Annotated in this window: 38 protein-coding genes and 2 pseudogenes (2 of these 40 cut by a window edge); 20 read left to right on the top strand and 20 right to left on the bottom strand. The window is 72.1% G+C overall.

Annotation, left to right across the window (positions count from 1 at the left end; translation table 11 throughout):
• Positions 1-532 carry the 5' portion of a Gfo/Idh/MocA family oxidoreductase gene (locus ACF08W_RS07410; protein WP_352277623.1) on the bottom strand. Its footprint begins 380 nt before the window's first position, so the window shows 532 of its 912 coding nt (coding positions 1-532); its start codon is at positions 530-532; the stop codon falls past the left edge of the window.
• A 259-nt stretch (positions 533-791) separates the two neighbouring features.
• On the opposite strand from ACF08W_RS07410, the gene ACF08W_RS07405 reads away from it, so the two are divergent.
• From ACF08W_RS07405 to ACF08W_RS07355, 11 genes are all read left to right on the top strand, one after another.
• The gene (locus ACF08W_RS07405; protein ID WP_392278729.1) at positions 792-2,255 is read left to right on the top strand and encodes a hypothetical protein; all 1,464 of its coding nucleotides are present in this window, start codon (positions 792-794) and stop codon (positions 2,253-2,255) included.
• Positions 2,252-3,370 carry a hypothetical protein gene (locus ACF08W_RS07400; protein WP_392278728.1) on the top strand — a complete coding sequence of 373 codons (1,119 nt, stop codon included), beginning with the start codon at positions 2,252-2,254 and terminating at the stop codon, positions 3,368-3,370. Before ACF08W_RS07405 ends, ACF08W_RS07400 begins: the two co-directional genes overlap by 4 nt.
• Positions 3,371-3,810: 440 nt before the next feature.
• Complete coding sequence (gene glnII / locus ACF08W_RS07395; protein ID WP_352277628.1) at positions 3,811-4,845, top strand: glutamine synthetase; 1,035 nt, start codon at positions 3,811-3,813, stop codon at positions 4,843-4,845.
• Between the two features lie 398 nt (positions 4,846-5,243).
• Positions 5,244-5,855: a winged helix-turn-helix domain-containing protein gene (locus ACF08W_RS07390; RefSeq protein WP_385205043.1), complete on the top strand. Its 612-nt coding sequence runs from the start codon at positions 5,244-5,246 to the stop codon at positions 5,853-5,855.
• 135 nt (positions 5,856-5,990) lie between these two features.
• A complete protein-coding gene (locus tag ACF08W_RS07385) occupies positions 5,991-7,259 on the top strand; it encodes a sensor histidine kinase (RefSeq protein WP_385205040.1) in 1,269 nt (422 codons plus the stop codon).
• On the top strand, positions 7,244-7,891 hold the full coding sequence (locus tag ACF08W_RS07380; RefSeq protein ID WP_352277632.1) for a response regulator transcription factor: 648 nt from the start codon (positions 7,244-7,246) through the stop codon (positions 7,889-7,891). The genes ACF08W_RS07385 and ACF08W_RS07380 overlap by 16 nt, the downstream gene beginning before the upstream one ends.
• Before the next feature lie 183 nt (positions 7,892-8,074).
• Positions 8,075-11,200, top strand: coding sequence for an alpha-N-acetylglucosaminidase TIM-barrel domain-containing protein (locus tag ACF08W_RS07375; RefSeq protein WP_392278727.1), 3,126 nt, complete (start codon positions 8,075-8,077; stop codon positions 11,198-11,200).
• A gap of 71 nt (positions 11,201-11,271) precedes the next feature.
• The gene (locus ACF08W_RS07370) at positions 11,272-13,149 is read left to right on the top strand and encodes a hypothetical protein (RefSeq protein WP_392278726.1); all 1,878 of its coding nucleotides are present in this window, start codon (positions 11,272-11,274) and stop codon (positions 13,147-13,149) included.
• 88 nt (positions 13,150-13,237) lie between these two features.
• The gene (locus ACF08W_RS07365) at positions 13,238-14,143 is read left to right on the top strand and encodes a metal-dependent hydrolase (RefSeq protein WP_385205031.1); all 906 of its coding nucleotides are present in this window, start codon (positions 13,238-13,240) and stop codon (positions 14,141-14,143) included.
• 2 nt (positions 14,144-14,145) lie between these two features.
• Positions 14,146-15,228: a PDR/VanB family oxidoreductase gene (locus ACF08W_RS07360; protein WP_392278725.1), complete on the top strand. Its 1,083-nt coding sequence runs from the start codon at positions 14,146-14,148 to the stop codon at positions 15,226-15,228.
• 49 nt (positions 15,229-15,277) lie between these two features.
• The gene (locus ACF08W_RS07355; protein WP_392278724.1) at positions 15,278-16,000 is read left to right on the top strand and encodes a TetR/AcrR family transcriptional regulator; all 723 of its coding nucleotides are present in this window, start codon (positions 15,278-15,280) and stop codon (positions 15,998-16,000) included.
• A 15-nt stretch (positions 16,001-16,015) separates the two neighbouring features.
• On the opposite strand, the gene ACF08W_RS07350 is transcribed toward ACF08W_RS07355, so the two are convergent.
• From ACF08W_RS07350 to ACF08W_RS07315, 8 genes are all read right to left on the bottom strand, one after another.
• Positions 16,016-18,052 (bottom strand): ATP-binding protein, encoded by a 2,037-nt coding sequence (locus ACF08W_RS07350; protein ID WP_385205022.1) that lies wholly within the window; start codon positions 18,050-18,052, stop codon positions 16,016-16,018.
• Positions 18,053-18,238: 186 nt separating this feature from the next.
• Positions 18,239-23,563 (bottom strand): pullulanase-type alpha-1,6-glucosidase, encoded by a 5,325-nt coding sequence (pulA, locus tag ACF08W_RS07345; protein ID WP_392278723.1) that lies wholly within the window; start codon positions 23,561-23,563, stop codon positions 18,239-18,241.
• 139 nt (positions 23,564-23,702) lie between these two features.
• Positions 23,703-25,412 (bottom strand): carbohydrate-binding module family 20 domain-containing protein, encoded by a 1,710-nt coding sequence (locus ACF08W_RS07340; RefSeq protein WP_385205016.1) that lies wholly within the window; start codon positions 25,410-25,412, stop codon positions 23,703-23,705.
• Between the two features lie 454 nt (positions 25,413-25,866).
• Positions 25,867-26,937 (bottom strand): LacI family DNA-binding transcriptional regulator, encoded by a 1,071-nt coding sequence (locus tag ACF08W_RS07335; protein ID WP_385205013.1) that lies wholly within the window; start codon positions 26,935-26,937, stop codon positions 25,867-25,869.
• Complete coding sequence (locus tag ACF08W_RS07330) at positions 26,922-28,598, bottom strand: glycoside hydrolase family 13 protein (RefSeq protein WP_352277646.1); 1,677 nt, start codon at positions 28,596-28,598, stop codon at positions 26,922-26,924. Before ACF08W_RS07330 ends, ACF08W_RS07335 begins: the two co-directional genes overlap by 16 nt.
• A 109-nt stretch (positions 28,599-28,707) precedes the next feature.
• The gene (locus tag ACF08W_RS07325; protein WP_352277647.1) at positions 28,708-29,592 is read right to left on the bottom strand and encodes a carbohydrate ABC transporter permease; all 885 of its coding nucleotides are present in this window, start codon (positions 29,590-29,592) and stop codon (positions 28,708-28,710) included.
• Positions 29,589-30,605 (bottom strand): sugar ABC transporter permease, encoded by a 1,017-nt coding sequence (locus ACF08W_RS07320; RefSeq protein ID WP_352277648.1) that lies wholly within the window; start codon positions 30,603-30,605, stop codon positions 29,589-29,591. The genes ACF08W_RS07325 and ACF08W_RS07320 overlap by 4 nt, the downstream gene beginning before the upstream one ends.
• Before the next feature lie 21 nt (positions 30,606-30,626).
• Complete coding sequence (locus ACF08W_RS07315; protein ID WP_352277650.1) at positions 30,627-31,898, bottom strand: extracellular solute-binding protein; 1,272 nt, start codon at positions 31,896-31,898, stop codon at positions 30,627-30,629.
• 361 nt (positions 31,899-32,259) lie between these two features.
• Between ACF08W_RS07315 and ACF08W_RS07310 the strand changes: the two genes are divergently transcribed.
• Together ACF08W_RS07310 and ACF08W_RS07305 are read left to right on the top strand one after the other, a co-directional pair.
• Positions 32,260-33,297 (top strand): LacI family DNA-binding transcriptional regulator, encoded by a 1,038-nt coding sequence (locus ACF08W_RS07310; protein WP_385205006.1) that lies wholly within the window; start codon positions 32,260-32,262, stop codon positions 33,295-33,297.
• Between the two features lie 195 nt (positions 33,298-33,492).
• Positions 33,493-34,389, top strand: a complete 897-nt coding sequence (locus tag ACF08W_RS07305; RefSeq protein WP_392278722.1) for a phosphatase PAP2 family protein — start codon at positions 33,493-33,495, stop codon at positions 34,387-34,389.
• A 33-nt stretch (positions 34,390-34,422) separates the two neighbouring features.
• Here the strand turns inward: ACF08W_RS07305 and ACF08W_RS07300 are convergent, their stop codons facing one another.
• The 5 genes from ACF08W_RS07300 to ACF08W_RS07280 form a co-directional block, all read right to left on the bottom strand.
• Entirely contained in the window at positions 34,423-37,413 is a 2,991-nt protein-coding gene (locus ACF08W_RS07300; RefSeq protein ID WP_385205000.1) for a bifunctional [glutamine synthetase] adenylyltransferase/[glutamine synthetase]-adenylyl-L-tyrosine phosphorylase, read from the bottom strand.
• Positions 37,414-37,462: 49 nt separating this feature from the next.
• Positions 37,463-38,260 (bottom strand): putative protein N(5)-glutamine methyltransferase, encoded by a 798-nt coding sequence (locus tag ACF08W_RS07295; protein WP_392278721.1) that lies wholly within the window; start codon positions 38,258-38,260, stop codon positions 37,463-37,465.
• Positions 38,261-38,453: 193 nt separating this feature from the next.
• Complete coding sequence (locus tag ACF08W_RS07290; protein ID WP_392278720.1) at positions 38,454-39,494, bottom strand: TolB family protein; 1,041 nt, start codon at positions 39,492-39,494, stop codon at positions 38,454-38,456.
• Complete coding sequence (locus ACF08W_RS07285; RefSeq protein WP_392278859.1) at positions 39,491-40,804, bottom strand: MFS transporter; 1,314 nt, start codon at positions 40,802-40,804, stop codon at positions 39,491-39,493. The genes ACF08W_RS07290 and ACF08W_RS07285 overlap by 4 nt, the downstream gene beginning before the upstream one ends.
• Before the next feature lie 2 nt (positions 40,805-40,806).
• Positions 40,807-42,129: a discoidin domain-containing protein gene (locus tag ACF08W_RS07280; protein WP_392278719.1), complete on the bottom strand. Its 1,323-nt coding sequence runs from the start codon at positions 42,127-42,129 to the stop codon at positions 40,807-40,809.
• A gap of 411 nt (positions 42,130-42,540) precedes the next feature.
• Between ACF08W_RS07280 and ACF08W_RS07275 the strand changes: the two genes are divergently transcribed.
• A complete protein-coding gene (locus ACF08W_RS07275) occupies positions 42,541-43,002 on the top strand; it encodes a hypothetical protein (protein ID WP_392278718.1) in 462 nt (153 codons plus the stop codon).
• Between the two features lie 116 nt (positions 43,003-43,118).
• On the opposite strand, the pseudogene ACF08W_RS07270 reads toward ACF08W_RS07275, so the two are convergent.
• A pseudogene (locus tag ACF08W_RS07270) lies at positions 43,119-43,211 on the bottom strand (IS5/IS1182 family transposase); the annotation flags it as partial.
• Positions 43,208-43,336, bottom strand: a pseudogene (locus ACF08W_RS07265) (IS5/IS1182 family transposase); the annotation flags it as partial. The pseudogenes ACF08W_RS07265 and ACF08W_RS07270, both read right to left, overlap by 4 nt.
• A gap of 72 nt (positions 43,337-43,408) precedes the next feature.
• Here ACF08W_RS07265 and ACF08W_RS07260 point away from each other — a divergent pair.
• A complete protein-coding gene (locus tag ACF08W_RS07260) occupies positions 43,409-43,789 on the top strand; it encodes a hypothetical protein (protein ID WP_392278717.1) in 381 nt (126 codons plus the stop codon).
• Between the two features lie 139 nt (positions 43,790-43,928).
• Here the strand turns inward: ACF08W_RS07260 and ACF08W_RS07255 are convergent, their stop codons facing one another.
• From ACF08W_RS07255 to glnA, 3 genes are all read right to left on the bottom strand, one after another.
• Positions 43,929-44,495 carry a hypothetical protein gene (locus ACF08W_RS07255; RefSeq protein ID WP_392278716.1) on the bottom strand — a complete coding sequence of 189 codons (567 nt, stop codon included), beginning with the start codon at positions 44,493-44,495 and terminating at the stop codon, positions 43,929-43,931.
• A gap of 248 nt (positions 44,496-44,743) precedes the next feature.
• Entirely contained in the window at positions 44,744-45,055 is a 312-nt protein-coding gene (locus ACF08W_RS07250) for a peptidase inhibitor family I36 protein (protein ID WP_392278858.1), read from the bottom strand.
• Between the two features lie 401 nt (positions 45,056-45,456).
• Positions 45,457-46,818, bottom strand: a complete 1,362-nt coding sequence (glnA, locus tag ACF08W_RS07245; RefSeq protein WP_352277664.1) for a type I glutamate--ammonia ligase — start codon at positions 46,816-46,818, stop codon at positions 45,457-45,459.
• A gap of 235 nt (positions 46,819-47,053) precedes the next feature.
• On the opposite strand from glnA, the gene ACF08W_RS07240 reads away from it, so the two are divergent.
• The 5 genes from ACF08W_RS07240 to ACF08W_RS07220 all read left to right on the top strand — a co-directional run bounded on the left by ACF08W_RS07240 (position 47,054) and on the right by ACF08W_RS07220 (position 52,964).
• Entirely contained in the window at positions 47,054-47,758 is a 705-nt protein-coding gene (locus ACF08W_RS07240; RefSeq protein WP_392278715.1) for a DUF3105 domain-containing protein, read from the top strand.
• A complete protein-coding gene (locus ACF08W_RS07235) occupies positions 47,755-48,492 on the top strand; it encodes a DUF305 domain-containing protein (RefSeq protein ID WP_392278714.1) in 738 nt (245 codons plus the stop codon). The genes ACF08W_RS07240 and ACF08W_RS07235 overlap by 4 nt, the downstream gene beginning before the upstream one ends.
• A 168-nt stretch (positions 48,493-48,660) precedes the next feature.
• Positions 48,661-49,086 (top strand): CBS domain-containing protein, encoded by a 426-nt coding sequence (locus ACF08W_RS07230; protein ID WP_352277808.1) that lies wholly within the window; start codon positions 48,661-48,663, stop codon positions 49,084-49,086.
• Positions 49,087-49,433: 347 nt separating this feature from the next.
• Complete coding sequence (locus tag ACF08W_RS07225; RefSeq protein ID WP_392278713.1) at positions 49,434-51,119, top strand: multicopper oxidase family protein; 1,686 nt, start codon at positions 49,434-49,436, stop codon at positions 51,117-51,119.
• Positions 51,120-51,209: 90 nt separating this feature from the next.
• A complete protein-coding gene (locus tag ACF08W_RS07220; RefSeq protein WP_352277668.1) occupies positions 51,210-52,964 on the top strand; it encodes an NAD+ synthase in 1,755 nt (584 codons plus the stop codon).
• A 1,781-nt stretch (positions 52,965-54,745) separates the two neighbouring features.
• Here ACF08W_RS07220 and ACF08W_RS07215 read toward each other — a convergent pair.
• Positions 54,746-57,671, bottom strand: partial view of an RHS repeat domain-containing protein gene (locus tag ACF08W_RS07215; RefSeq protein WP_392278712.1) — the 3' portion only. The gene runs 1,295 nt beyond the window's last position; 2,926 of the gene's 4,221 nt are visible here — the last part of the coding sequence; its start codon lies off the right edge, out of view; the stop codon is at positions 54,746-54,748.

Raw genomic sequence — 57,671 nt, 5'->3', positions numbered from 1 at the left:
CCTGGCGCCACGGCGAGGCGGCGTACTCGCTGGTCGAGCCGGGCGCGAAGAGGGAGCCGATCCATTCGGCGCGGGCGGTGAACCAGCCGTCCGCGGCGGCCTGTTCGTCGATCCAGGCGGCGGTGTCGACGGCGAACCTGAGGGTGCAGAAGACGATGGAGGCGACCCCGGTCCCCTCGACGGCCCGGACCACCTCCCGGGCGCCCGCGGCACCGGTCGCGACCGGCTTGTCCAGCAGCAGATGGCGGCCGGTGGCGGCGGCGCGGGCGGCGAGCGGGGCCTGGACGTCCGGCGGCAGGGCGAACGCCACGGCGTCACTGGCGGCGAACAGCTCGTCGATGCCCGCGTCACCGGTGTACGCCGGGGCGCCGTGCGCGTCGGCCAGCTCCCGCGCGGCCTCGGGACGGCGGCCCCAGACACCGCTCAGGACGGCGCCGGGGTGGGCGGCGAGGGCGGGTGCCTGGGTGTTGCGGGCCCAGGGTCCGGTGCCGACCAGGCCGATGCGCAGGGGGGTCGCGGGAAGTGTCGTCATGGGGCAAGTCTGCCGGTTGCGCCGGTCCGTTCCCGTATTTGCGGCCGGTCCGCGTCCCCGGGCGGGGCCGGGCGGCTTCCTTATCCGTTTGGCGCCGGGCGGTGGCGGTGGTTACGTTGGCGGGGCCGGCCGCGGGACTCCGGCGCGACTTCCGGGACATGCCTTTGAAGCAGTGATTTCGCTGTTCGCGCCCCCATTCCCCGGCCGGCACCCCGCTCCGGGACCGGGGCGCGCGACATCACACGGGGGACCACAGACGATGGACACCGGCACCGGGGCCGACCCGGGTCGCGTCGCGGCCGAGGACGTCCTCCTCTTCGTCAACGCCGCCATCACCGCGACCGGCCAGCGCGAGTTCCGCTCGACCGCGGACCAGCAGCGGCTCTCGCTGGACTTCCTCCACGAGTACGTCCGGGTCAACTACCGCCGGGTGTACGCCGCCGCGCTCGCCCTCGACATCAACGACCACAACGCCGCGCGCATCGTCCTCGGCCTGCTGGAGCACGCCGCCGACGCGAGCCCCGAGGAGCGGCGCGCCGAGGGCCGGCTGATCGCCGCCCGGCTGGCGAAACTGCCGCCGCAGCGGGTGTACCGGCTGTTCCGCGCGGTGCGCTCGGCCGGGGTGAACAACCGGCGGACCCGCGCGATCATGCGGGACTGGCTGGCCGCCCGGCCCGATCCGGCGCACGACGCGGTGAAGTACCGCGCCGGGGTGAAGGCCACCGCCCGCCATGCCCACCTCGGGCTCGGCGGGGACGGCGAGCTGGGCGACTTCCTGTTCCGGCCGGGGCGCCGGGCACGTTACGAGCACCGGCTGCTGGACGCCTGGCGGCGCGCCCACTACGAGCAGGGGGCCCTCGCGGAGCTGCCGTTCACCGTGGCCGAGGGCTTCGCCGCCCGGCGCGGCACGGAGCGCGCGGACCTCCTGGAGCTGGCGGCGCCCCGGATGACCCGGCTGGAGCGGCTGCGGACCCTGGAGCGGCGGACGGCCGGGCCCGGGGGCGCGGACGTGTCCGTGGACCTGGCCGCGATGCCGCTGACCCGGCTCGCCCTGTACGTCCTGTCGCTCGGCACCGAGGACCGGCTGGCGCGCCGTGCGGAGCTGACCGGTGCGCTGCGGGCGGCGGCCCGGCGGGCGGCGGGCCCGCACGCCGGGAGCTGGGGCCGGGTCGCGGCCGTGCTGGACGACAGCTACTCCGCGTCCGGTTCGGGCGAGAAGCGGCGGCGTCCGCTCGCCGTGGCGCTGGCCTGCTCCTTCCTGCTGGAGCAGCTGGCCGCGCCGGGGGCGTGCGCCGGGCTGTGGACCTCGGGGCACACCGATCCGCTGCTGGTCCGGCCATGGGGGCCGACGCCGCTCGGGATGCGGGTGCTGGACGCCCTGGAGCTGGGCCCGGACCGGCTGGTCGTCGTCTCGGACGGCTGGGACAACGCGCCGCCGGGGCTGGCGGGCGAGGTGCTGCGGGTCTGGCGCACCCGGCTCGATCCGGACCGGCGCACGGCGGTGGTGCATCTGAACCCGGTGTACGACGCGGACGGGTTCGACGTGCGGCGGCTGGCGCCGGAGGTGCCCACGGCGGGCATCCGGGACGCGGAGGACCTCCCGGCGCTGGTGGAGCTGGCCGGGTTCGCCGAGGGACGTACCGGGGCGGCGGCGCTCCACGCGTACCTGGACCGGCAGGTGGCCCGGTTCGTGCACGACGGGGAGACGGGGGCGATGGCGTGAACCGGCTCGAACTGACCGGGCTGACCGCCCGGCCCGCGCAGGTGTGGGGCGGCATCCGGCTGGTGCCGCTGGTGCGGGAGGCCCCGGTGGAGGGGCTGCGCCTGCACGAGGAGCTGTACGCGGAGCACGGCCCCGGCGTGGTGGACCTCGGGCCGCGTGCCCGCTACATCTCGGTGATCCCGCACGGTTTCGTGGCCGACTGGTCGGGCGGCGGCGAGCGGTCCGCCGCGTACGGGACGCAGCTCGGCGGGGCGGACGGGCGACCGCCCCGGACGGCCCGGCTCCAGCGTCACCACCATCGGATGGCCAGGCGGAAGCCGGGCGACCGGCTGCGTTTCCTGCCGCTCCACCTCGCCCTGGAGGGCTATCTCTCGCTGCACTTCGGCGGGCCCGCCACCGCCTGGGAGGAGTGGTCGCGCCAGGCGCTGCGGGACGGGCTGTCGCCGCGTGCCGAGGCCGCCTACCTGGGCCGGTCGGTGCGCGGGCTCGGGGACGCGCTGCGGGTCTTCGAGATCCACCCGGGCCAGTGCGGGCTGATGGTGTACGCGGCCGACGCGCTGGCCGCCGCCTTCGTCGTACCGCACCCGGAGGACTACCGGTTGCTGCACCCCTCGCTGGTGGAGGACCTGTACGGCGAGCTGATCCACCAGTACGCGCTGTACGGCGCCCCGGTGCCGGAGTTCACGGCACGGATCCCGGACGGTCCCGGGCCCGGCTCGCTCGCCGGGCTGCGGGCGGCGGCGCGGGAACAGGTGCGGGAGTGGGCCGAGGCGCACGACACGCTGTTCGCGGGCGAGCTGCTGGACTCCTCGTACGCCTTCGACCGGGTGTACCGGATGGGGTCGTTCACGCTCTGGCGGTTCCTGCCGCCGTTCCGGCCGGGCGGGCCGGGGCAGCACATCGGGGAGACGATCACCGACCACAGGGGCCGGGTGGCGTATCTGAAGACGTTCCGGCTGTCGGAGGCGCAGATCAGGCGCGGCCACCTGCTGCACCGGCTGGCGGCGGCGGACTGGCGGATCGCGGGGGCGGCCGAGGCGCTGGGCACCACCGAGGAGGAGGTGGTGCGCCGTATCCGGTCGGCCGGGTTCGAGTCGCTGCTAGGGGGTGTCTGACACATGAGTGCGGGAGAAGGAGCGGGGTCCGGTGCGTGCGATCGCAAGGCGCCGGAGCGTCTGCGGATGGGGTCTCCCCTGCTCGAACGGAGTTGAGAGCTCGGGGAAGGAGCCACGTGGGCGGTTCGGCAACGCCGCGAGCAGTGGGGTGTCCCCTGCTCGAGCGAAGCCGAGAGCTTGGGGATGTGCCAGACCCCGCGACGCCGCAGGCATGCGTCAGACACCCCCTGAGGGACCGGGGGCGGTCGTTCCCGAAGCGGGACAAGCCGTGAGACGAGGGTGAAGCCCTGGTGGCGCGGGGTGGAAACCCAGGCGAAACGGGGCGGAAACCTCGGTAACACGGGGTTCACATGCGGGCAACGGACGGGAAATCGCGGCTTGCGAAGCTGCGGAGCAGAGACCGGGCCCGCAGGACCGCAGCACCGCAAAGGATGGCTTCCGTGACGTTCAAGGCCGAGTACATCTGGATCGACGGCACCGAGCCGACCGCCAAGCTCCGCTCCAAGACGAAGATACTCACCGGGGACGCCGTGCCGGAGGCGGCCGGGCTGCCGCTGTGGGGCTTCGACGGCTCCAGCACCAACCAGGCCGAGGGGCACGCCTCCGACCTGGTGCTGAAGCCGGTGTTCAGCTGCCCGGACCCGATCCGGGGCGGCGACGACATCCTCGTCCTGTGCGAGGTGCTGAACATCGACATGACGCCGCACGCCTCCAACACCCGGGCCGCGCTGAGCGAGGTGGCCGAGCGGTTCGCCGGTCAGGAGCCGGTCTTCGGCATCGAGCAGGAGTACACCTTCTTCGCCGGCCACCGCCCGCTCGGCTTCCCCGAGGGCGGCTTCCCGGCCGCGCAGGGCGGCTACTACTGCGGGGTCGGCTCGGACGAGATCTTCGGCCGGGAGATCGTGGAGAAGCACCTCGACAACTGCCTGCGCGCGGGGCTCGGCATCTCCGGCATCAACGCCGAGGTCATGCCCGGCCAGTGGGAGTTCCAGGTCGGCCCGCTCGCCCCGCTGGACGTCTCGGACCAGCTCTGGGTGGCCCGCTGGCTGCTGTACCGCACCGCCGAGGAGTTCGACGTGTCGGCGACCCTGGACCCGAAGCCGGTGAAGGGCGACTGGAACGGGGCGGGCGCGCACACCAATTTCTCCACCCGCTCGATGCGCGAGGGGTACGACGCGATCATCACGGCGTGCGAGTCGCTGGGCGAGGGCTCGAAGCCGCTGGACCACGTCAAGAACTACGGTGCGGGCATCGACGACCGGCTGACCGGTCTGCACGAGACGGCCCCGTGGAACGAGTACAGCTACGGCGTCTCCGACCGCGGCGCCTCGGTCCGCATCCCCTGGCAGGTCGAGCGGGACCGCAAGGGGTACATCGAGGACCGCCGCCCGAACGCCAACGTCGACCCGTACGTCGTCACGCGGCTGATCACCGACACCTGCTGCACCGCGCTGGAGAAGGCCGGCCAGGTCTGACCCGGGTCCGCCGCCGCCCGTGGGGCGCCCATCCGTCCGGGTGGGCGCCCTTCCGCGTCCGGCGGCCAACCCCCTTGCCCGTCCAGGGCGTTGGCATGGAGACGGGGCGGGCGGGGTGAGGAAGGTAACTCCGGGGGACCGTCTTGACGGGTGGAAGGGGTCTGCTGCGCCGTCCAGTTGTCTGGTTCAATGGGGCCATGGCCAGCCTCCAGCACACCTCGACGGGTCGCAGCGACCTCGAACCGTTCTGGCCGTCCCGTCAGCACCACGACTTCGACCGGGTGTGTTGTCGCGCGTCGAACGCGCAGGCCCTCTAAAGCCGCCTCATCCCGGCCTTCGGCCCGCGCGCAAGCAAGTCCGTCCACCGACGACTCCTTCGCGCGAAAGAGCTGACCCTCATGGCGAACACCCGTACCTTCTCCGTCGCGGCCGCCGCCACCCCGGCGTCCCCGTCCCCCGTCGCGGCCGCCACCTCGGCCCGCCCCCTCCCGCCCAACCGTCACCGGCTGCGGGCCGTCACCTCCGAGGAGGCCGGCCGGCTCGCCGACGCGGCCGCCCTGCTGCCGCCGGGCGCCACCTGGCTGCCCGCGCCCCAGCACACCCTTCCGGCACTGCCGGGGCAGCCGCCGATGGTCGGCTACCTGGTCCTCGTACCGGCCGACCAGCAGCCCTCCGCCTCCGCCCCGGGCGCCCAGTTCGTGGTGGCGGCGCCGGAGCCCGCCGCCGAGGCGGGGCCGGTGCGGATCGACGCAGTCCAGCGCACCGCCTCGGTCGACGGGACCGCGCTGGACCTCACGTACCTGGAGTTCGAGCTCCTCGCCCATCTGGTCGCCCATCCGCACCGGGTGCACACCCGCGACCAGTTGGTGACCACGGTCTGGGGCTACGGGCACGTCGGCGACGGCCGCACGGTCGACGTCCACGTGGCACGGCTCCGCCGCAAGCTGGGCGCCGAGCACCGCCGTTCGATCCAGACGGTGCGGCGGGTCGGCTACAAGTACATCCCCTGACCCGCCCCCGCCCGGGGGTGGTGCTGGGTACACCCCTCCCGGGTGGCGGGACGGCTGCTTCCCCCCGTCGCGCCGGGTGAGACTATCCCCCGGAGCGGGCCCGGACCGGGGCCCGGCGAGGGGGGACGTACCGGCATGGCAGCGGCAAGGCGACGGATACGCGGCTCGGTACGGGCCGCCTGGCGGGGGTTCGTGCTGTCGCTGGCGGCGCTGGTCGGCTCGCTGACCCTGCTGGTGTGGGCGACGCTGTCGATCGCGGCCGTCCCGCTGGGCGTCGGGCTGTTCACCACCCCCGGTGTGCTGGAACTGGTCCGCAGGCACGCCAACCGGCGGCGGCTCCTCGCGGCGGACTGGGCCGGGGTGCGCATCCCGGTCCCGTACCGCCCCTTCCCCGAGGACCTGCGGAAAGGTCTCCTCGGCCAGGTGCGGCGGACCGGGCTGCTGCTGAAGGACCCGGCGACCTGGCGGGACCTGCGGTGGCTGCTGGTCGACTCGACGGCGGGCTATCTGGTGTCGACGCTGGCCGCCGGGCTGGTCCTCTACCCGCTGGAGGGCTTCGTGCTGGCGGCGGGGCTGTGGCGGGTCTTCACCGACGACCGCTACTGGTACGGCTTCGTCCCGGTCTCCGACCAGGCGACCGGGCTGGCCGCCGCCGGGCTCGGCCTGGCGCTGTTCGGGGTCGGGGTGCTGGTGAACGAGCGGCTGCTGCGGGCGCACTTCCTGCTCGCCCGCTCCGTCCTGGCCCCCACCCCGCAGGAGGAGCTGGCCCGGCGCATCGACCGGCTGACCGAGACCCGGCACGAGGCGGTGGACACCGCCGCCCTCGAACTGCGGCGCATCGAGCGCGATCTGCACGACGGCGCCCAGGCCCGGCTGGTCGCGATGGGCATGAGCCTGGGCGCGGTGGAGGCGCTGATCGAGAAGGACCCGCAGCAGGCGAAGAAGGTCCTGGCGATGGCCCGGGAGTCGTCCGCCGAGGCGCTGGCCGAGCTGCGCGACCTGGTCCGGGGCATCCATCCGCCGGTCCTCGCCGAGCGCGGACTGGGGGACGCGGTACGGGCGTTGGCGCTGCGGATGCCGTTCGACTCGGAGGTCGGGGCGGAGCTGGCCGGGCGGGCGGACGCGGCGGTCGAGTCGGCGGCGTACTTCGCGGTGAGCGAGGCGCTGACCAACGCCGCCAAGCACTCGGGGGCGGACCGGGTCCAGGTCGACATCCGCCACACCGACTCCGCGCTGCGGATCACCGTGATCGACAACGGGCGGGGCGGGGCGGTGGTCGGGGGTGGTTCGGGACTGAGCGGAATCGAACGCAGACTCGGTACATTCGACGGCGTCATGGCCGTCAGCAGTCCGGTCGGCGGCCCCACCATGGTGACCATGGAGATTCCTTGCGAGTTGTCCTAGCGGAAGACCTCTTCCTGCTCCGCGACGGGCTGGTCCGGCTCCTCGAGGCGTACGACTTCGAGATCGCCGCCGCCGTCGAGACCGGGCCCGAACTGACCCGGGCCTTCGCCGAGTCGGCGCCGGACGTCGCGATCGTCGACGTACGGCTGCCGCCGTCGCACACGGACGAGGGCCTCCAGTGCGCGCTGGCGGCCCGGCGGGCGAAGCCGGGGCTGCCGGTGCTGGTGCTCTCGCAGCACGTGGAGCAGTTGTACGCCCGCGAGCTGCTCGCGGACGGCGACGGGGGCATCGGCTATCTGCTCAAGGACCGGGTCTTCGACGCCGGCCAGTTCGTGGACGCGGTCCGCCGGGTCGCGGCGGGCGGCACCGCGATGGACCCGCAGGTGATCTCCCAGCTGCTGACCCGGCGCTCCAACGACGCGCCGATGAGCCGGCTCACCCCGCGCGAACTGGAGGTCATGGAGCTGATGGCGCAGGGCCGTTCCAACACGGCGATCGCCTCGCAGCTGGTGGTGACCGAGCGAGCGGTGGCCAAGCACACCTCCAACATCTTCGCCAAGCTCGACCTGCCGCCCTCCGACGACGACAACCGCCGCGTCCTCGCGGTCCTCGCGTATCTGGACCGGGGCTGAGCGGGGACACCTCCGGGGCGGCCGCCCGGGGCCGTCCGGTACGGCTCCGTGCGGCCGAACGGCTGGATCGGCACAACCCCGCCGGACGCGCCGTTGCCCGTCCCTCCACCCGTCGTTAACGTGCGCTGCGCACGCACCTGTTGTCGCATGCGCCACCATGAACGACGCCGAGGAGTGCGGATCATGACGGAACCCTCCCTGCCCTTCAGCACCTCCCCCGCCTCCGGGCGCGCCCGGCCGACGCGGCGTGCCCTGCTGGGCGCCGCGGGGGCCGCCGGCGCCGCCGCCGCGCTCGGGGCCGTGCCCTCCCCCGCGTACGCCGCACCGGCCGCCGCGGCCGGGGACCTGGCGGCGGCGGGGGCGGCGCTGCGCCGGCTGCTGCCGGACCACGCGGACCAGTTCCGGCTCCGTACCCTGCCCCGGGGCGGCGGCGTGCCGGACCGCTTCCGGGTCACCGGCGCCACCGGGCGGATCGAGATCGCGGCGACCACTCCGGCGGCGGCCCTGACCGGGGCGCACTGGTACCTCAAGTACACCTGTGACGCGGTCGTCTCCTGGGCCGGGAGCAACACCGCCGGGCTGCCCCGGCGGCTGCCCGCGCCCCGCACCCCCGTGGAGCGTTCGGCGACCGTCCCGCACCGGTTCGCGCTCAACGACACCCACGACGGGTACACCGCCCCGTACGCCGACTGGCCGCGCTGGGAGCGGATGATCGACGTGCTCGCCCTGCACGGCTGCAACGAGGTGCTGGTCACCGCCGGGCAGGAGGCCGTCTACCACCGGCTGCTCCAGGACTTCGGCTACAGCGACGCCGAGGCCCGCGCCTGGCTGCCCGCCCCCTCCCACCAGCCGTGGTGGCTGCTCCAGAACATGAGCGGCTACGGCGGGCCGCTCGGCCCGGAACTCGTCGGGCGCCGGGCGGAGCTGGGGCGGCGGGTCTGCGACCGGATGCGGGAGCTGGGCATGGCGCCGGTGCTCCCGGGCTACTTCGGCACGGTCCCGGACGGCTTCCCCGCGCGGAACCCGGGGGCCCGGGTGGTGCCCCAGGGCACCTGGAACGGGCTGCGCCGGCCGGACTGGCTCGACCCGCGCAGCCCCGTCTTCGCGGAGGTGGCCGCCGCCTTCTACCGGCACCAGGAGGAGCTGTTCGGGCCGGCGGCCCACTTCAAGATGGATCTGCTGCACGAGGGCGGCACCGCCGGGGACGTCCCGGTGCCGGACGCCGCCCGCGCCGTGGAGACGGCGCTGCGCACGGCGCACCCCGGGGCGACCTGGGTGATCCTCGGCTGGCAGGCCAACCCCCGGCCCGCGCTGCTGGAGGCGGTCGACACCGACCGGCTGCTGATCGTGGACGGCCTCTCCGACCTGGACACCGTCACCGACCGGGAGCGGGACTGGGGCGGAGCCCCGTACGCCTTCGGCACCATCCCGAACTTCGGCGGCCGGACGACGATCGGCGCCAACACCGACCGCTGGACGGAGAAGTTCACCGCCTGGCGCGACAAGCCGGGCAGCGCGCTCGCGGGCACCGCGTACATGCCGGAGGCCACCGAGCGCGACCCGGCGGCCTTCGAGCTCTTCGGCGAGCTGGCCTGGCGGACGGAGAAGGTGGACCGGGAGGCGTGGTTCCGGGCGTATCCGGCGTTCCGGTACGGCGGGCGGGACCGGGCGGCCGAGACGGCGTTCGCGGCGCTGGCCGCCACCGCGTACCGGCTGACGAGCACCGACGGCCGCCCCGTCGACTCGCTCTTCTCCCGGCGGCCGAACATCGCCGCCTCGGTGAACACCGCCTTCGACCCGGCCGGTTTCGACCGGGCGTTCGCGGCGCTCCTCGACGTCCGCCCGGCGCTGCGCGCATCGGACGGCTACCGGCACGACCTGACCGATCTGGCCCGGCAGGCGCTCGCCAACCGGTCCCGGACCCTGCTGCCCCGGTTGCGGGCGGCGCGGGACGACGGGGACGTGGACCGGTTCCGGGTGCTCGCCGCGCTCTGGCTGAGGCTGATGCGGCTGGCGGACGCGGTGGCGGGCTGTCACCGCTCGTTCCTGCTGGGGCCGTGGCTGGAGGACGCGCGGCGGCTGGCGACGAGTCCGGCGGAGGCGGTGCGGCTGGATTGGACGGCGCGCACGCTGATCACCACCTGGGCGGACCGGGCGGCCGCCGACGCGCTGAGCAACTACGCCAACCGGGACTGGCACGGGCTGCTGGCCGAGGTCCATCTCCCGCAGTGGCAGGCGTACTTGGACGAGCTGACGGACGCCCTGGCGGAGGGCCGGGCGGCGAAGGCGTTCGACTGGTACCCGGGCGAGGAGGAGTGGACCCGCCGGACGGACCGCCTCCCGGTGCGGCCGACCGGCGACGCGTACCGCACCGCCCGGCGGGTCTTCGAGACGCTGTCCACCGCCCCGTACCAGGGCGGTGTCACGGTCACGGCCGAGCCGGTGACGTTCACCCCGGGCAGCACCGGCGCGGTGCGTGCCGTCTTCCGCAACCTGAACGGGCTGCGGGCCACCGGCCGGGTCGACTTCACGCTGACCGGCCCGGCCGCCGTCCCGACGGGTGCCACCTCGCTCGACGGGGTCGCGGCGGGCGGCTCCGGTTCGGTGGGCTGGCGGGTCACCGCCCCGTCCGAGCCGCTGACCGCGCCGCTGCGGCCGATGCCGTACGAACTGGCCACCTCGTACGGGCCGCTCGGCGAGGAGCGGGTGACCGAGGTACGGCGCGGCGCGGTGTACCTGGCGGCGCCGCTGGGGCCGGGCTGGCGCACGTACACCTCGAACGCGGCGGTCTTCGGCGAGCTGGACGGGCGGTACGCGGTCGACGGGGCGGGCCAGGACCTGTGGAAGGGCACCAGCCAGTTCGGCACCGCGTACCGGGCCGGGGCCTGGGCGGACGGGGCGGAGGCGACGGTACGGGTCGACGCCCAGCAGAACACCGGGGGCTGGGCGCGGGCCGGGCTCGTGGTCCGCAACGCCCTGGCCACGCAGGGCTCCGGCGGCTTCCTGAACCTGGCGGTGACCCCGTCCAACGGGGTGGTGTTCTCGTACGACACCAACGGCGACGGCACCCTGGACGCCTACCGGCGGATCACCGGGATCAAGGCCCCGGTGCTGCTGCGGCTGACCCGGTCGGGGAGCGCGTGCACGGCCGCCTGCTCCACCGACGGCGGGACGGTCTGGCAGGAGGTGGGCACGGTGACGGTGCCGGGCACGGCGGCGGTCCAGGACGTCGGGTTCTTCATGACCGCGACGAACGGGGGCAGCGGACTGCGCGGCATGGCCGAGTTCAGCTCCTGGCGCCTGGGGTAGCCGCGCCCGGCGGGCCGGGGCCGGGGCGCGCGCTGGGGTGACCATCGCACGATTCGCTCGTTCTGCTGAACGTGTCCCCGTTGCCCGAAGTACCCTCCCCGGCACCCGTCGAGCACTACGCGCGGCTGGTCCGGCTCGGCTACCTCGTGCTGCCGCCCGGCCCGGACGCCCACCGCCGGGTCCTGACGGCGCACGCGCTGGCCCAGCGCTGTCTGCTGCCGCGCCGCCGGGCGGCACCGGAGACCGGGCCGCTCCGGGCGGATCCGGCGCCCGATCCCTCGTACGCGCGGGCCCGGCTGCGGCTGCTGCGGGCGGCCCTGGAGGCGGGGCGGCCGCGCCGTACCGGGCGCGTCCGGCTGCCGTCGTTCCTCCCGCTGGTGTGGGGGCTGCGGCTGCTGCCGCACGCGGGCGGGGCGGACGGGCTCGCCCTGGAGAACGCCCTGGCCGCCCTCTCCGGGCCGGGCCGCGCCGCCCACGCCCTGCGCGGCCTGGAGGGGCTGGCCGACGCGGAGGTGCGGCGGGTGCTCGCGGCGGCCGGGGTCGCCGATCCGCACGCGGCGCTCGCCGAGGCGGAGGCGGTCCCGGCGCCGTACGCGCTCCTGCGCTCCCCGGAGTTCGACCCCTGCTCGCTCCGGGCCCGGCCGCCGGACCTGGAGCGCCGCCGCCGGTACGGGAAGGCGGCGCTGGCCGCCGGGGCGGCGGTGCTGGTGTGCGGGGCGCTGCTGGGTCCGGCCGGCCGGGTACCGGAGCGGGGCCGGGCGCCCGATCCCCGGGCGGCCGCCGCGGCCGAGGCCCTGGACCCGGGGCGGCTGGACCGGGTGGAGGGGGCGTCCTGGCGGCGCTCGCCGCGTACCGACTTCACCGCCTGGCCCACCCGGGGCGACCGGGTGCGGGACGCCCGGCTGCTGCGCCGGGCGCTCGCCGCCTGGTCCCGGCCGGGCGGGCCGGTGCGGGTCTCGGCGGCCCCGGGCACCCCGGCCGGTCCGCCGATGGGCGCGCCGCAACTGCTGTACGCGGGCGGGGTGGACCGGGCGGCGGTGGTGCTCTTCCACGACGGGCTGCGCGTGGTGCGGTACACCGAGCCCCGCGGGCCGGGCCGGGCGCGGGGCGCCGCGCTGGACTTCGCCCGGGTCGACGGTGCGGACCGGGCGTCGGCCTCCGCCCTGGTCCTGGCACGGTCCGGCGGCCGGGTCCGCTACCTCACCGCGCCCTGGGTGACCGCGGTGCGGGTGCGGGACCTGCTGGCGCCGGACACGGCCCCGCGCCCGCTGGGGCATCGGGCCGACGGGGTGACCGGTGCCCTCGCCGCCCCCGACGGCACGCACGGCTGCCGGTCCTGGCCGGCCGTCGAGCTGCGCGACGGGCCAGCCGCCCGGCTGCTGACGGACCTCGGGGAGCCGACCCCGGCCCTGCTCACCTCGGGCCCGCCGTACGCCCCGCGCGACGTCGCCGGGCGGGCGGAGCGGGACGGCTGGGCGCGGACCGCCTGCCTGTTGCCCTCGCTGCGCCGGCTCGGGGTGCGGACGGTGAACTCCTGGCGCTTCGCCGAGCAGCGGCTGCCCGAGGGCAATGGGACGGCGCGCTGGTTCTGCACCCGGGCGGAGACCTGGCGGGGTGCCGGGAGCCGGGTCCTCGCCCAGTTCCAGGCCCCGGCCGCGCCCGCCTCGGCGACGGGCGGTCCGCCCGGGGTGGTCGCGGCCCACGCCGAGTCCACCCCGGCCTGCGGGGCGCGTGATCCGCGGGTGCTGGCGGGGGTGTTGTGGCGGTCGCGGGACGGCGGCTGGTACGTGCTGGCCGCGGGCAGCGAGCAGTTCGCCTCGCTGGCGGCCTCGGGCGGGGTGGTGGGGCGGTCGGGCGGTCGGCTGCTCGCGGTCCCGGCCCGGGCGGGCGACCGAGCGCGGCTGAACGGGACGCTGGCGGACGGGAGTCGGGTCGGCGGGCTGCGGTGAGCGGGCGGTGCGGGGCGGGGCCGGGCGGGTGCCGGGAATTCGCCGCACGCCCCTGGTCCTGGGGCCTACCTCTCAGTACATTGACACCATGTCTAACACGCAGCCGGCGCCGGTCACGTCGGAGCGGATTCCGCTCAAGGCCCGTCAGGTCTCCTTCTCCTGGGAGAAGACGCCCCTGCACTGGGTGCCGGGCGATCCGTTCACCACGCACACCATCAATGTGCTCCATCTCCTGCTGCCCGCCGGGGAACGCTGGTTCATCCACGTGTACCGGCAGGTGCTGCCGTACATCCACGACGAACGGCTGCGCCAGGACGTCATCGGCTTCATCGGCCAGGAGGCCGTGCACTCCCAGGCGCACGACGACGTCCTGCCCCGGCTGAAGGAGCTGGGGCTCGACCCGACGCCGTACACCGCGCAGGTCGACTGGTTCTTCGAGAAGCTGCTCGGCGACCGGACGCTGCCGCCGGGGCGGGCGCGCACCTGGTGGCTGATGGAGCGGGTGGCGCTGATAGCGGCGATCGAGCACTACACCGCCTTCCTCGGCGACTGGGTGCTGAACGCCGAGGAGCTGGACCGGCGGGGCGCCGACCCGATGATGCTGGACCTGCTGCGCTGGCACGGCGCGGAGGAGGTCGAGCACCGCTCGGTCGCCTTCGAGGTGTTCATGCACGTCGACGGCGGCTACCGGCGGCGGGCCCGCACCTGGGCCACGGCGTTCAGCGCGCTGGTCTTCCTCTGGCAGCGCGGCATCCGCTTCTTCATGGAGAACGACCCGACCCTGCTGAACGGCAAGGGCTCGTTCAAGGAGTTCTACGTGAGTGGCAAACGCGGCACCCTGCCCGCCACCGGCGACCTGCTGCGCTCGGTCCCCCGCTATCTGAGCCGCGGCTACCACCCCTCGCAGGAGGGCAGCACCGCCCAGGCCGTCGACTACCTCGCCCACTCGCCCGCGGCCACCGCCGCCGAGGCCCGTACGACGGGAACCCGCTGACCATGTCACCGTCCCGGCCCCGCCTGCGCACCGTCGTCCTGGTCGCGGGCGCCGCCCTGCTGGCCCGGCGCGCCCTGCGCCGCCGCATCCAGCACTCCCCGCTCTGGCCGCTGCCCGCCCTGGAGGAGCCGGTCTCGGGCCATGCCGAGCGGCGTACCACGACCACCTGGCGGGTGCTGGTCACCGAGCGGACCACCCCGGCCGAGGGGGTCGTCCAGCTCCGCCTCAAGGGCACGGGGCTGCCCGCCTGGCAGCCCGGCGCCCATCTCGATCTGCTGCTGCCCTCCGGTCTGGTCCGGCAGTACTCGCTCTGCGGCGATCCGGCCGAGCCCGACACGTACACCATCGCGACCCGGCTGGTGGAGGACGGCCGGGGCGGCTCCCGCGAGGTGCACGAGCGGCTCCGGGAGGGCGAGGAGGTGGAGGTCCGCGAGCCGCGCAACCGCTTCCCGCTGACCGGGGCGCCCGCCCATCTGTTCGTCGTGGGCGGCATCGGGATCACCCCGGTGCTGCCGATGCTGCGGGCGCTGGTCGCCGCCGGCGCCGACTGGCGGCTGCTGTACGGGGGCCGGTCCCGTGCCTCGATGCCGTTCCTGGACGAGATCGAGCGGCTGGACGCGGGTGGCGGCCGGGTGACGGTGGTCCCCGAGGACGAGGCGGGCCGCCCGGACACCGCCGCGGCCCTGGCGGACACGGCACCGGGGACGGCCGTGTACTGCTGCGGTCCGGAGCCCCTGATGGACGCGGTCGCCGCCGCCCTGCCGGACGGACGCACCCTGCACCTGGAGCGGTTCGCGGCCGCGGCCGGCCCGTCGGCGGACGCGACGGCCTTCGAGGTGGAGCTGCGCCGCTCGGGCCGTACGGTCCAGGTCCCGGCGGACCGTTCGGTGCTGGCCGCGGTGCGCGAGGAGGTGCCGTACGTCCCGTACTCCTGCGAGCAGGGCTTCTGCGGCACCTGCCGGCAGCGGGTGGTGGAGGGCGAGGTCGACCACCGCGACGAGCTCCTGACGGATTCCGAGCGCGCGGAGGCGATGCTGATCTGCGTGTCGCGCTGCCGGGGGCCGCGGCTGGTGCTGGATCTGTGAGCGGTCCCGACGCCGCTGACCTGGTCTCCCACTCGGTACGCTGTGCTCCATGACGACCGGGGTGCGCCGCAGAATGGGCGTCGAGGAGCGCAGACAGCAATTGATCGGCGTCGCGCTGGAGTTGTTCAGTCACCGCGCCCCGGACGAGGTGTCGATCGATGAGATCGCGGCGGCCGCGGGGATCTCCCGGCCGCTGGTCTACCACTACTTCCCCGGGAAGCAGAGCCTGTACGAGGCCGCGCTGCGACGGGCCGCCGACGAGTTGGCGGCCCGGTTCGTGGAGCCCCGGGAGGGTCCGCTCGGGGCGCGGCTGCTGCGGGTGATGGAGCGGTTCTTCGACTTCGTCGACGAGCACGGCCCCGGTTTCTCGGCGCTGATGCGCGGCGGTCCGGCGGCGGGGTCCTCGGCGGCGAACGCCATGATCGACGGGGTGCGGCAGGCGGCCTGTACGCAGATCCTGGACCACCTGGGCGTCACGCACCCGCCGGCCCGGCTGGAGCTGGTGGTGCGCTCCTGGGTGTCGCTGGCCGAGTCGACGGCGCTGATCTGGCTGGACGGGCGGAAGATCCCCCGCGCCGAGCTGGAGCGCCAACTGGTGCACGACTTCGCGGCGCTGGCCGCGGTGAGCGCCGCGTACGACCCGGAGACGGCCGGGGTCGTCCTGCGGGTGCTCGGGCAGGAGCCCCCGGACGGGCCGTTCGGGGAGCTGCTGGAGCGACTGTCCGTGCTGGCGCCCGCCGCGCCGGCGGTGGTGGCGCAGCGGGTGCCGTAGGGCCGGGAGCCGTCGCTAAAGGAGCAGTTCGCCCTGGAGGGCGGCGGCCAGGCCCACCTCCGCGTTGTCCCGTCGCCCCCGCTCGAAGGCCCGCTGGTACGCGGCGTCGCCGACGGCGGCGCGGGCCTGGCGCTCGCACGCCTCGCGGAGCGGGCCCAGCTCCGGCGTGCCGCGCTGCGGCTGGCCGACCATGCGCCAGTACACCTGGCCGGTGCCGTAGACCCGGGCGGCGCGGGCCCCGGCGCCCTGGGCGGCGATGGCCGCGGCCAGGACGTCCAGGCCCAGCGCGATGCCGAAGCGGTCGCGCATGCGGTGCTTGCCGGCCAGCATGGCGCGGGCGTGGGCGGCGGACTCCTCGGCGTCGCCGCGCATCAGGGCGATCAGGGCGAGTTGGTAGTCGACGTAGCTGCGGGTCCAGCACTCGTCCAGGGCCTCGCAGGCGGCCCGGAGCACCGCCGCCGCCTCGGCCGCCTCGTCGAGCCGGCCGAGGCCGGTCAGCGCGAAGACGGTGATGAGGCGGCACCGCAGCCGGTAGGCGCGCTCCAGCGGGGTGTCGGTCCCGGCCGTGTGCAGCACCCGGGCGACCTCGCGCAGACCGGCCTCGGGGCGGCCGGTCATCAGGTCGGTGAAGCCGCGGAGGTAGGCGGCGGCGAGGATGCCCTCGGCGGTGCCGTCCCGCTCGGCCTCCCTGGTGCACTGGCGGCCCAGTCGGCGGGCGGCCGCGTAGTCGCCCTGGAGCATCAGGGTCATGCCGAGGACCCAGAGGACACGGGTGCGGTGCGGGCCCACGATGGGTCCGGCGTCCAGGGCGCGCCGGGCGTAGTCGCGGGTCTGCGGGAGGTGGCCGCAGCAGCACCAGAAGAAGCCGATCCGCCCGGCCATCTCCTGGGCGGCCGCGGTGTCGTGGGCCAGCAGGTGGTCGAGGGCGGCGCAGAGGTCGGCGTGGGCCTCGGCGATCCGGTGGTACCAGCTGATCTGGTCGTCGCCGGTCCAGCCGGCGTGGGCGTCGCGGGCCAGGCCGAGGAAGCAGGCGGCGTGCCGGTCGGCGGCGGCGCGTTCCTCGCGGAGTTCGGCGAGCCACATCCGGCCGTACTCGCGGATGGTGTCGAGCATCCGGTGGCGGGCGCCGTCCCGTTGGACGACGGACTTGGCGACCAGGCCGTCCAGGGCCCGGGTCACACCGTCCGGGGTGAGCGGTCCCCCGGCGCAGACCTTGCGGGCGGTGGCCTCGTCGAAGGGGCCGCGCAGGACGGTGAGCCGGGCCCAGAGCAGCCGTTCGAGCGGGGCGCACAGTTCGTGGCTCCAGCCGATGGCGGTGCGCAGGGCGCGGTGGCGCGGCGGCCAGAGCGAGTCGTCGGCCGGTACGTCGAAGCGGGACCTGATCCGGGCGGCGACCTGTTCGACGGTCTCCCGGCCCAGCGCCCCGGCGGCCAGTTCGATGGCGAGCGGCATGCCTTCGAGGCGGCGGCAGATCTCGGTGGCGGCCTCCGCGTCGCCCGGCTCGTCCAGCGAGAGCCGGGGGGCGGAGGCGGTGGCCCGGTCCCGGAAGAGGGCCAGCGCGTCGGCCGTGCCCTCCACGGGGAGCGGGCCGACCTCCACGGTCTGCTCGCCCTTGATGCCGAGGGGTTCCCTGCTGGTGGTGAGCACGGTGAGGCCGGGCGAGGTGGTGAGGATCTCGCCGAGCAGATGGGCGCAGGCGGGGCGCAGGTGCTCGCAGGAGTCGAGGACGAGCAGCAGTTCCTTGTCGACGAGCCATTCGCACAGGGCGTCGATGGGCATGCGCAGCGTGTGGTCGGAGAGCCCGACCGCGTCGGAGACGGTGGCGATGAGCAGTCCGTCGTCGTGGAGCGGTGACAGGTCGGCCCACCAGGCGCCGTCGCGGTGGGACGCCGCCGCCTGCCGAGCGGCGCGGACGGCGAGCCGGGTCTTGCCGACGCCGCCGGGGCCGGTGAGCGTGGTCAGCCGGTGCGTGGCGAGGGTGTGTTCCAGCCTGGCGAGCTCCACTTTCCGTCCGACAAAGCTGCTGTTCTCCTCGGGGATGTTGCTCGCCATGGTCACCGTCGCCGAAACAGGTGGACCGGCCGGCCCCGTCCCCTGCCCCGGTGCGGCTCGGGCGTGTGGGGGACGCCCGACGCTGCGGGGAGGGGCCGGGACCGGCCGGGGGTGGGAGGACGTGCGCCGGGGTGCGGTACTGCGGCATTCCCGACGACTGCTCCCCCAAGGTAGCGCCGTCCTGGCCTACTTCAGGGAGAACACCGCCGCCGTACGACCCGGAACGGTGAAACTTCCCGAACTCTGCTCATATCGTGACTTCTTGACGGTACTATCCGCGCCTTTCGCCTGGACCGGGTGGAGTGCGTACGCGTGGCCCGCCAGGGCGGGGACCGTCTGGGTCGTGGTGCCGGGGGCCGCGTTGAGGACGACGACCAGCTTTCCGAGCCGCATGGTGATCACGCCGGGGGTCTCGTCCTTGCCGGAGAGCGGGAAGGAGAGGGCCGAGCGCACCTGCCCGGCGGTGGCGAGGGAGAAGTCCTTCTCCGTGGCGCGGATGGTGAGCAGGTCCCGGTAGGCGGCGGACGCCCCGTCGATTTGGGCGCAGCCGGGCCGGAGCGCGGGGTCGGCCAGCAGCGGCTTGGCGTAGGACCACTTGTCGGCGTTGTCGGCGGCCGGGGGCAGTCCCCGGCCGAAGCCGTTGCCGTCGCGGCAGTCCCAGTGCAGGGCGTTGAACCAGTCGCCGCTGTCGTAGGAGTTGCGGTCCAGGGACTTGGAGCGCAGCAGGTCGGTGCCGGCCTGGGAGAGCGCGGGGCCCTGCGAGAGGGCGGCGGTGGCCATCGCCAGGACCTGCGTGCGGGCCCGGTCGGCGGCCGGGGTGCCCGCGGGGAGCTTGAAGGCGAGCGTGTCGTAGAGCGACTCGTTGTCGTGGGCGTCCACGTAGGCGAGGGCGTCGCCGGGGGCCTTCGCGTATCCGGCGGGGGCGCCGTTGTAGTCGACCTCGGAGCCCTTGACGGTGCGGCCGGAGGTGTCGGTGAAGGTGTAGTCGGCGAGGTTGCCGGTGAGGCCGACCTTGATCAGGTCCTGGTAGTGCAGCAGCCGGGCCTTCTGCTCGGCCGCGGTGCCGTTGGCGGGCGAGGTGTTGGGGTCGGTGTAGAGGCCGCTGGCGAAGCCCTGGACGCGCGGGTCCTCGTCGAAGGGGCTGCCGCCGCGCACGGCGTCGCGGGCCCGGTCGGAGAAGGTCGCGATGCCGGTGCCGGCCATGTTCTTCTGGGTGGCCTGGACGAAGCGGGCGTCGTCGGCGATCTCGCCGAAGTTCCAGCCCTCCCCGTAGAGGATGATCTTCTTCCCGTCGACGCCGTCCTTCGCCACGGTGAGCGCGTCGAGCGCCTTGCGGACGGCGAGGATGTTGGCCTTGGGGTGGTGACCCATCAGGTCGAAGCGGAAGCCGTCGACCTTGTACTCCTTGGCCCAGGTGACGACCGAGTCCACGACGAGCTTGCCCATCATGGTGTGTTCGGGGGCGGTGTTGGCGCAGCAGGTGGAGGTGGCGACGGTGCCGTCCTCCAGGAGCCGCTGGTAGTAGCCGGGCACGATCCGGTCGAGTACGGACTTGTCGTCCTGGCCGGCGGCGACGGTGTGGTTGTAGACGACGTCCATGACGGTGCGCAGCCCGGTGCCGTTGAGGCCCTGGACCATCCGCCGGAACTCGACGGTGCGCCGGGTGCCGTCCGGGTCGGAGGCGTAGGAGCCCTCGGGGACGGTGTAGTGGAGCGGGTCGTAGCCCCAGTTGAAGCCGTCCTTCGCGGCGGCCTTCGCCACGCAGGCCTGCTGCTCCTCGGAGTCGGGGGCGTGGACGGAGAGGTCGCAGGCGGGCCGCTGCTGTGCGGACTTCTTCTCGGGGATCGTCCCGATGTCGAAGGCGGGCAGCAGGTGGACGTAGTCCGTTCCGGCGTCGGCGAGCTTCTTGAGGTGCTTCATCCCGTCGGAGCGGGTGTCGGTGAAGGCGAGGTACTCGCCGGGGTGCTTCGAGGTGCGGTCCGCGATCGAGAAGTCACGGATGTGCAGTTCCTGGATCTGCGCGTCGCGCAGCGGGGTGGCGGCGGGCTTCCTCAGTCCGGACCAGCCCGCGGGGGCGAGCTGCGGGTCGTCGAGGTCGACGACGAGGCTGCGGGCGGAGTCGGTGGTCAGCGCGGTGGAGTAGGGGTCGGTGACCTTGTTGGTGACGAACTTCCGGACGGTGGGCGCCCAGACATCGACGACGTAGCGGTAGGGCTTTCCGGTCCAGCCCCTGGTGCCGGTGGCGGACCAGACGCCGGTGCGGTCGTCGCGGTCCATCGGGACGCGGCGGCCGTCGAGTTCGAGGGCGACGGTGCGGGCGGTGGGGGCCCAGACGGAGAGGGTGGGGCGGCCCTTGGCGTCGAAGACCGGGCCGAGTGCGGCGCCGGCAGCGTTCTTCCCGTACAGGTCGTCGAGGGCGCCGGCGCTCTGTACCCCGGTGGCGGCGAGCAGGGCGCCGTTGGCGGCGCGCTGGGTGGCGATGAGCTGGCCGCGCAGTGCCTCGCGGACCCGGCCCCGGTCGCGGGGGTCGACGGTGAACGCCGGATGGTCCTTGAGGTGCGGGTACTTCGCCTTCTGCGCGTCGGTGAGCGCGGCGGGGGTGAGCCGGAGCCACTGCCCCTCCTCGCTCAGCGCCCCGTCGACGACGGTGAGGGCGCCGTCCTTGGCGTAGACGAGCTGCTGGCTGGTGGCGCCGGTGGGCGTGACCTTCCAGACGACGGTGGAGGCGTCGATCCACTGCGCCTCGGCCTTGGAGAGGTCGGGGGCGGGGACGCCGCCGGTCTGGGGCAGCAGGTAGCCGGGGGTGGCGCCGAGCAGCCAGACCTCGTGGCCGTAGGTGGCGAGGTCGAGGGACTGGTCGCTGGGGAGGTCCTTCTCGTCGCCCTTGTGCAGGATGTAGGAGAGCGAGGTGGCGCCCTCGGCCAGCGGCGCCTCGAAGGTGACGCCGGAGGCGTCCCGCTTCACCGGCTGGAGCGGCTTGGCCCAGTCGGTGGGGTTCTTGGCGCCGGTCCAGGTGTGCAGGCCCCAGCCGTCGTAGTCGCCGTCGGGCCGGTAGTAGTGGAGCACGGCCTTGGTGGTGTCCTGCGGCGGACGGGCGCCGTCGGGGGCCTCGTCGGCCTGGCCGTCCTTGCCCTGTTCGATCCAGACCTCGCCGGTGCGCGCGAGGTCGACGGTGCGCTGCGGCCCGTCGGCGGTGCCGTTCCTCTCGACGGTGTACGGGAGGTCGGCCGCGCCCTCGTCGAGCTTGATCCAGGCGAAGGCGCCGTAGGCGTCGCGGCCGGTGAAGGCGGCGGTGGTGTCCCCGGAGCGGAGCTTCCAGCCGTCGTAGTCGCCGTCGGCGCGCTGGTAGTGGACGACGGCGTAGTCGCGTTCGACGGCCACCGGCTTCGGTTCGGCGGGGGCCGCTCCGGCGGTGGTGGCGGCGAGGGCGCTCGCGGTGCGGCCGGCGCGGTCGACGACGACGGCCTTGTAGCGCAGCGGCGTACCGGCCTTCACGGTGGCGTCGAGGTGCTGGGTGACCTTGTACGGGGCGTGGTCGGCGGAGCCGAGGGTGGTCCACCTGCCGTTGCCGGTCTGGGCGGCGAAGACGACGCGGTCGAGACCGCCGCCGTCCACGTCGGCGGAGATCTCGACGGTGCCGGTGGCTCCGGCGGCCGGGGCCTTCAGGGTGACCGAGGGCCTGGTGGCGGGGGTGTCCAGGGCCCGGTCGGCGCGGAGCACGACGCTGGAGAGGGCGGGGACGGTGACGGTGAGCTTCCTGTCGGCGCCGCTGCGGAGGGTGCCGGAGCCGCCGTACAGGGTGCGGAAGTCCGTGTCCGCCGTGCCGGTGGGCAGTTCGACGGTGCGCGGGGCGGTGCCGTTGTTGGCGGCGACCAGGTACTCGTACGGCTTGGCGGGGTCGGTGCGGGAGAAGGCGTACATGGAGCCCTCGGCGTACCGCTCGGTCTGGACCCCGTCGCGCAGGGCCGGGTGGTTCCGGGTGAGCGTGGAGAGCGCGGCGATGTTCCGGTACAGCGGGTGGCCGGTGTCGTACGCGTCGGAGGCGTGGGTGCGGTCGGTGCCGAGCTGGTCGTCGTCGAGGTAGTCGGCGGTCCTCGAGGCGAACATGGTCTGCCGGGCGTCCTTGTCGCCGCCCGCGCCGGTGAAGCCCTGTTCGTCGCCGTAGTAGACGACGGGGTTGCCGCGCCCGAGGAACATCAGCTCGTTGGCGAGCTTCGCGCGGGCGACGAGTTCGGCGTCGTCGGCCTTCGGGTTGTCCTGCTTCAGGAACGTCCCGATGCGGCCCATGTCGTGGTTGCCGAGGAAGGTGACCTGCTCGTAGGCGTTGGCCTTGTCGGTGGTGTAGCGGTAGTCGTCGGCGAAGACGGCGGCGAGCTTCCCCGCCGGGGCGCCCTGGGAGGCGTACTGGCGGGCGGCCTCCTGGAACGGGAAGTCGAGGGTGGCGTCGAGCCGGCCCCGGGTGACGTAGGGGGAGGTGACGGCGGGGTCGGAGGAGTAGACCTCGCCGAACATGAAGAAGTCCTCGCGGCCGCGCTTGGCCGCGTAGGTGTCGAGGGCGGTGGCCCACTGGGTCCAGAAGTCCAGGTCGACGTGTTTGACGGTGTCGATCCGGAAGCCGTCGATGTCGAAGTCGCGGACCCACTTCTCGTAGATCTTCTCCATGCCGGAGACGACCTCGGGGCGTTCGGTCCACAGGTCGTCGAGGCCGGAGAAGTCGCCGTAGGTGGTGGACTCGCCGGCGTAGGTGGAGTCGCCCCGGTTGTGGTACATCGTGGGGTCGTTGAGCCAGGCGGGGACCTTGCTCCCGGCGTTCTCGGCGTTGGCCGGTGTGTACGGGAAGGAGCCGGCGTCCACCTTCGCCATGCCCTTGGCGTCGTCGAAGGGGCGGCCGTCCCGGTCCAGGTAGGGGTAGGCGCCCTTGGGGCGGTAGCCGTAGGCCTTCTCGGCGTAGTCGACGGTGTCGGCGGTGTGGTTGGTGATGACGTCGAAGAAGACCTTCATGCCCTTGGCGTGGGCCTTGTCGATCAGCTGCGTCAGGTCGGCGTTGGTGCCGAAGTGCGGGTCGACCCGGGTGAAGTCGGTGATCCAGTAGCCGTGGTAGCCGGCCGAGGCGTCCTTGCCGGTGCCCTGGACGGGGCGGTTCTTGAAGATCGGTGCGAGCCAGATGGCGGTGGTGCCGAGGCCCTTGATGTAGTCGAGGCGCCGGGTGAGGCCCTTGAGGTCGCCGCCCTGGTAGAAGCCCTTGTCCGTGGGGTCGTAGCCGGTCTCCAGGCGGGAGCCGGTCAGCCCGCCCCGGTCGTTGGCCGGGTCGCCGTTGGCGAACCGGTCCGGCATGACGAAGTAGAACTGCTCCCGCGTCAGGTCGTGGCGGGCGGGCTCCTTGGCGAGCTTCGCGTCCGAGGGCGGGGCCGGCGGTCTCGGCGCGGCGGAGGCGGACGCCGCCGGGACGACGGGGAGGAGCGCCGCGCAGAGTGCGGCGACGGCTCCTCTCCGGAGGGCGGAACGGGACACGGGGCGGTTCTCCTTGCGTGCGTGTACGGGGATCTCGGGGGGCGGGTTCGGTTGTGGGACCGCCCCGCCCCGGCGCGTTTCGCGGAGGGGGCGGGGCGGTGCGGTGCGGTGCGGTGGGCGCGTACCGGGGTACGGGCGGTCAGCCGCGCCAGACGTCGCCGGTCAGCGTGACCCTGCCGGTGGCGGGGACGGTCGCGGTGCGGTTCGCGCCGCTCTCCCAGGTGACGTTGCCGTTCGCGTCCTTGCGGAGGTACTTGTACGCGAACGTGGTGCCCGCGGGCAGGGCCACGTCGAGCTTCCAGACCGGGTACGCCGCCGGGTCGAGCTTGAGGGCGGCGCCGGTGTTCCAGTTGCCGAGGGCGCCCTGGTCGCCGGTGACGTAGATGTTCTGGCCGAGCTGGGTGGTGGCGTTCACCCCGAAGGAGGCGCCGGAGCTGCCGGTGCCGGGTTCGGTGGTGCCCCCGCCGGAGCAGGTGCGGGCGTTCACCTGGAGGGCCAGGGCGGTGTTGGCGCCCAGGGTCGCGGTGAACCGGCCGGAGCCGTCGACCGTGACGCCCTTGCCGGACTGGATGTCGCAGTAGTCGCCGGCGGGCAGCGAGCTCTGGAACGTACGGGTCAGCGCGGAGCCCTCGTGGTTGATGGCGACGTAGGCCTTGGTCCCGCGGCCGAAGGCGATCTGGTTGGCGCCGTTGTCCCACCAGTCGGTGACGGCCTGGCCGCGCGCGGTGTTGCGGAAGCCGACCATGGAGGAGATCTCGCGCCAGGCGTGCTGGCACTTCCAGCCGTCGCTGTAACAGGCGTTCACCGTGCCGCCGTTGGGCGGGCCGGCGTCCTTGTCCGACCACTCGTAGCCGGAGTGGACGTCGGGCGATCCGTACGGCCAGGCCAGCATGAAGACACTGGCCAGGGTGTAGTTCGCGCCGTCCTTGTAGTTCAGGGTGTCGCCGCCGCGCTCGGTGTCGTGGTTGTCGACGAAGACGGCGGCCTTCGAGGAGGGCAGGAAGCCCCAGCCCTCCCCGTAGTTCTTCAGGTACGCGAGTTTCTCGCCGGTGAGGACCTGCTTGAGGCCGCGGGCGTAGCGGAACTCCTGGACGTCGCCGGTGCCGGTGTACTCGTCGGGCTGGACGGCCTCGCCGGCGCCGTGGATCGCCTCCTGCTTCCAGTAGGCGTCGGGCCTGGTCAGCCGGGACTTGATGTTGGCCAGGTCGGCGGCGGGCATGTGCTTGGCCGCGTCGATGCGGAAGCCGTCGACGCCCAGGGAGAGCAGGTCGTTCAGATAGGCGGCGATCCGGCCGCGTACGTACTCCTCACCGGTGTCCAGGTCGGCGAGGCCGACGAGTTCGCAGTTCTGGACGTTGGCGCGGTCCTGGTAGTTGGAGATCTGCGCGGTGCAGTCGTCCATGTCGGCTTTGGAGTACACGCCGGGGTAGTCGTACTTGGTGTAGGAGGAGCCGCCGGTTCCGGTGCCCGATCCGGCCGACATGTGGTTGATGACGGAGTCGGCGACGACCTTGACGCCCGCCGCGTGGCAGGTGTTGACCATCGCAGCGAAGGAGGAGCGGTCGCCGAGGCGTCCGGCGATCTTGTAGCTGACGGGCTGGTAGGAGGTCCACCACTGGCCGCCCTGGATGTGCTCCTGGGGCGGTGAGACCTGTACGTAGCCGTAGCCGGCCGGGCCGAGGGAGTCCGTGCACGCCTTGGCCACGGAGTCGAATTTCCACTCGAAGAGGACGGCGGTGACGTCCTTCTCCCCGGGGGTGGCGGCCTGGGCGGTGGTGGCGGCGGGGGCCACCAGGACGGCGGCTCCGGCCGCCAGGGCGAGCACCGCGGACAGCGGTCTGCGTGCCATGTTTCCTCCTGCTGTGGGGGGAAATGCGGGTGACGGTGCAGCCTCGCGCGGCAACGCGCCCTGCCTCCAAGGCTCCTGAAGGTTCTTGCAGCAAGAATGCAAACCCTGCCGCGCCGATGACCGTACGAGCCCGTCAGGTTCCGGTCAACCCTTTGGACACATCCCGCTAACTTCCACGAAATACAGCAGTTTTCTCCTTGCAAGGACTTACGCAAGACATTGCAGCACTGTTACATTCCCTGTGACTCCGGTCCGGTCGGCCGGGGGGTTCCGGCGAGCCCGGACCCCCACGCGCCCGGCCGGCCGGGCCGGTCACGCACAAGAGAGGCACCCGGAGCCGTTCATCTCCCCGCTGCGGCCCGTCAGGGCCGGGGCTCCCGGTGCCTCTCCTGTCGCGTCGGGGCTCAGAGCCTGCCGGGCGCCTCCGGCCGGCCTAAGGTCACCCGACAGGCTCTCAGTCGCCCCGGGCCGCCGCCGTGGATCCCCGTACCACCAGCTCCGGCTGGAACACGTACTCCGTGCGCTGCACGGGGCTGCCGGCGATCTCCTCCAGCAGGGCGCCGACCGCGGCCGCCGCCATCGCCTGCACCGGCTGGCGCACCGTCGTCAGCGGCGGGTCGGTGAACGCGATCAGCTGCGAGTCGTCGAAGCCCACCACCGACACGTCGCGCGGCACCCCGAGCCCCCGCTCCCGGGCCGCGCGCACCACGCCCAGCGCCATCAGGTCGCTGCCGCAGACGATGCCCGTACAGCCCCGGTCGAGCAGCGCGCCCGCCGCCACCTGGCCGCCCTCGACGCTGAACAGCGTGGAGCAGACCAGCAGTTCGGCCTCGGCGCGGTCCAGGCCCAGCAGGCTCACCGAGGCGTCGAGGAACCCCTCGCGCTTGCGGCGGGAGGGGACGTAGCGCTGCGGCCCGATCGCCAGCCCGACCCGGCTGTGCCCGAGGTCGGCGAGGTGCCCGACCGCCATCCGGACGGCCGCGGCGTCGTCGGGCGAGACGAACGGGGCGCTGATCCGGTCGTTGTAGCCGTTGATCAGGACGAACGGCACGCCGCGGTCGGTGAGCGCGGCGTACCGGGCCGGGTCGGCCGACAGGTCGGCGTGCAGCCCGGAGAGGAAGACGATCCCGTCGACGCCGCGCTCCACGAGCTGTTCGACCAGCTCGTCCTCGGTGGCGCCGCCGGGAAGCTGGGTGCAGAGCACCGGGGTGTAGCCGTGTCCGGCGAGCATCTGCTCCACGGCCTGCGCGAACGCCGGGAAGATCGGGTTGGTGAGCTCGGGGGTCACCAGCCCGATCAGCCCGGCGCTGCGCCTGCGCAGCCGGACGGGGCGTTCGTAGCCGAGGATGTCGAGCGCCGCCAGCACCCGCTGGCGGGTGGGGTCCGCGACGCCCGGCTTCCCGTTGAGCACCCGGCTGACGGTCGCCTCGCTGACCGCCGCCTGGCCGGCGATGTCCGAGAGTCTCGGCGCACCGCCGGCCGGGGGGCCGCTCCGGGGCGGGGGGACGGTCACACCGTCCACCACACCGTGGTGTCCGCGGGCAGCTCGATCGCGTCGCCGTCGACGGCGACCGGGGCACTGGACAGCAGGACGTTGCCGGGCGCCGCCAGGCGGACCGGGGCGCCGGTGGTGTTGACGGTGCAGACGAAGCCGGGGCGCGCGAAGACCAGCAGCCCCTCGGGGGCGTCCTGCCACTGGACCGCGTCCCCGGCGCCGAGGCCGGGGTGGGCCCGGCGGGCGGCGATGGCGGCCCGGTAGAGCTCCAGGGTGGAGCCGGCCACGCCGGTCTGCGCCTCGACGCTCAGCCCGCCCCAGCTGTCGGGCTGGGGCAGCCAGCTGCCGCCGTCGCCGAAGCCGTACGAGCTGCCCTCGCGGGTCCACGGGATCGGCACCCGGCAGCCGTCGCGGAAGCCGTCCTGGCCCTCGGCGCGGAAGAACGACGGGTCCTGGCGGACCTCGTCGGGCAGGTCGGTGACGTCGGGCAGGCCCAGCTCCTCGCCCTGGTAGACGTAGGCGGAGCCGGGCAGGGCCAGCATCAGCAGGGTGGCGGCGCGGGCGCGGCGCAGCCCGAGTCCGCGGTCGCCGGGGGTGCGGATCTGGGTGCCGAGGCCGGGCGGGTTGGCGAAGCGGGTGGCGTGCCGGGTCACGTCGTGGTTGGAGAGCACCCAGGTGGTGGGGGCGCCGACCGGGCGCATCGCGTCGAGCGAGGCGTCGATGACGGTGCGCAGCTCGGCGGCGTCCCAGGCGGTCCCGAGGTACTGGAAGTTGAACGCCTGGTGCATCTCGTCGGGGCGCACGTAGTTGGCGGTGCGCTCGACGGTGGGCGTCCACGCCTCGGCGACGAGGATCCTGGCGCCGGGGTACTCGTCGAGGATGGTGCGCCAGGAGCGGTAGATCGCGTGGACCCCGTCCTGGTCGAAGAACGGCATGACGTCGTTGCCGAGCAGCTTGAGCTGGTCGTGGCTGCCGAGGTCGGGCAGTCCGGCGGCCTTGACCAGGCCGTGGGCGACGTCGACCCGGAAGCCGTCGACGCCCATGTCGAGCCAGAACCGCAGGATGGAGCGGAACTCGTCGGCGACGGCCGGGTGTTCCCAGTTGAAGTCGGGCTGCTCGGGGGCGAAGAGGTGGAGGTACCAGTCGCCGGGGGTGCCGTCCGGGTCGGTGGTCCGGGTCCAGGCGGGGCCGCCGAAGACGGACTCCCAGTCGTTGGGCGGGAGTTCGCCGTTCTCGCCCTTGCCGGGGCGGAAGTGGTAGCGGTCGCGCAGCGCGGAGCCGGGGCCCTCGGCCAGGGCGCGGCGGAACCACGCGTGGCGGTCCGAGGAGTGGTTGGGCACCAGGTCCACGATGATCCGCAGGCCCAGGTCGTGGGCGTCGCGGATCAGCGCGTCGGCGTCCGGCAGGGTGCCGAACATCGGGTCGATGGCCCGGTAGTCGGCGACGTCGTAGCCCGCGTCGGCCTGCGGGGAGGCGTAGAACGGGCTGAGCCAGACCGCGTCCACACCGAGGTCCCTGAGGTACGGGAGTCTGCCGCGGACACCGGTGAGGTCGCCCATGCCGTCGCCGTTGCCGTCGGCGAAGCTCCGCGGATAGACCTGGTAGATCACCGCGTCCTGCCACCAGCCGGTCTGGTGGGCCGGAGCGGCGCCGGACGTGCCGGTGACGGGGGCAGCGAGGTGCTGGGTCATGTCGTCCCTGAGGTGTCGGGGTGGGTGGCGGCGCCGGGACCGGGGTCGGACACCGGCGGCCGCCGTGACTTGGTGCGTGCGGGTCGTGCGAGGGCCCTGCCGGCTCGGTTCAGCCCTTGACGGCTCCGGCGGACATGCCGGTGACCAGGTGGCGCTGGGCGAAGAGGAAGACCAGGGCCGCGGGTATCGCGATCAGCACGGACGCCGCGGTCATCGGGCCCCACTGGGCCCCGTACTGGTTGACGAACTTCTGCAGTCCGCCGGCGAGCGTCAGGTTCTCGTCGCCGACCATGAAGGCCGAGGCGTACGCCACCTCGCCCCAGGCGGTGATGAAGGAGTAGAAGGCGGTGACGGCGAGTCCCGGCTTGGCGAGCGGCAGGATGAGCCGCCAGAAGGTGCCGAACGGGGTGAGGCCGTCGACCTGGCCGGACTCGTCGATCTCGCGCGGGATGGTGTCGAAGAAGCCCTTCATCATCCAGGCGCAGAACGGCACCGAGATGGTGAGGTAGGTGATGACGAGCCCGGCCGGCTGGTTGATCAGGCCGATGCTCGACATGATGTTGTAGATCGGCACGATGAGGACGGCGACCGGGAACATCTGGGTGATGAGCAGGGTCCACATCAGCCCGCGCTTGCCGGGGAAGCGGAAGCGGCTGACCGCGTAGCCGGTGGTCGCGGAGACGAAGACGCCGAGGACGGTGGTGAGACCCGCGATGACCACGGAGTTGCCGAACCAGGTCAGGAACTCGGTGTCCCGGATCAGGTTCGTGTAGTTCTCGAACGTCGTCTCTTTGAAGAAGTCGGTGGTCGTGGCGTACTTCGCCGGCTTCAGCGAGGTCAGCAGGACCCAGAGCACGGGGAAGACCGCGATGACGGACGCGGCGATCAGCGTGAGGTGCAGGGCCACGGAGGCGACCGGCGAGCGCTCCCCGCGCCGCCGGGGCCGGCGGGCGGGGCGCCGTGCGGTGGTGGTGGTCGGTGCGGCGGTGGTCACCAGTTGTCTCCCTGCGTGCGGAGCACTCGCCGGTAGACCACGGCGAAGAGCATCAGGAGGACGAGGATCAGCACGCCCCAGGTGGAGGACTGCGCGAAGTCGCGCGGGCTGATCTCGAAGGAGAATTTGTACGCCTGGGTCACCAGGATCTGGGTGGACTCCCCCGGTCCCCCGCGGGTCAGCAGGAAGATCACCGGGAACATGTTGAACGTCCAGATGGTGGAGAGCAGGGTCACCGTGGCGGAGACCGGGCGCAGTCCGGGCAGGGTGACGTGGCGGAAGCGCTGCCACGCGGTCGCGCCGTCCATCTCGGCGGCCTCGTACTGCTCGGCGGGTATGGACTGCAGTCCGCCCAGCAGCGCCACCATGATGAAGGGGACGCCGAGCCAGACGTTGACGGCGATGACGGAGAACTTGGCCCAGGTGGGGTCGTTCAGCCACGGGATGCCGTCGATGCCGACGCCGCCGAGGATCTTGTTGAGCAGGCCGCGCTCCTCGTTGTAGAGGAAGCGCCAGGCGAAGACGGAGACGAAGCCGGGGATGGCCCAGGGCAGGATCAGGGCCATCCGGTAGGCGGAGCGGCCGGCGATCCTGCGGTTGAGGATGTTGGCGAGCGCCATGCCCAGGCAGAAGGTGATGCCCACGCAGGAGACCGTCCACACCAGCGTCCAGCCGAGCGTGCCGAGGAACTGACCTCCGGTCAGGGCGTCGCGGTAGTTGTCCAGACCCACGAACTTGTACGTGGCGGGCATCTCGTTGACGCCGATGGACCGGGCGACGTTGCGCTCGTTGGCGTCGGTCAGCGACAGCCAGATACCGCGGACCAGGGGGTAGCCGATGATCACGCCGATCACGACGACGACCGGGGCCACCATGGTCCAGGCGTACCAGTGGACCGAAAGGGCCCGCCGGAGCCTGCTCGGCGGCGGGGGGTTACCAGTACCGCGGCTCCGGCCGCGGGCGACGTCGTCGCCCGCGGCCTTCGCCACCGACTGGCTGGTGTGGACAGCCATCAGCCGGCCTGCCTTCCTGGGTTACTTCCAGTCCTTGAGGAGCTTGCGGTAGGAGTCACCGGTCGCCTTGGCGGCCTTCTCCGGCGTGGTCTGGCCGGTGAGGACCTTGGTGTACTCGGTGTTCAGCGGGGCGAAGAGGCTGCCGGTCTCCGGGATCCAGGGACGCTCGACGGCGGTCTCGACGACCGGCTTGAAGAACTGGACGATCTCGCTGTCCACGGCCTGCTGCTTGGCGTACGCGGCGTTGCGGGTCGGCAGCAGGTTCAGCTCGCCGGCGACCTGCGCCTGGGACTCGACGGAGGTCATGTACTCGACGAAGGCGTAGGAGGCGTCGAGGTTCTTGGAACCGGCGTAGACGGCGAGGTTGTGACCGCCCTGCGGGGCGCCCTGGGCGGCGGAACCGGCCGGGACCGGGGCGATGCCCAGGTTCTCCTTGTCGGTGAACTGCTTGCCGGTCAGGGTGTCGGCCACGGCCCAGGGGCCGTTGACCATCATGGCGACGTCGCCGTTCTTGAACGACTGCATCATGTTCTCCCAGCCGTCCGTGGCGTCGGTCTTGGCCGCCCCGGAGTCGACGAGGTCCTTCACGACGCCGAACGCCTTGACTCCCGCCGCGTTGTCGACGGTGATCTTCTTGGCACCCGCGTCGACCAGGTCGCCGCCCTCGCCGTACAGGAAGGAGAGGAAGTAGTACGAGTCGTCGCCGCGCAGGTAGAGGCCGGTCTTGCCGGTCTTGTCCTTGATCTTCTTGGCGACGGTCTTGAGGTCGTTGACGGTCGCGGGCGGCTCGACGCCGGCGTCCTTGAACATCTTCTTGTTGTAGAAGATCCCCATGGAGTCGATGACCTGCGGCACCGCGTACGTCTTGCCGTTGTACTTGGTGGAGGCGGCGGCCTGCTTCATGAAGTCGTCCGCGTTCTTCAGCGCGGGGGTGCCGTCGAGCGGGGCGAGGTAGCCGAGGTCGGCGAACTCGGGCGTCCAGGCGACCTCGGAGCGGATGACGTCCGGGGCGCCGGAGCCGGCCTGCGCGGCGTTCTTGAACTTGTTCTGCGCCTCGCCGAAGGGGACGTTGACGTACTTGACCTTGACCTTCGGGTGCTGCTTGGTGAAGCCCTCGGCGATCTTCTTGAAGACCTTGTCCTCGCTGCCCACGCTCGACGTGTCCCACCACGTCACGGTGCCGGAGAGCTCGCCCGAGCCGTTGCTCGTGCCCCCCTCGTCGTCGCTGCCGCAGGCGGTCGCCGCGAACGCCAGGGCCGCGACCAGGGCGGTGGCCGTTATGCCACGTCGCATCTGAACTCCTTCAACTGCCGAACCGCTCCGTCGCGGCGCCGGGTCGACGAGAACGTAACAAGGATGAAAGAACGCCGAAAGAGTTTGCGGAAGATTTCTGCAAGCTCCGACGATCGTTACATTCGCGTGTCCTCACGGTTGCCGTCAAGCCTCTTGACGGAAGAGGTCACACCCTGGCAACGGCAGGCCACGCCCCGGAGTCACGCGGCACGACCCTCGGCCCGACGGCCCTGGAACCGCCCCGCAAGACCTTGCAAGACATTGCCGGATCCCTCACCCGAACCGCCGTACGAACCCGGCCCGGCGCCCCGCTCCGGCCCCTGGTGGGCAATCCGACACCCGCCCGGTACAGTCCACTTCCATGACCGCAAGGCTTGCCGATATCGCAGCTCAGGCGGGGGTCAGCGAAGCGACGGTCAGCCGCGTACTGAACGGCAAGCCCGGTGTAGCAGCGGCCACCCGCGAATCCGTTCTCGCCGCCCTCGACGTCCTCGGCTACGAGCGCCCCGTGCGACTGCGCCGGCGCAGCGCCGGTCTGGTGGGCCTGATCACGCCGGAGCTGGAGAACCCGATCTTCCCCGCCCTGGCCCAGGTGATCGGCCAGGCGCTGACCCGGCAGGGCTACACCCCGGTGCTGGCGACCCAGACCCCCGGCGGCTCCACCGAGGACGAGTTGACCGAGATGCTGGTCGACCGCGGCGTGGCGGGCATCATCTTCGTCTCCGGGCTGCACGCCGACACCTCGGCGGACATGCGGCGCTACGAACAACTGCGGGCGAAGGGCGTTCCCTTCGTCCTGGTCAACGGCTTCGCCCCGGAGGTCCGGGCGCCGTTCATCTCGCCGGACGACCGGGCGGCGATGCGGCTCGCGGTGACGCACCTGGTGTCGCTGGGGCACCAGCGGATCGGGCTGGCGGTCGGCCCGAAGCGGTTCGTGCCGGTGCTCCGCAAGATCGAGGGCTTCCGCGCCACCCTGCAGGAGCAGTTGGGCCTCGGGCCGGACGCGGCGGAGGAGCTGATCCAGCATTCGCTGTTCACCCTGGAGGGTGGCCAGGCCGCGGCCTCGGCGCTGATGGAGCGGGGCTGCACGGCGGTGGTGTGCGCGAGCGACATGATGGCGCTCGGCGCGATCCGGGCGGCCCGCCGGGCCGGGCTGGAGGTGCCGCGCGACCTGTCGGTGGTCGGCTACGACGACTCGCCGCTCATAGCGTTCACCGACCCGCCGCTGACCACGATCCGCCAGCCGGTCACGGCGATGGGCCAGGCCGCCGTACGCACCCTGCTGGAGGAGGTCGGCGGCACCCCGGCCCCGCACAGCGAGTTCGTCTTCATGCCCGAGCTGGTCGTCCGCGGCTCGACGGCCGCGGGCCCGGGACCCGCCCCGGCCACCGCCGTCTGACGGCCCTCGCGGGGGCCGGCGGCACCGGCACCCGACCCGCCCAGCATCCCACGCGCGCCCCCGTTCCGCAGTTCGCGGACGGGGGCCTTCTCCTGTGCGCCCCGACTCTCCCCCGCGTCCCCTGACCCGCCGGAGGATCGTCGGGCGGAAAGGCGTTTTCTGGCAGACTCTATGCCTATGGGTGAATTGAGCGTGATGCCACAGGAAGGCCGGTCGGAGGGGCGTTCCCCGCGCCCCTTCCGCTCCCTCCGCCCCTCCCACCGGCTCCGTGCCCCCCGTCGGCCGCGCGTCTGGTTCGAAATCCTGCTCGTCGCGGCCAGTTACTGGCTGTACTCGCTGGTCCGCAACGCCGTTCCGGAGCAGCGGGCCGAGGCCCTGCGCAACGCCGACCGGATCTGGTCGGCCGAGCGGCATCTGGGCATCGCCGTCGAACAGTCCGTCAACCACGCGGTGAACTCCGTGACATGGCTGATCGTCTCGATGAACTACTACTACGCGACGCTGCACTTCGTCGTCACGGTCTGTGTGCTGGTGTGGCTGTTCCACCGCCACCCCGGCCGTTACGCGGCGGCCCGGCTGACCCTGTTCGCGGCGACGGGCGCGGCGCTGCTCGGTTACTACCTGTATCCGCTCGCACCGCCCCGGTTGATGGCCGGCGGCCACTTCGTCGACACCGTGCTGGTCCACCACACCTGGGGTTCGATGGCCTCGGGCAACTTCAAGAACATGTCGAACCAGTACGCGGCGATGCCCTCGATGCACATCGGCTGGTCGCTCTGGTGCGGGCTGACGGTGTTCGCGCTGGTCTCCGCACCCTGGGCGCGGATCCTGGCCCTGCTGTACCCGGCCCTCACCCTGGCCGTCATCGTGTCGACCGCCAACCACTTCTGGCTGGACGCGCTGGGCGGCATGGCCTGCCTGGCCTTCGGCTACGCGGTGTCGTACGCCTGGTACGGATCGCTGCCGCACCACCTCGCGAAGCGGGTACCGGCGCCGGGCGGCCGGGCCCGGCTGGCCGGTGTCTCCTCGGCGGCGCCCGCCCGGACGCGGCACCCGGCCCCGGAACCGGCGGGCCCGCCGCAGGGCCGGTAGCGGCGGGGTCGCGCACGGTCCGCGCCCCGGCGCTCACGCCCCGTAGAAGCGCTCCTCCACCACCGCGCGGGCCCGCCGGGTGATCCGCCGGTAGTCGTCGAGCATGTCCCCGACGTGGCCCGGCTCGTACCCCAGGTACCGGCCGACCGCGGTCAGTTCGCGCGGGCCGGACGGGAAGGTGTCGCCCGGCCGGCCGCGCACCAGCATCACCGCGTTGCGCACCCGGGTGGCCAGCAGCCACGCCTCGTCCAGGATCGCGGCCTCCTCCCCCGGGATCAGACCGGCCGCGCAGGCCGCCGCCAGGGCCTCGCGGGTCCGGGTGGTGCGCAGTCCGGGCAACCGCCAGCCGTGCTGCATCTGCATCAGCTGGACCGTCCACTCGACATCGCTCAGCCCGCCGCGCCCCAGCTTGGTGTGGAGCGTGGGGTCGGCGCCGCGCGGCATCCGCTCGGACTCCATCCGGGCCTTCAGCCGGCGGATCTCGCGGACCGCGTCCTCCCCCAGCCCCTCCATCGGGTACCGCAGCGGGTCGATCAGCTCGATGAACCCGCGTCCCAGCTCCGCGTCGCCCGCGACCGGCTCCGCGCGCAGCAGCGCCTGGGCCTCCCAGACCAGCGCCCACCGGCGGTAGTAGGCGTCGTAGGACCGCAGGGTACGGACCATCGGACCGTTCTTGCCCTCCGGGCGCAGATCCGCGTCGATGATCAACGGCGGGTCCGCGGTCGGGAGTTGGAGCAGTCTGCGCATCTCGGAGACCACCGCGTTCGCCGCCCGGGCCGCCTCCTGCTCGTCGACGCCCTCGCGCGGCGCGTGGACGAACAGCACGTCGGCGTCGGAGCCGTAGCTCAGCTCGTGGCCGCCGAACCGGCCCATGCCGATGACCGCGAACCGGGTGGGCAGGGTGTCCCCCCACTGGGCGCGGACGGCGGCGCGCAGGGCGCCCGCGATGGTGACGGCGGTGAGATCGGTGACCGCGTCGCCCACCCGGTCGACAAGCGGACCGGGGTCCTCCTCGGCCGGGTTCTCCTCCGTGCCGTACGAACCGATCAGGTCGGCGGCCGTGGTCCGGAACAGCTCGCGCCGCCGCACCCCGCGCACCACCGCCACGGCGGTCTCCGCCCCTTCCGCGCGCCCCACCGCGGCCAGCACCTCCTGCTCCAGGTGCTCCCGGGTGCGCGGGCGCAGCCCCTGCGGGTCACCGAGGAGCGCCACCGCCTCCGGGGCCCGCAGCAGCAGGTCGGGGGCGAGCCGCCCGGCCGACAGCACCCGCGCCAGGTTCTCCGCCGCCGCCCCCTCGTCCCGCAGCAGCCGCAGGTACCAGGGGGTCTTGCCCAGCGCGTCGGAGACCTTGCGGAAGCCGAGCAGCCCGGCGTCCGGGTCGGCGGAGTCCGCGAACCAGCCGAGCAGCACGGGCAGCAGCGTGCGCTGGATGGCGGCCTTGCGGGACACCCCGGACGACAGCGCCTCCAGATGGCGCAGCGCGGCGGCCGGGTCGGCGTAGCCGAGGGCTTCGAGCCGGTGCCCGGCGGCCTTGGCGCTGAGCCGGGTCTCGCCGGGGGCGAGCTGGGCGACGGCGTCGAGCAGCGGCCGGTAGAAGAGCTTCTCGTGCAGCCGCCGGACCACCGAGGCGTGCCGCTTCCACGCCTGGTTGAGCTCGGTGATCGGGTCGGTGCGCATTCCGAGGGAGCGGCCGATCCGCCGCAGGTCGGGGGCGTCCTCCGGGACGAGGTGGGTGCGGCGCAGCCGGTGGAGCTGGATGCGGTGCTCCATGGCGCGCAGAAAGCGGTAGGCGTCGTCGAGCTGGGCGGCGTCCACCCGGCCGACGTAGCCGCCCTCGGCGAGCGCGGCCAGGGCCTTCAGGGTGGTGCCGCTGCGCAGGGTGGTGTCGCTGCGGCCGTGCACCAGCTGGAGGAGCTGTACGGCGAACTCGACGTCCCGCAGCCCGCCGGGGCCGAGCTTGAGCTCCCGGTCGACCCGGTCGGCGGGGATGTTGTCGACGACCCGGCGGCGCATCCGCTGGACGTCGGGGACGAAGTTCTCCCGGTCCGCGGCCTGCCAGACCAGCGGCGACACGGCCTCGACGTACTCGGCGCCGAGCTCCGGGTCGCCGGCGACCGGGCGGGCCTTGAGCAGCGCCTGGAACTCCCAGGTCTTGGCCCAGCGCTGGTAGTACGCGAGGTGCGAGGAGAGCGTGCGCACCAGGGGGCCGTTGCGGCCCTCGGGGCGGAGGTTGGCGTCGACCGGCCAGATGGTGCCCTCGACGGTGGTGTCGGAGCAGATCCGCATCATGTGGGCGGCCAGCCGGGTGGCGGCCTGCACGGCCTCGCCCTCCTCGAAGCCGTCGGCCGCCTCCGCGACGAAGATGACGTCGACGTCGGAGACGTAGTTCAGCTCGTGGCCGCCGCACTTGCCCATCGCGATGACGGCGAGCCGGCAGCGGGCCGCGTCCTCGGGCGCGGCCGTGCGGGCGAGGGCGAGGGCCGCCCGCAGCGTCGCGGTGGCCAGGTCGGCCAGTTCGGCGGCGGCCTCCGCGACGTCGGTGGTGCCGCACACGTCGCGGGCGGCTATGGCCAGCAGGCAGCGGCGGTAGGCGACGCGCAGCGCGTCGGGGTCGTCGGCCCCGGCGAGCCCCTCCTCGAACTCGGCCACGCCGGGGTGCAGGTCGGCGGCCTCGTACGTGGCCAGGGCCTGCCAGTCGCGGGGGTGGCGGGCGAGGTGGTCGCCGAGCGCCTCGGAGGCGCCGAGCACCCCGAGCAGCCGGTCGCGGAGCGGCTTGGCGGTGATCAGGGTGTCGAGCAGCATGCGCCGCTCGTCCGGCGTCTCGGCCTCGACGATCCGGACCAGGCCGTGCAGGGCCAGATCGGGGTCGGCGGTGGCGCCGAGCGCTTCGAGCAGCACCGGGTCGGAGCGGACCGAGGACAGCTCGGGCTGGTCGAGCAGGCGCTCGGCGGTGGAGGGGTCGGTGAAGCCGTGCCGCAGCAATCGGGTGAACGTGCTGCTCCTGCGCCCCGGCGCTGTCGTCATTACGTGCTCTCCCGATCCGCCGCCCACACACCGTCCAGCGGTCCCGAGCCTAAGGGATGTCGACGGGACGGGTCGCGAGGACGACGGTGGCGTACAGCTCGTCGGAGGCGGCCACCCGGGTGGTCAGGCCGTGCCGGGCGAGGGTCTCCTCGGCTCGGGACGCCTGCCGTTCGCTGGTCTCGACGAGCAGATGGCCGCCGGGGGCCAGCCAGTGCGGGGCCCCGGCGGCGACCCGGCGCAGGACGTCGAGGCCGTCCGGTCCCCCGTCGAGCGCCACCCGGGGTTCGTGGACGCGGGCCTCGGGCGGGAGCAGCCCGACATCGTCCGTGGGCACGTACGGCACGTTGGCGAGCAGGATCTCCACCCGGCCGCGCAGGGTCGCGGGGAGCGGTTCGAAGAGGTCGCCCTCGTACACCCGGCCCGTACCGGTGAGGTTGCGGCGGGCGCAGCGCACGGCGGCGGGTTCGACGTCGGCGGCGTGCAGTTCGACCGGGCCGGTCCGGGCGGCGAGTGCGGCCCCCAGGGCGCCGGAGCCGCAGCACAGGTCGACGACGACGGCCCCCGGCCGGGCCAGCGCGGCGGCCTGGTGGAGCAGGAACTCGGTGCGGCGGCGGGGTACGAAGACGCCGGGGCCGACGGTGATCCGCAGCCCGTCGAACTCGGCCCAGCCGAGGACGTGTTCCAGCGGGTGGCCGGCCACCCGCTGTCCGACCATGGCCTCGAGGGCGGCGGGGTCACCGGCGGCGGCGAGGATCAGTTCGGCCTCGTCCTCGGCGAAGACGCAGCCGGCGGAGCGCAGGGCGGTGACGACGGTGGAACGGGTGGGCGGAGCGGGGACGAGCGACATGGCGGAGCCTTTCGGGAAGCCGATGGGCGCTCCGCCGGACAGCCCTACCTCGGGTCGGTCGCGCGGTCGCGGGCGGTGAGCACCCAGCCTGGTACAGCGGTAATGGGTCTCACCTCCTCCGGTCGGCCCCCGGGTGGGGACGCGTCACCTTACACCGCGCGCCGGTCCGTGCGCCCCCTCTCCGCCGGTCCGTTCAGCCGGTCACCGCCGCGGGGGACGAGCCTCCTTCGACGGTGAGCCGGGGGGTGCCCGTTCCGTCGGCGGGGACGGTCCAGATGTCGCTCTTGCGGCCGCCGGTGCCGGGCAGGGCGTAGGCGAGGGTGCGGTCGTCCAGCCAGGCGGCCTGGTCGTCGACACTGCGCCGTTCGGCGAGCGGGGTCTCGCGCAGGGTGCGCAGGTCGAGCACGTGGAGCCGCCAGGGCGCGGAGGCGTCGTCGGAGACCTTCTTCTTGAAGGCGAGGCGGGTGTTGTCGGGCGAGAGGGAGGGGCATTCGACGTTCTCCCGCAGCGCCTTGGCCGTCCAGTCCCGCATGTTCCCCTCGACGAGGTAGGTGCGGCCCTTGGTGGAGACGGTGGCGTAGAAGCGGTTGTCGTCGCGGGCGAAGGTGACGCCCCAGTAGTTGACGTCGGGGGCGTGGTAGCGGGCGCCGTCGAGGGTGAGCTGGATGTCCTCGATGGACTTGACGAGGTAGCCGGTGCGCAGGTCGAGGATGGCGGTGCGGGTGGAGAAGGCGGTGGTGGCGTACGAGTCGCCGGTGGCGAACACCGTCCAGGACAGCATCCGTCCGGAGGCGGAGACCCGGGCCCGGGTGGGTACCCCGGGCACGGTGATCCGGCGTTTCTCGCGCAACTGCCGGTCGAGGACGACGGCGTACGTCCTCGGCAGCACCCCGGGCTTCGCGCGCAGGCAGAGCGCCCCGTCCCCGGCGGCGTAGAAGCGGTCGCAGACGGGTCCGCCGGCGGTACGGGCGGCGGAGGTGCGAGTGGCGGTGGTGCGGGCGGCGGTGAGCGGCTGGTGGGCGACGCGTCCGCCGTCGGTGTCCCGGAAGTAGAGGGCGGGCCCGGCGAGGGTGAACGAGGCGTCCGCCCCGTCCTGTGCGCCCCGGGCCCGCTGCTGGGCGTGGAGTACGTAGCCGAGGGAGCCGCTCGCGAGGAGCAGCACCGCGGCCGCCACGACGGCGATCCTCGCCCGGGGCCCCAGCGGGGTCGCGGTGGTCGGGAACCTGGTACTCATGCGGTCCGCCTCTCGGGGGTGGTGGTCTCCGGCCCGCCGGGGGCGGGGGTCGGGGAGGGGGTGCGCGGCAGCAGCGCCCAGCCGCCGACGAGGGCGACGAGCAGCACCGACACCGCAGCCCAAAGCGCGGGCCCGGGCCCCCACAGGGTCCAGGCGGCGCCGAATCCGGCGGCGGCGAGCATCCGGGCCAGGGCCTGGCCGGTCTGGAGCACGGCGAGTCCGCCCGCCCGGCCGTCGGCGGGCAGGACGGGGCCGGCCAGCGCCATCAGGACCCCGTCGGTGGTGGCGTAGAAGACGCCGAGCAGGGCGAGGACGGGCACCAGGAGCAGCGGTGCCGGGCCGCCGAGGGGGGCGAGGAGGGCGACGTACACGCCGAGCAGGGCGAGGTGCCCGTAGAGGAACGGCAGCCGCCGGCCGACCCGGTCGGCGATCCGGCCGGCCGGTACGGCCAGCAGCAGGTAGCAGGCGGCGGCGCCGAGCGGCAGCAGCGGGAACCAGCCGACCGGGAGGGCGAGGCGCTGCTGGAGCAGGAGGTAGACGAAGGAGTCGCCGACGGTGGCCGCGCCGAGCAGGGCGGCCGCCGCGAGGATGCGCCGGAAGGCGGGGTCGCGGAGCGCCTCGAAGGTCTTGCGTCCGCGCCGGGTCCGGGCGGCGGGCCGGGGCGCCGGGCGGGGCGCGGGCTGGTCGGCGGGGACGTAGAGGGCCAGGAGCAGCACGCCGAGCAGCCCGACGCAGAAGCTGACGACGAACACCGCGTCGTAGGCGTCGGCGGTCGCCCAGAGCAGGGCGAAGGCGGCGAGCGGGCCGAGCAGGGCGCCGGTGGTGTCCATGGCGCGGTGCACGCCGAAGGAGCGGCCGAGGGTCTCGGGCGGGCTGCTCAGGGTGATCAGCGCGTCCCGGGGCGCGGTGCGGATGCCCTTGCCGACCCGGTCGGTGGCAAGGGCGGCGGCGATGCCCGCGGTGGCGCCGCCCGCGAGGAGCAGGCCGATCCGGGAGAGGGCGGAGAGGGCGTAGCCGAGGCCGGCGACCCGTTTGTGGCCGCGGCCGTGGTCGGCGGCGTATCCGCCGAGGAGCCGTACGACGGCGGCGGCGCCGTTGAACAGCCCGTCCAGAAAGCCGAATTGGAGGGGTGAGAGACCGAGTCCGAGGACCAGGTAGAGCGGCAGCACCGCGGTGACCATCTCCGAGGAGATGTCGGTGACGAGGCTGACCGCGCCGAGCGCGAGGACGGTGCCGGGGACGTGCCGGCCCGCTCCGCCGGTGCGGGGCGGGGCCGGCAGGTCCCGGCGGCCTGTGGTCGCCAGGTACATCATCAGTGGCAGGTGTAGTTCGGGCTGGTGTCCTTGGCCTTGCCGTCGGTGCCGACGTAGGACCAGCTGTAGCCGTTGTCGGCGAAGTTCATCTTGAGCACGCCGTACTCACCGCTGATCCGCTTCTGGCTGTTGGGCTGGACCTCCTCGATGGGGTACGGCTCGGCGCCGCCCATCCCGCCGACGATCTCGGTGATGCCGTCGGCGACGGCCTTGCCGTCCGGGTTCTGCGGGGCGAACCGCTCGTAGTGGTGGTCGTGGCCGTTGAGCACGAGGTCGGCCTTGGCACCGTAGAGCAGCTTCCAGACGGGGCGGCTGACGGGGTTGTTGCCGTGTCCGCCGGAGGAGTACAGCGGGTGGTGCCAGTAGGCGGCGATGCAGGACTTGGCGTTCTTGGCGAGGTCGGCCTTGAGCCAGTCGATCTGGGCGGTCTTGTCGAAGGAGTTGGAGTCGAGGGCGATGAAGTGCCAGTTGCCCTCGTCGAAGCTGTAGTAGGTCTTGCCCTGGGGGTAGGCGATGTCGCCGAAGTACGCCTTGTAGCCGGCGAGGGATCCGGCCGGGTCGTAGGTCTCGTGGTTGCCGGGCACCGGGCGGGTCTTGGCCTTGAAGGCGCCCCAGGTCTTGTCGTAGTAGGCGCGGAAGTCGGCGATCCGGGCGTCGTCGTACTGGCTGTCGCCCATGGTCAGGTAGAACTTCGGGTCCAGCTTCTGGGCGAGCGCGGCGGTCTTGGGGTGGGCGCAGTCGCTGTCGGAGGCGGTGCACTGGGCGGCGATGTCCCCGGCGGCGACGACGGTGAAGCCGCCGGTCTGCGGGGGCTGGCTGCCTGCGGTGCCGTAGACCTCGACCTCGTACAGCGAGTAGCCGTAGGAGGTGGCGCGGGCGGTGCCGTACACGCGCAGGTAGCGGCCCTTGCCGCTGAGCGCGGTCCAGTCGTCGGTGCCGCCGTCGCCGGCGGTCTCCTCGGCGAGCTTGGTCCAGGTGGAGCCGTCGGCGGAGATCTCGATCCGGTACGCCTTGGCGTACGCGTCCTCCCAGCCGAGCTTCACCCGGCTGACCTGGGCCCCGTCGCCGAGGTCGACGGCGATCCACTGCGGGTCCTTGCCCTCGGCGCTCGCCCAGCGGGTGGCCGGGTCGCCGTCGAAGGCGTTCTGCGGCCCGAGGTCGGAGGTCTCGTCGGAGGAGGAGGTGGCGGTGCGGTCACGGGAGATGAGGGGGTCGGCGGCGCCGGCCCGGTCGGGGTAGGCGAGCAGCAGCCCGCCGACGAGGACGAGTACGGCGGCGACGACCACGCCCACCGTGCGGTGCCGCCCGGGCGGGCGGAGCAAAGCAGAACCGTTCGGTTGCATCCCTGAACTCCTGGCCTGTGGGGGGTTGGCGAGAGCTGGGCAGCTGTGCGGGTGACCCGCGCCCGGCCCGCGTACGGGCACGTGGGGACGGGGTCGTGGTGGCCGGGCCAGAGCTCTCACTGAGCGCGTCATGCCCCGAGGTGCGTCGAACGGAGGGCACCGCGCCGAGCCACCGCCGGGAATGCTAGCGAACAGGAAACTTTCCTACCAGTCCCCCAACAGGCTTACTCGCAGGGCCAGTTCGAGTGTTTCGGCCTGTCGTTCGAGAGCGCCTCGCGGCCGGTCCAGGCGTACGAGGAACACCGGGGGTCGAAGGAGCGGACGCCTCGGAGCAGACGGGCGGCGCGAGCCCCTGGCGGCCGGGGGCGGCGGGCTCCTAGTCTCCGGACCATGGAGTGGACAGCGTTGATCGCCACAGCGGTGGGTGCGGTTATCGGGGTGGGCAGCACACTCGTCACCGATCGCGCGACCTGGCGACGGGGCACCCGGGAGCAGGACAGAGAGGCCCTGCGCACAGCGGCCGCCCGGTTCCTGGAAGCCCTCACCGAGGCGCGCGACACGATAAGCGATGCCAGCGGATCGGCACACCTGCCCCCGGACGAGCGGACACAGCTCGCGCGCGCCGCCTTCACGGCCCACAGCCTGTACTCGAAGCAGTACCAGCTGGAACTGTTGGCCCCGTCGGAAGTGGCCGAGTCCGCCCGGGACGCCACCCACCAACTGCTCCGGTACCGGGACGCGGTGGCCGCCGGACATCTGCGTGACGCCCCGGAGTGCGCTGGGGCCCGGCGCGCGTTCCGGGAGGCCCGTCAGAGGCTCATGGCCGCCATGCGGTCTTCGCTGGCTCGATGAGTCCCATCGCCCCCACCCGCGACGCCCGTCTTACGCGGCCGGCACCGGCCCGACCGCCGCCCTCAGCTCCGGCTGCTGCCGGCGATGGGAGCGACAGCCGAACAGAGACGCCGATTGTTGCCGGGCAGGGGCCGGCCGACCTCCATGACGAGGCGGGCGGCGGCGTCGATGACGGCCTGGTGGTTGGTGGAGCACCGGTAGTTCTTCGACCCTTGCGGACCGCGTCCGCAGCCTCGCACCGCAGAACAGTCACCAGCCCCCGAACCGCCCTGGGCTCAGCCCGGTGAACGGGACCAATCCAGGAAGGTTCCGACGCCGTGATCACAGCAGCCATCCGGAGATCATTTCAATTGCCGACAGCCCGGCTCTCAGCGGATCCTGGGCACCCGGCAAGCAAGGAGGCCAGATGGGGCTGATGCTCTTCCCGGATGACTACGACGTGGCGAGTCCGGACGTCTCGTGGTCCTACACCGGCTTCGGCATGTTCAGAAAGTGGCTGGCCCAGACCGAGGGGCTTGTACTCGCAGAGATGAACGGCTTCGGCGGAGACCGGCAGTGGTCCAGCGTCTCCACCACACTGGAGCCACTACTCAACCATCCAGATGACGACGGCCCCGACTTCACACCCGCTCAATGCGCATCACTACTGCCCCGTTTGGAAGAAATCCGTGACCACCGTCTGCCGGACGACGACCTGGTCCTACGTCGGTGTATCGAAGACGTCAGTCAGTTGGTCACCGTCCTGCGGTTCTGCGTGGACAAGAACGTTGGGCTCATCTTCGGCTGATCCGAGAGCACGGAGCGCCCCTCATCGAGGGGGCGGCCCGCAGTTACGGGGCAACCTTTACCGTGCCCGTCTCAATGGCCGGGTCGGCGGCCCGGTCCGACCGCCCCGCAGGCGCTCCGCCGTTGCGGCCGGCTGCGCGTCACTCCGAGGGCGAGGCCCCGGGCGTGGGCCGCCATGCCGCCGGCCAGGTCACGTCGTGGGCCACGGCCCCCGGCACGCCGAGGCCGGCCCGGGCGTGGGCGACGTAGCGGCTCCGGGCCTCCCGGAAGTCCAGATACGCCTGGTCCCAGTTCTGTTCGACCTCCGTGGCGATGCCCCGGGCCAGGAGCTCCAGCCGCCACAGGCAGTGATCCACGGTCTTGGACGCGGTGTTCGCCTCCGTGTCACCGAGCAGCCCGAGGGTTTCCGACAAGGCGGAGCGCCGGGATTCCAGCTCACCCACCTCCTTCAGAACCTCAGGGGTCGGCTCCAGAAGAATCGGGCCCGATACGAGTCCACGTGCGGCGGCGATCATCTGATAGCGAGCCGCCAGTTCCTTGACGGCATGGGCATATTCGGCATAGGCGGCCAACCGACGTTCGTCCCAGCGGACGGCTTGTTGCCTGCGCCATCTCGTTCGCTCGTTCAAACTGCTCACCAGGAAGGACATGACCGCGCCCAGGACCACACCCGCGAGCGGCAATATCTGGCCGGCCAGACTCACCATGAACCCCGATCACCTGACGTTCGAAGCCCTCATCCTCGCTTTGGCGGTCGGGCAGCACAACATCCCGCGAGAACCTGCGGTGGACTCCCGGACAACCCTTGCCCACCCGCACCCCCGGCCCCGGGGCCGGGGCCGGGTCGCTTCACCGAATCGGACGACCCCGCCCACATAGAGCCTGCAGCTACAGCACCGACAGCTCGTTTTCCGCTTTATCGGAGTACATCGCCGATTTCCGTCAAAGTGAATTGCTAGGGTTTATTTCCATTCGTACAGATCGTGTCATAGTAAGCGCGCGGGAAAGCGCTACTGAATCCGCCCGAGGGAAGTGTCCGCACGGGTTCATCTGGGCCGCTCGTCGTGTACCAGAGCACTGCAGTGACCGGCAAATGGCTGATGTAAGATTGTTTCCACATGTGGGCGAGCCCGACCTTGACGCAGGCGTTGGTGCTTGCAGTGATGAGTCTCGCACCAGTGAAGTCGGTATTGTCCCAGAGACAGAGATTCCCAGACGGGCAGCTGCCGTCCGTGCTGGCGGCGTGCGCCGCCGTCGAGGTTGCCATCGAGCCCCCGACCGCCAAGGCGAGTGCCGACGCGCTCATTATGAATTTTCGCCATCGATTCACGGAATGTCTCTTTCCAAGTCGGTGCCCCTGCGACGCACGACTATCAGTGTGACGGCCCGTAACGTGTGTGCTCAGAGCGCCAGTTGATGCCGCGCCCTGAAGCTACTCGCCAGCTCCGACGAAGTCCACCGACCCCGGGTTCACGCTGCGGACCCACGCCCATCTGCCTTCTAGCAGCGATGGACGCGCCCGCACCGCCATGGACAGGTCCATCTCGGTCGCCCGTTCCGGCGTGACGGCCCACAGACGGCCCAGAGCTGATCGCACCCCTGGGCGGGTCTCCTTCACTGAGCCGGGCGACCCGCCCACGTAACGCCTTCCAAGCCGCTGACCTGCGGTCACAGCACCGGCAGCAGGTTCTTCAGCTCGAAGGCGGTGACCTCGCTGCGGTACTCCTCCCACTCCTGCTTCTTGTTGCGCAGGAAGAAGTCGAAGACGTGCTCGCCGAGGGTCTCGGCGACCAGCTCGCTCTTCTCCATCAGCGCGATCGCCTCGCCCAGGTTCTGCGGCAGCGGTTCGATGCCCATCGCGCGGCGCTCCGCGTCGGAGAGCGCCCAGACGTCGTCGTCGGCGCCGGGCGGGAGCTCGTAGCCCTCCTCGATGCCCTTGAGGCCCGCGGCAAGCAGCACCGCGTACGTCAGGTACGGGTTGGCGCCGGAGTCGATGGAGCGGACCTCCACCCGGGCGGAGCCGGTCTTGCCCGGCTTGTACATCGGGACGCGGATGAGCGCGGAGCGGTTGTTGTGGCCCCAGCAGATGTACGAGGGGGCCTCGCCGCCGGCGCCCGCGGCGCGGGAGGAGCCGCCCCAGATCCGCTTGTAGGAGTTGACCCACTGGTTGGTGACGGCGGAGATCTCCGCCGCGTGGGTGAGCAGACCGGCGATGAAGGAGCGGCCGACCTTGGAGAGCTGGTACTCGGCGCCCGACTCGTAGAAGGCGTTGCGGTCGCCCTCGAAGAGCGAGAGGTGGGTGTGCATCCCCGAGCCGGGGTACTCGGAGAACGGCTTCGGCATGAAGGTCGCCTGCACGCCCTGCTCCAGCGCGACCTGCTTCATCACCAGCCGGAAGGTCATGACGTTGTCGGCGGTGGAGAGCGCGTCCGCGTACCGCAGGTCGATCTCCTGCTGGCCGGGGGCGCCCTCGTGGTGGCTGAACTCGACCGAGATCCCCATGGATTCGAGCATGGTGATCGCCTGGCGGCGGAAGTCCATGCCGACGTTCTGCGGGGTGTGGTCGAAGTAGCCGGAGCTGTCGGCGGGGGTGGGGCGGCTGCCGTCGACCGGCTTGTCCTTCAGCAGGAAGAACTCGATCTCCGGGTGGGTGTAGAAGGTGAAGCCCAGGTCGGAGGTCTTGGCGAGGATGCGCTTGAGGACGTAGCGCGGGTCGGCGAAGGACGGCGAGCCGTCCGGCATCAGGATGTCGCAGAACATCCGGGCGGTGCCCGGGGCCTCGGCCCGCCACGGCAGGATCTGGAAGGTGCCCGGGTCCGGCTTGGCGATCATGTCGGACTCGTACACCCGGGCGAAGCCCTCGATGGCGGAGCCGTCGAAGCCGATGCCTTCGTCGAACGCCTGCTCAAGCTCGGCGGGGGCCACGGCGACGGACTTGAGGTAGCCGAGGACGTCGGTGAACCACAGCCGCACGAAGCGGATGTCGCGCTCCTCAAGCGTCCTGAGGACGAATTCCTGCTGCTTGTCCATAGCCACATCCTTGCAGTTCAGACGGTCCGTGCACCACCGCCCGGGACAGGGGGAGGAGCTCCAGTGTCACGACCCGGGATTTCACCCAGATTACGCACACGGAGTGAGATGGAGCACCCGGCCACCCACTACGATCGGCGCCCACGGCGCGCCGGGGGCGAAGCGTCCTCGCGACGGTCCCGCGCACGCCGGTGTCCCTGTCCGTGACCGCCCCTTCGCAGAAGGACCTGACGCCATGAGCTTCGCTCCGCACAACCCCATGGACCAGCCGCACGACGCCCACCGCCCCGGCGGTCGCCGCGACCGCGCCCTGGCCATAGGTCTGAGCGTGCTCGTCGTCCTGGGCCTGGTCGGCTTCGGCTCCTACCTGGTGCTGACCACCGTGTCCGAGGCGTCCGAGCAGAAGCCGCCCACGTCGGCGAGCGACGGCGCGACGGGCGACGGCAAGGCGCCCGCGACCGGGCACGGCTCCCCCACCGGAAAGTCGGACGAGAAGATCGAGGGGCTGCGGAGCTGGGACGCGTCGAAGCTGACCCGCAATCACGTCAACGGGCCCGTCTCGTACCCGATGAAGCCTCCGGTCGGGGGTGACCACAACCCCGTTTGGATGAATTGCGACGGCGCGGTCTACACGAAGGCGATCCCCGACGTGAACGCCGTCCACGCACTGGAGCACGGATCGGTGTGGGTGACCTACACCGCCAAGGCACCGCGCGCCGATGTCGACAAGCTCGCCGAACGGGTGTCCAGGACGCCGTACTCGCTGATGAGCCCGTACGCGGACCAGTCCGGGACGATCATGCTGACCGCCTGGGGCAAGCAACTGACGGTGGACGGCGCCGACGACCCCAGGGTCGACCAGTTCTTCTCGCAGTTCGTCCAGGGGTCGCAGACCCCCGAGCCCGGTGCCACGTGCTCGGGCGGGCTGGAGGCGCCGTGACCGCGCCGCAGCGCGTGGGGCGCGTACGCCGCGGCCGGTGGGCGGTGGGCTCCGCCGCGGTGCTCGCGCTGCTCTGCGCGGGGGTGGCGACGGTCGCCTCCGCGCACGGGGACAGCAACGGGAGCGGTACGGACCACCGCACCACGGCGGCGGGCACCCCCTCGGTGGACTCGGCGGACGCCGGGTTCGCCCGTGACATGGCCGTCCACCACCAGCAGGCGGTGGAGATGTCCCTCGTCGTGCGCGACCGCACACGGGACGAGGAGGTGCGCCGGCTCGCGTACGACATCGTCAACACGCAGGCCAACCAGCGCGGCATGCTGCTCGGCTGGCTGGACCTGTGGGAGCTTCCGAAGGCGGTGTCCGGGCCGCCGATGGCGTGGATGTCGGCCGGGCACGCGGAGCATTCGATGGCGGACATGCCCGGGATGACCGGGGAGGGCGAGCCGGGCACCACGTACCGGCCGCACGACGGCTCCCTGATGCCCGGCATGGCCACCCGGACGGAGCTGGACCGGCTCCGGAAGGCGAGCGGCCGGACGGCCGAGGTGCTCTACCTCCAGCTGATGACCGACCACCACAGGGGCGGCGTCGACATGGCCCGCGGCTGTGCCGAGCTGTGCGCGGTGCCCGCGGAGCGGCGGCTGGCCCGGGGGATGGTCGAGGCGCAGCAGTCGGAGCTGGACGCGATGGCCGGCATGCTGTCCGCGCGCGGGGCCGCGCCCCGCCCCTGAGGGGTTCCCTCCGGCTGCGGAGCGTGTTCCGAGCGGCTCCGAGCGTGCCCGAAAAGCGCTGGATGCACCCGAACGGGTGATAGCGGTCGCATCCCCCGAACGGACCCATGACGATGGGTTCGCTCGGGGGAGTACGGCATGCCCATCGGCACGCAGGAGGAATCCCTCATGACCACCGCCAAGGACATCATGCACACCGGGGCCACCTGGATCCCCGCGCACGAGACGCTCGACCGGGCCGCGCAGCTGATGCGTGACCACAAGGTCGGCGCGCTGCCCATCTCGGCCAACGGCGAGCAGGACCGGATGATCGGTATCCTCACGGACCGCGACATCGTGGTCGGCTGTGTGGCCATGGGCCACGATCCGGCGAGGATGACGGCGGGCGACCTCGCCCATGGCACGCCGCGCTGGATCGACGCCGACGCGGAGGTGGAGACGGTGCTGGAGGAGATGCAGACGCACCGCATCCGCCGGCTCCCGGTGGTCGAGAACAAGAAGCTGATCGGCATGATCAGCGAGGCCGACCTGGCGCAGCACCTCAGCGACGAGCAGATCGCCGGCTGGGCGGCGCAGGTCTACGCGCACGGCTGACCGCACCGGCGCCCGTCCCGTGACCACGGCCCGGAACTCTCCTCCGAGGGGTTCCGGGCCGTGGCGCGTCCTCCCCCGCCACCGGCGCCGGTGCCCACGACCGGTACGGGCCACCGCACGGGACGCCGTACGGGCTCCGCGCGGGCCCCGTACGGACACGGTCGCGGGACGCGCGGCCGCTCGGCGCGCGAGTGATACCCGGCGGGGGTAGGGTGCTCGACATGACCCTGTGTGGACGTACGACATACGGACAGTCGCATCTGTTCGGCTCGCTGATATAGAGGGGGCGCGCCTCCCCCTCCCCCAGCAGCCCGACCCACCGAACAGACTCCGAGGTGCACTCCGTCATGCGTACTTCCCCCACCAGGCGCGCCGTGCTCGGCGCCACCGTCGCCACCGCGGGTGCGGCGGCACTGGCCGGCTGCTCCGGCGACTCCGGCAGCGGCCACGACGGCCGGAAGACCGGCGGCCCGGCCGCCGACGGTACGGGCAACGGCGGCGCGAACCGCGGGGGCGCCCCCGGCAGGCGCTCCAAGGGCGAGTACGTCTCCCCCGACGGGCCGGAGGTGGCCGCGGCCGAGGCCGAGCGGGGCGTCGGCCCGCTGCGGAAGGTGAGCCTGGTCGCCGCCCCCGCCCAGCTCGACCTGGGCGGAGTCACCGTCGGCTCCTGGGCGTACGACGGTCGGCTCCCCGGCAAGGAGCTCCGGGTCACCATGGGCGACACCCTGGCGCTCACCCTGGCCAACAACCTCCCCGCGGAAACGTCACTGCACTGGCACGGCCTCAACGTCCGGAACAACATGGACGGCGTCCCCGAGGTGACCCAGGCACCGATCGGGCCGAAGACCGAGTACTCCTACCGGTTCACCGCGCCGCACGCCGGGACGTTCTGGTTCCATCCGCACACCGGCGTCCAGCAGGACCGGGGGCTGTACGCGCCGCTGATCGTCGACGACCCGAAGGAGCCCCTGAAGTACGACAAGGAGTGGGTCGTCGTCCTGGACGACTGGGTCGACGGGGTGGACGGCTCGACGCCCGACTCGGTGCTGAACGAGCTGAGCCACGGCCGGGGCGGCATGGGCCACGGCATGAGCCACGGCGCGGGCGGGCACGGCGCGCCCGGGAAGCCCGCCAAGTCCAACGGCGGGAAGCCGCTCAGCGGGCCCACGCGACTGGGGAAGCACTCGTACAGCAAGCTGCTCGGCAGCCACGGGGGCGATGTCGCCTACCCGTACTACCTGATCAACGGGCGCGTCCCGAAGGCCCCCACCACCTTCACGGCCAAGCCCGGCGAGCGCATCCGGATCCGGATCATCAACGCGGGCGGCGACACCGCCTTCCGGGTGGCGCTCGGCGGCCACCGGATGACGATCACCCACACCGACGGCTACCCGGTCCGGCACGCCACGACCGACGCCCTGCTGCTGGGCATGGGCGAGCGGTACGACGTGGTGGTCACCGCGGGCGACGGCGTCTTCCCGCTGACCGCGCTGGCGGAGGGCAAGAACGCCACGGCACTGGCCCTGCTCCGCACCGGCAAGGGGACCGCCCCCGCCGCGAACGTCCGCCCCAAGGAGCTGGACGGGCGGCTGGTCGAGGCGTTCGGCCTGAGGCCGGACGAGTCGGTGGAGCTGCCGGGACGCGGGTTCGACCGGACCCTCCGGTTCAAGATGACCGGCAACATGCGGGACTACAACTGGGCCTTCGACCACGATCCGTACAACCCGCGCCAGCGCCACCCGGTGCGGGCGGGCGAGCGGGTCAGGCTGGAGTTCTACAACGCCACGGAGATGTGGCACCCGATCCATCTGCACGGGCACTCCTTCGGCGTGGTCGGCCCGGCCGGGCGGCGCCACTGGTCCACCGAGCGGGGCCGGTCGCACTGGGCGCGCAAGGACACCGCGATCGTCCGGCCGAACAGCTCCCTGGGCGTCGAGTTCGAGGCGAACAACCCGGGGCTGTGGATGCTGCACTGCCACAACATCTACCACTCGGACATGGGCATGATGACCGTCCTCGGCTACCGGACCTGACCCGCCCCCGGGCCGGGTCCCGGCGGGCCGCGGCGACCGTTCCGCGGCCCGCGCGGACATTGCGTCAGTCAGACGATTACACTGGTGCCCGTGCCTCAACTACGTCTCGCACTGAATCAGATCGACTCGACCGTCGGCGATCTCGCCGGCAACACCGAGGCGATCGTCCACTGGACCCGGCACTCCGCCGAACAGGGCGCCCACCTGGTGGCGTTCCCGGAGATGGTGCTGACCGGCTACCCCGTCGAGGACCTGGCGCTGCGCCCGTCCTTCGTCGAGGCGTCCCGGCGGGCGCTGCTCGCGCTCGCCGCCCGGCTCGACGCGGAGGGGTTCGGGGAGCTGCCGGTGGTGGTCGGCTACCTCGACCGCTCCGAGACGGCCCAGCCCCGCTACGGGCAGCCCGCCGGGGCCCCGCAGAACGCCGCCGCGGTGCTGCACCGCGGACAGGTGGCGCTGAAGTTCGCCAAGCACCACCTGCCCAACTACGGCGTCTTCGACGAGTTCCGGTACTTCGTGCCGGGCGACTCGATGCCGGTGGTGCGGGTGCACGGCGTCGACGTGGCGCTCGCGATCTGCGAGGACCTCTGGCAGGACGGCGGCCGGGTGCCCGCCGCGCGGGCCGCCGGTGCCGGGCTGCTGCTGTCGATCAACGCCTCGCCGTACGAGCGGGACAAGGACGACACCCGGCTGGAGCTGGTCCGCAAGCGGGCCCAGGAGGCCGGCTGCACCACCGCGTACCTGGCGATGATCGGCGGCCAGGACGAGCTGGTCTTCGACGGCGACTCGATCGTCGTCGGCCGGGACGGCGAGGTCATCGCCCGCGCCCCGCAGTTCGCCGAGGGCAGCGTGGTGCTCGACCTGGATCTTCCGGCGGCCGCCGCCGAGGCGCCGTCCGGGGTGGTCCAGGACGGCCTGCGGATCGACCACGTGGTGCTCTCCGAGGAGCCCCTGCCGGCCTACCCGGCGGAGCTGACCGGCGGCTACGCCGAGCGGCTGGACGACGACGAGGAGCTGTACTCGGCGCTGGTCGTGGGCCTGCGGGCGTACGCCGCGAAGAACGGCTTCCGCAGTGTGCTGATCGGGCTCTCCGGCGGGATCGACTCCGCGCTCGTGGCGGCCATCGCCTGCGACGCGCTGGGCGCGCAGAACGTGTACGGCATCTCCATGCCGTCGAAGTACTCCTCGGACCACTCCAAGGGCGACGCGGCCGAGCTGGCCCGCCGCACCGGGCTGAACTTCCGCACCGTACCGATCGAGCCGATGTTCGACGCGTACATGGGCTCGCTGGGGCTCACCGGCCTCGCGGAGGAGAACCTCCAGTCCCGGCTGCGCGGCACGACGCTGATGGCCGTCTCCAACCAGGAGGGCCAGATCGTCCTCGCCCCGGGCAACAAGTCGGAACTGGCGGTCGGCTACTCCACCCTCTACGGCGACTCGGTCGGCGCGTACGGCCCGATCAAGGACGTCTACAAGACGTCGATCTTCCGCCTCGCGAAGTGGCGCAACCGGGCCGCCGAGGAGCGCGGGCAGACCCCGCCGATCCCCGAGGCGTCCATCACCAAGCCGCCCAGCGCCGAGCTGCGCCCCGGCCAGGTCGACACGGACTCGCTGCCCGACTACGACGTACTGGACCGCATCCTGGAGCTGTACGTCGACCGGGACCAGGGCCTCGCCGAGATCGTCGCGGCCGGCTTCGACCCGGAACTGGTGGCGAAGACGCTGCGGATGGTGGACACCGCGGAGTACAAGCGCCGCCAGTACCCGCCGGGCACGAAGATCTCCCCCAAGGGCTTCGGCAAGGACCGCCGCCTCCCGATCACCAACCGCTGGCGCGAATCGGCCTGAGCGGAAGCGGAACGGGGCGGGGGCCTGCGCCCGGGCCCCGGCCCGTCGGTCGCCTCGTGTCTCCCGCGCCCGCAGGACCGGCACCAACCGGACGCCGCACCGGATCGCGTGCGGAGGCAGCGCAAAGGACGACAGACGATACACGCGGAGACGGATGGACTGCTGCAACGAGGCGCAGCGGGCATGAGGGGAGCACAACCTGGCCCCGGACCCTGGGTCACCTCGCCCGAACTGGTCTCACCGCCCACGACGAAGCGTCCCTGAACGACAGACTCCGGCATTCGGGAATGTCGTCCATGGCGCGAGCCTCCGGGATCCCGGAGGCTCGCGCCATGCCTTCTCATGCCGTCGTCAACGGCGCTCTTCCCTCTCGTCCTGCCCCCGAGCAGCCCTGAATCCCTGATGGGCGGCTTCCACCGCATCCAAGAGTTTCTGGGCCTCCACAGCCAGAAGCTCCACCGGCTGGCGCTAATACGCGTCCGCGTAGGCCTTCCAACGGTTCCAGCACAGCCCCAGCAGCCTCGCAGATACTTCCGAGAGTCGAAGTAGGGCGAGGGGGCCCTCCCTGCCCTTAACTACACCTGCGAACCAGTCTCTAAATTCGGCACTGTCGATGGTCAGTCCGCCCATCGCTCGGTTGATTGGTGACGCGGTGAAGCGACTGGACAGCACGACGATCGCAAAGTTGACAGCGATGCCATTTGCCGGGGTACACAGCCCCTCGGGAATCCCAGTCGTCTGCGTCGCTTTCTGCCCAAGCCAACATCTCGTCGTCGTCACCCACAGAGTCGTTCTGCATGCCTCTCACCCCTGACCTCTGGACGCACGCAGCATAGAAGCGACGATCTCCTTCGCCGTAGCCCTGGCCGCGATCCGAGACGTCGGGGACGCCCCGGCGCGCAATGCTGCCGCACAATGATGGAAGCAACTGGCGGTGAACTCGTCTTACATTACGGCCACTTGTCCATCATCACCTATCGACAGGTGGAGGCACCACCGAGGTTCGGCAATTCGAACGCGACACTCCAAGCCGCCTCCGACTCGCTTCCAGAGAAGCCCTCCACGTGGATGGTGGCCGGAATGGACCACTTGCCAGGAACAGGAACGCGTGGCGCCCGCACCCGCGCTCGTGGCCGTTCGGACGGCGACGGCCTGGCCTGAGGCGTTGCACAAGTGCCGCCAATACCCGCCGGGCACGAAGATCTCCCCAAAGGGCTTCGGCAAGGACCACCGCCTCCTGATCACCAACCACTGGCACAAATCGGCCTGAGCGGGTCCGACCCCAACGGTCGCCCACCCCTAACATCAGGGGCGGACGACCATACTCATGAGCCCAGCTTCTCCAGAACGGACTGGTCGCCGCCCCGCCGGCCGGATCTCGAATCAACTTCGATCCGGGCCCGATACATCAATAGCCCGATCACGCCCACGCTTTATTTCTGGCATGTATCCGATTACCAGGAAACCGACCCCCACATAGAAAGAATAAAGAGAATCCAAGGGTCGAGCAAGCGCCACGAGCACCGCCCCCATCCCCCATATACGAGGATTTCGCACACCATGCCGGAGCCGCCGCCCGGGCACCCGACCGAGGATAATCGCATACACCCCCACCACGAAAATTGCGGCCACAACCACCAAAATCACGAAAAGCATCGAGACGAGAATCATTCCAAACAAAACTGAAACTCCCTACCGGATCGTAAAAACCAGACACGCTTTCCATCGGAAAATTCCATCCGACGGAAAGCGCGCCTATTTCCCAAAAAAGCGAAGCCCTATCAGTCCCCGAGCCCCCTGTAACCATGTCTGTAGATCATCGTTCTGAACGTCACCCCCATCGAACGAGGCCTACCGAAACCAACAACACCCCCGTCGAACCATCGGTGCACGAACTTCTCCCGGTCGGTTCTGTACCCCACTGCGGGCCGCATGAACGAGGATATCGTCATTTTATTCCTGATGGTCATCCTGACCTGCACCCCTTGGGGGCTAGCCCTAAGGATCTTGTATTCCGTTGTATAGGACCCCAGCCCCACAGTCGCCAGGTTGTGATCACCCGTAACGAGGGGCTTTACGTCCTTCTTTATCTGCCCAGCTATTCCATCATTGGAAATACTCTTACTCAAAGTCCCCTCAGTTATTCCCGTACTATAGAAGCTCGAACTGATAATTTCACGCTGCTTCGCAGTCTCATCGGTCATCATAATTTCTCTGGCGATCTCACTGTCCTCGCCATATTTTCCACCCGGCTCCAGCGCCCCGGCCAGCCATTTGGCCGCCATCTCGCGGAAACCTTCATCGCCACCACCCAGCACAGCATCTTCCGGGTTGCACATGTTCTCGAGCGGCGCGTACGCGCAGTACACATTCGTTCTGGTCTCCGGTGACACCGGCCCGACTACCGGCGCGATACCGATCATGCACGCGAAGCAGACGGGTATCGGTTTCGGCCCGGCTATATAGGTCAGACCGCTTCCAAACGCCCCGGGGATCGCGGTAGCCGCACTCGCCCCCGAATTACCGCCCTTGACTGAGCCGCCGTAGCTTGTGCCCATATTGTTTCCACCCACGCTCTCGCAGCTTGCAGACATGTTGCCCGCGTAGCAGCCGGGGGGCGGGCCCCCCTGGCCGGTGGGGTTGCAGCTCGCGGAGTGGTTGCCGCCGTAGCAGGCGAGGCCCGTCGGGTCGCTGTTCGTGGCGGGGCTCTGGTTGGCGTAGGTGTAACCGTTGAGCGACTGGTGCTGATCGACGCTCAGGACCGGGTCCACGCTGATGAACTGGCCGGTTCCCGTGTCGTACTCGCGGGCACCGATGTGTGTGAGCCCTGTGGTGGTGTCGGCGGGTTTACCGAGGAACGCCTTGTCGTCGGGCCAGTCCGGCGTCGGTTTCTCTCCCCGGGGTGCTCCGAAGGGAGTGCTGTAGCGCTTCGTCACCTCCTGCGTGACGGCGTCGATCGCAAGGCTGGACGTGCCGTGGTGGTCGGCCACGAGGTAGGAGAGTGTGGCGCCCGCACCCGTGCTCGTGGCGGTTCGGACGGCGACGGTCTGGCCGGCCGCGCTGTAGTAGCGGGTTCCGGAGAGGGACTTCGTGGCCCCCTTCACGGTCAGGCGGACCTCGGTGGCACCGAGGTAGAGGATCGTGTCACCGTCGTCGGCCGCCCGGCGGATCAGGAGTTCGCCGTCGGCGTCGTAGAGATAGCCGGTCTTGAGAGCCGGTTTCGACCCGACCGCGGGTTCCGCCGCGCTGCTGAGCTTTCCTTCGCTGTCCCAGACCAGGGTCTGGGTCGCTTGGGTGCCGGGCCGCTTGGTGGTGTTGCCCGTCTCGTCGTAACTGTAGGCGCCGGCTCTCGCCCCTGTGGTCTTGCTCAGGGGGTGGGGCTGTCCACTTTCGGTTCCGTACTCGTAATGGGTCTCGGTCGTCGACGGGCTCACCGAGGTGGCATGGGACGTCTCCGTGTCGCGCTGCCCCGATGCGGTGTAGGTGTAGCTGGTCCAGTACGGCGCGGCGCCGCCGATGTTGGCCGTGGTACGGCCGGAGTCGGCACAGTCCGCCGTGTTGGGGGTCCATGCCTCGGTGAGGCGCCGGTGCGCGTCGTACGCGAAGCATTGGTGGTCGGCCTTGCCCGTGCCCCCGAGCGTGGCACCGTCGGAGATCGACAGCATGTTCCCCGCGTCGTCCTGGGCATAGGCGAGGTCCTGGAGCACGTACGGGTGGGTCTGGTCCGTGACTCGGCTGTTGGTGAGCCGGCCCGTTCCCTCTTCGTAGGTGTTCGTGATGGTGGCGGTTCTGGAGCCGGTACCGCCGGTCCCCAGCACCAACTGCTGCCCCTGGCCGAGTGCGGAGTAGTCGACGGACTGGAGGTAGCCGGTCGTGCCGCTGAGGGAGGTCGTCAGGCCGAGGCCGTTGTACTTTCGCTCGACGGATTCCTTGGTCAGCCCGCCGACCGCCGGCTCGGTGCTGCTCCTCAGTGTTCCGTCGATGCGGTACTCACTGGCGAATTCCAACGTGGCCGGTACGCCCGCCTTCACCAGCGGGTCGGACTCCGGGAGCCGGAGCAGGGTGCCGGTGGCACGACCAAGACTGTCGTAGGCCGTGACGGATCGCGTGTACTGGTCTCCGCCCAGCCCGCCGACGTAGCGGGTGGAGGAGGTCGGCTGTCCCTTCGCGACGGTGTCGTACTCGCGGCTGGTCAGCAGGTTGGCATCGGTCTTCTCACTCGCCCAGGTGCTCTTGACGCGGCCCAGCTCGTCGTAACTGGTCAGGACGGACTCGCCACGCGAGTCCGTCACCTTCACGGGGTGGTCGAGGTTGTCGTAATCGGTGCTGCTCCGCCCCATGTCGGGGTCTTCCTCGCCCACCTGCCTACCGAAGAGGTCATAGGTGTAGCTCCACCGGGATCCGTCCTGAGCACTCGTGATCAGCTTCTTCAGGCCATCGGGCGTGTACTCGGTGCTGGTGGAGGTGTACGGGACTCCGAGCGTGCCGCCGAAACCCGCGTCGTCCGGCTTCTGCCCGGCGTACTCACGCGTCTCGACGACGCGTCCGCGCGGGTCGGTGATGGTCCGAGTGGCCGATCCGCCCCGCACCGCGGTGGTCGCCGTCGAATCCCCGGTGTAGGCGGTCGTGGTAGACCACTTCTTGACGCCGAAGATGTAGAGCGTGTTCTCCGTCGCCCGGCCGGCACCGTCGAACACCGTCTCGTTC

This window comes from Streptomyces sp. NPDC015144 (assembly GCF_043079735.1).
Taxonomy (GTDB): domain Bacteria; phylum Actinomycetota; class Actinomycetes; order Streptomycetales; family Streptomycetaceae; genus Streptomyces.
The sequence above is the reverse complement of the archived record's forward strand: the minus strand, read 5'-3'. Positions and strand labels throughout refer to the sequence as shown.

Bases quoted from the DNA above. Each gene is read 5' to 3' on its own strand.
- ACF08W_RS07360 (WP_392278725.1), top strand. From the start codon at position 14,146: ATGTCACCGTCCCGGCCCCGCCTGCGCACCGTCGTCCTGGTCGCGGGC.
- ACF08W_RS07340 (WP_385205016.1), bottom strand. From the start codon at position 25,412: ATGGCACGCAGACCGCTGTCCGCGGTGCTCGCCCTGGCGGCCGGAGCC.
- ACF08W_RS07255 (WP_392278716.1), bottom strand. From the start codon at position 44,495: ATGGTGAGTCTGGCCGGCCAGATATTGCCGCTCGCGGGTGTGGTCCTG.
- ACF08W_RS07250 (WP_392278858.1), bottom strand. From the start codon at position 45,055: ATGGCAACCTCGACGGCGGCGCACGCCGCCAGCACGGACGGCAGCTGC.
- ACF08W_RS07405 (WP_392278729.1), top strand. From the start codon at position 792: ATGGACACCGGCACCGGGGCCGACCCGGGTCGCGTCGCGGCCGAGGAC.
- glnA (WP_352277664.1), bottom strand. From the start codon at position 46,818: ATGGACAAGCAGCAGGAATTCGTCCTCAGGACGCTTGAGGAGCGCGAC.
- ACF08W_RS07365 (WP_385205031.1), top strand. From the start codon at position 13,238: ATGTCTAACACGCAGCCGGCGCCGGTCACGTCGGAGCGGATTCCGCTC.
- ACF08W_RS07330 (WP_352277646.1), bottom strand. From the start codon at position 28,598: ATGACCCAGCACCTCGCTGCCCCCGTCACCGGCACGTCCGGCGCCGCT.
- ACF08W_RS07285 (WP_392278859.1), bottom strand. From the start codon at position 40,804: ATGTACCTGGCGACCACAGGCCGCCGGGACCTGCCGGCCCCGCCCCGC.
- ACF08W_RS07350 (WP_385205022.1), bottom strand. From the start codon at position 18,052: ATGGCGAGCAACATCCCCGAGGAGAACAGCAGCTTTGTCGGACGGAAA.
- ACF08W_RS07300 (WP_385205000.1), bottom strand. From the start codon at position 37,413: ATGACGACAGCGCCGGGGCGCAGGAGCAGCACGTTCACCCGATTGCTG.
- ACF08W_RS07225 (WP_392278713.1), top strand. From the start codon at position 49,434: ATGCGTACTTCCCCCACCAGGCGCGCCGTGCTCGGCGCCACCGTCGCC.
- ACF08W_RS07240 (WP_392278715.1), top strand. From the start codon at position 47,054: ATGAGCTTCGCTCCGCACAACCCCATGGACCAGCCGCACGACGCCCAC.
- ACF08W_RS07260 (WP_392278717.1), top strand. From the start codon at position 43,409: ATGGGGCTGATGCTCTTCCCGGATGACTACGACGTGGCGAGTCCGGAC.
- ACF08W_RS07390 (WP_385205043.1), top strand. From the start codon at position 5,244: ATGGCGAACACCCGTACCTTCTCCGTCGCGGCCGCCGCCACCCCGGCG.
- ACF08W_RS07290 (WP_392278720.1), bottom strand. From the start codon at position 39,494: ATGAGTACCAGGTTCCCGACCACCGCGACCCCGCTGGGGCCCCGGGCG.
- ACF08W_RS07315 (WP_352277650.1), bottom strand. From the start codon at position 31,898: ATGCGACGTGGCATAACGGCCACCGCCCTGGTCGCGGCCCTGGCGTTC.
- ACF08W_RS07385 (WP_385205040.1), top strand. From the start codon at position 5,991: ATGGCAGCGGCAAGGCGACGGATACGCGGCTCGGTACGGGCCGCCTGG.
- ACF08W_RS07305 (WP_392278722.1), top strand. From the start codon at position 33,493: ATGCCACAGGAAGGCCGGTCGGAGGGGCGTTCCCCGCGCCCCTTCCGC.
- ACF08W_RS07375 (WP_392278727.1), top strand. From the start codon at position 8,075: ATGACGGAACCCTCCCTGCCCTTCAGCACCTCCCCCGCCTCCGGGCGC.
- ACF08W_RS07355 (WP_392278724.1), top strand. From the start codon at position 15,278: ATGACGACCGGGGTGCGCCGCAGAATGGGCGTCGAGGAGCGCAGACAG.
- ACF08W_RS07295 (WP_392278721.1), bottom strand. From the start codon at position 38,260: ATGTCGCTCGTCCCCGCTCCGCCCACCCGTTCCACCGTCGTCACCGCC.
- ACF08W_RS07320 (WP_352277648.1), bottom strand. From the start codon at position 30,605: ATGGCTGTCCACACCAGCCAGTCGGTGGCGAAGGCCGCGGGCGACGAC.
- ACF08W_RS07275 (WP_392278718.1), top strand. From the start codon at position 42,541: ATGGAGTGGACAGCGTTGATCGCCACAGCGGTGGGTGCGGTTATCGGG.
- ACF08W_RS07310 (WP_385205006.1), top strand. From the start codon at position 32,260: ATGACCGCAAGGCTTGCCGATATCGCAGCTCAGGCGGGGGTCAGCGAA.
- ACF08W_RS07230 (WP_352277808.1), top strand. From the start codon at position 48,661: ATGACCACCGCCAAGGACATCATGCACACCGGGGCCACCTGGATCCCC.